Origin of the sequence: Borreliella afzelii, assembly GCF_014202295.1 — a bacterium.
In the GTDB taxonomy this organism is placed as follows: Bacteria; Spirochaetota; Spirochaetia; order Borreliales; family Borreliaceae; genus Borreliella; species Borreliella afzelii.
The window spans coordinates 1-48355 of the sequence record NZ_JACHGM010000005.1 but is presented as its reverse complement, the minus strand read 5'-3'; the positions used below and the strand labels follow the sequence as shown (position 1 = coordinate 48355).

The window sequence follows — 48355 nt, the reverse complement described above, 5'->3', positions numbered from 1 at the left end:
AGATTAATCTTTAGAGTTAATATATCTATACTAATTAAAAATTAATTAATTAATTTTTAATTAGTATAGATATATTAACTCTAAAGATTAATCTAAAAAGGTAAAACTTTCCCCTTCAAACAAAATAAAACTTTAAATATAATTTCTCAAAAGAATAAACCTACAATTCTCTGGATGTGCAAGCAAAAGATCCAAAAAATATTTATTTTTTAAGTAACCTCTATTTTTTGGATATTCATAAAAAGGAATTAATACTTTATTTTCTAATGCTAATTTTATAGTTTTATCGCTAATATTATTTTCAGTAGCAAATAATATTAATTCTTTGTATGTTTTTTTATTTTTTGCAAATATTGCGATATCGAGCAAATGTTCAAAAATGTTATCATTTACTTTAATTTGAAATTTGCCTAAATTAACAAGATTACCAGAAGTTGATTTATTAAAAAATGAAGTTGGATTTTTTATGTAAGTCATTTTATACCTTCTAATATTTAAGACCAAGCGATCAAATATTAGAAATAATTTAATCGAGCCTAGTCTTAATATTAATTAAATTTCTTACCTAGCATAATCACAACCTCTTACCTTATTGTAACTATAAATTATAATAAAGTATTATAGTTAATACTATAGAGTCGTAGAGTCTCTCATATAGAACATCTCTTAGAGTTTTTTGAATCCTCTCTTTTTCTTTGGCTAAAGCGTCCTTTGCTAATTTTTGGGTGATTGCTATTGAGGCATTTATTTTTACAATATTTTTAACAAAAAATTAAAATATTTTTATTATAATTCAAACAAAATGATATATAATCTTAATTAATAAGAATATTAATTAATAATTAATATTCTTATTAGAAAAAAGGAGAATATTTTTATGAGAAAAGGAGAATATTTTTATGAGAAAAGGTTTGTTTTTATATACATTATTAATAGTAGGATTAATGTCTTGCAACCTAGATTCCAAATTATCTGGTAATAAAGAACAAAAAAATAACAATAATGCAAAAGGGGCTTCGTACAGTATTAAAGAAGATGCTCTTAATGATTTATATAGTAATCAAGAAGAGCAAAAAGGCTTTACTAAAAATTTCGGAGAACAGAAATATGAGGATTTAATTGATCCTGTAGCACCTTCAGTATCATTAAATAATAGGGTTAATATAGCAAATATTTCAATTGATGAGCATGCTCAAAAAAAAGAAATAAAAAAAGAGGATTTGATTCCCTCTACTGATGAAGAAAAGAGAGCAGACGAAGCAATTAAAGATTTAGGAAATATTCTTGGAAACTCTAAATTTTCTGAATTAATTGAAGAAGCGCGTGCACTTAAAAATGAATATGCTTTAATAAAAGCTGATTTGCATGATGTGCTAGAAAAAATTCAAAATAAAAAAACACCACTAATGGGAAATTATAAGAATAATAGAGACAAGATAAATAAATTAGCAAAATTGGAGGAAGATAATTTAAAGATAGATTCTGAACTTGAGAAACTTATAAATAAGATTAATATTGCAGAAAATGAGATAATATCTGCTGCTTTATTTTTTGATAAGGCCAATAAAAGGTTAAAAGAAAGTATTATTAAAAGATTAGAGAGTAGAAATAAGAGATCTGATGCATTAAAATTATCTAGACAGGCTCTAAGTGACGCAAGAAGTGCTTTAAGTAATTTAGAATCTTTTTTTTCTAACAGAATTGAGGCAATAGGAAGAAAGAAAGAAATAAAAGAGCTTATTACACATGCAAAAACTATTGTAGCAAGTCTCAACAAAAAATAATAAAGAATTCTCCATTTATAATTTCTATGAAATTTAGGTGGAGATAAATTTTTAAAATCAGCTTAGAACATTCAAGTAACTCAAATTATATTTTAGGAAGAAAATCTATCTCCCCATATAAAATCTAGAAATTGCGCTAATATTCAATTATCAAAACTTAATTATTAGGAGGGAATATTAATATGAAAAAAATTTTCACATTAATATTAATTTTTGGTTTAACTATGCAAATCTTTGCGTCAGAAGATACAGTTGGAAAAGGTATTGGGGATATTTCAACTACTTTGAAATATGAAAGCCAAAAAGCCCCCGTGCTTGCACCATTCCTTTTGAATTTCTTTTTTTCTTTTGGGATAGGATCCTTTGTTCAAGGGGATTATATTGGTGGTGGTGCAGTGCTTGGATCTCAAGTATTAGGAGGAATACTTTGGATAACTGGAATAATCATTGGTGGAACAGCAAAAGGACCAGCACAAGCAATAACCGGACTTACAATAGTGGGGATAGGAATAGGCACGATTTCAGCAGCCCACATAGCCTCGCTAATTATTCCATTTACATTTGCAAATAGATACAATACAAATCTTAGAAAAAAACTTAGCATTTCGCTTGCAGGGTTTGAACCAAATTTTGATATCGGAATAAACGGATTCCAACTATCGTTTAAAAAAAGTTATTAAATCAAGTGCAATAGTAACTTTACAATCTCAATTGTCAATTCAAAATCTGACAATTGGGTCTGTTATGCAATCCAAAGATTGAAACCCTTCGCACCTAGAAAATAATTCTCATATCCTTTCATTAAGGATAAAATATAATCTTCTCCTTTTTTGTTTTTCAATACCTTAAAATCATTAAGCAAAGTTATAAAATCTTATTTAGTTAATGAGTAAAGACTGGCCACAATGAAATTATTTTCTTTTTCTTTTTTTCTCATTTTTGTATACCTTTTTTTATTTGTGTCAAAAAATGTCGTCCGGTCTCCGGACGATTCTTTTCTACCCCCACCATATTCAAATGTTAGCCACATAAAAAAACATCGCCAATGGAAAATTCTAAGAACAATAGAAATAAGACAAGGGAACTAGTACGATTACAAAATCAGTTAAGGATAGATATTGAACTTGATAATCTTATAAATAAGATTGATATCGCAGGAAATGAAATAAGATCTTCGGCTTTCTTTTTTGATGACTCGCAGAAAAATTTAAAAGAAAGTAATATTAAAAGATTAGAGAGTAAAAGTAAGGCATCTTATGCATTGCAATTATCTAGATTAGCTCTAAGTAAAACAATGAGGCATTAGGGGAAAAGAAGGAGATAAAAGAACTCATTGAAAATACAAAAACCGTTTTATCAAGTTTCAATAGATAAGAGAATCTATAAATGTCACACAAGCTAACTTTTAATAATCACTGTGCTATACCTTTTTAAGGTTAGAATTCACTTATTTTTCAATAGATCTATACTAAACAACGACCATAGATACTAAAAAACTCTTCTATAAATAAATTAATATTACATGAACATGGTGGGGTTACCTTTTGGTTTATTTATTTAAATACTTTCATTAGCTTAAGAACTGCACAGAACTATTCGATAATATCTTAAAATACTCTACAAATTATTTACAATTTTAAAGTTTTTAAATCTTTAAGACAATAATCATCAAAATAAATTTTTAAAAAGCTCAAAATAATATAAAATTTCTGACAATGAAAATATTATCATGATTATTATCTCATCTATATTTATTATAATCTAATTATATTAGATTGAATATTATATTATATTAAATATAATATAATATTTTAAATAAGGAGAATATTTATGAAATATAATATAATTGTAAGCATATTTGTTTTTTTATTTTTAAATGCTTGCAATCCAGATTTTAAAACCAATCAAAAAGATATGAAGGATCAATCTAGTAAAAAAGAACTAAAATCCAATAAAGAGGGATTAAAAACCAAAACAACAGTAACCCCAAATCAAGAAGCAAACCCAAATCAAGAAGCAAACCCAAATCAAGAAAAAACCTCTAATAAAAGAATAAAAAACACACCTCTTGACGATCTAAGAAATTTAATAGAAACAGCTAATATCGATAGACAAAAATATGTAAAAAAATTGGAAGAAGAACCTTCAGACCAATATGGAATATTGGCTTTCAAAAAATTAGTTTGGGTGGGAAATTTATCCAGTGAAAAGATAGCTGATAATAGCGATAAATCTAAAAGATATAGAAAATGTATTTATGCCACCTTAAATGCTATTGACACTAATAAATTAAAGGAATTTTCAGAAATTATAATATTATCGGGACAAACACAAAGCCTATTTAGCATCTTTAACGAATTTGGAAGTGCTATTGACGACGTGATTGTTTATCTATATTCCAAAAAAGACACTATAAATAAACTAGACACTTTAGACTTAGAGAAGCTTAAAAATTCATTTGAGAAATTATTATCTACAAAAACAATCGTTTCAGAAATGTTAAACCAACTTTTATTAGATTATCAAAATAATAAAAATCTTATAAAAACAAATTATACTAAACTCAAATCTTATGTAATTGAACTTTACAAACAACTTGTAAAAAAAAGGGAAGAATCTGAAAATCTAAAAAACGACATAATTTCAATATATACCTTAAAGGTTATGTATTGAAATTATCATAATGTAAAAGCCTATCTTCAATAAAAGATAGGCTTAATGTTTTAACTAAAAATTGCAAAGAATTTTCCATCTATAATTTACATAAACTTTAGTTGAAAACAAGTTTTGTCAAATTGATTTACTGGTTTTATAAATAAACTTCTTCATAATGTTTATAGAAACTCCCCTCCAGCAAAAATAATACGCTTTGAAGATACTATTTTTAAATTGTTAATAAATTTAAAAGCCAATATTATGATTAAATTATAGTAATATATAAACTACTATTTCTATAATCTTTAATTTAGTAATAGTAATTAGCAAGAGATTTAATATTATTAATGCCATATTCTTTAAATATAGGCTCTTTATTATTCATTTTTATAAAGACAAAAGATATGAAGCTTAATTGCAATTGCATCGGGTATAGATTATTATTAATATCATGTTTTATTTTGGCAATAAATATGAAAAAATTAATTCTTTAAATAAACAAATTGATATTAGTAATCATAATTTCCTATTTCATTTTATTAATATTCTAAAGAACAAATCCTGCAAATGTAATAAAGATTTATGATAGAAAGCAAACATCAAAAATACTATTTTTATTCATTATTTTTGTCAGAACTTGCAAGAACGTTACCCCATGCTGTACTAACTATTATTTTAATAAATAAAGGATTATCACTAAAAGATATTGCTATAGTACAAATTTGCTATATGGCAGCAATTATTATTTTTGAATTTCCATCAGGAATAATATCAGATATTTTTGATAGACAAATTGTTTACTTAGTATCAATTTTTCTACTAATGATTTCTTATTTTATTATTTTTAAAGCTTCTTCATTCGTACTTCTTTGTATTTCTTGGTTTATATATGGGATGTCAGCTGCTATTAACACCGGGACAATCGATATTAGCTTTACTAAGCTATACCAAAATAATTCAAAAAAGCTAAAAGCTTTTATATCATTTGTAAAAATGATATTAAGTATTGGTGCTATTTTAGGTGGATATATTGGAAGTGTACTATATTTATATATTGATATAAAAATTTACCTAATTTCATTGTTAATATATCTAATATCCTCTTTAATTACAATTTTTTTCATACCAAATGATAAAAATACAGATCATAAGCACAATAAAGAAGATTTAACTTTATATCTTATAAAGTTTTTTAAAAAAATAATAATATTATTGAAATCTAAAGAGCTTTTAGCAGTATTTATTCTAAATAGCTCTATTCAATTTTTTTATCAACCTTTTTATTTATACTGGCAAGCAATTTTTATTGATAAAAATATATCTATTAGCATATTTGGAATCATATATGTACTATTTCGCGTATCAGATATTATGGGAGCATGGATATTTAGAAAAATTAAACATTCAAAATATGATATTTATGTTATTTTAGCTATAATATTTTTATTATCAGTTTTAATAAAAATAGTTTTACATATTTACATATTTATTACTATAATCATATTTTTAGTAATTTTAATTTCTGTTTATTCTAATAATTTAGAATATTTTTTTAAAAAAAATGTGGATTCAAAAGTTTTAGGAACCTTAACTTCTATTAATAGTACATTATCTCGTATATTTTCATTTTTAGCACTAGGCATATGTTCAATTTTAACTAATTTTATAAGTGCTATAAATACATTTGTTTTATTAATACTTATTTTTTGTACATTATCTATTATTGTAACATATAAATTTAAAAATAATAAAAAAAGTTGAGAAATAGATATTATTAATATCCTTCTTATGGAAAAGACATTAAAATACGCGTGTAAGGTTATTAAATTCTTTTATTTCTTTTTCATGCTCACAATATACTCTAAAAGAGGGGTTTAGAATCACTTTTTCTATTTTATCCTCTAATTCTTGATTTTTTATCAATCTCTTTTAATTTTAGATCTTCAACTTGCCCTTATAGATATCCATAAAGCTTGCATTAATTCGTATTTTTGGATAAATTTCTGATCCAGATTTCTAAAAACTCCAATCCACTCTTCTTCTTTTATTTTATCTTTTGTATCTAAAAAGCCTTTAACTTATTTTTTTAAAACAATCTTTACAATTTAAATTATTTTTTCTTGCATAGCTTTATGGACATCAACAAAAGATTAATCTAAAGTAGTTTTACCACCTCTAATTATTCCAAAAAAGAATAATTCTTATAGGTAGAGAACAGTATGCTTACTACTTTTCGCTTGCTTGTTTAATTAAAGGGTTATTGCTTTATGCCTATTCTATTCTTAATCGAGTTCATTAAAAAGTTTCTTCCTAGTTATTAAATAAAACTGAAATGCTTTTTTGTCAAAAAGTCAAGCCTTAAGTGTAAATATTTTTAACCTAAAAAATAAAAATAATGAATATATGATTAATTTTTTATTTTAATACTAGTAAAATTACTTAGATGAGCTACTATTTCTAAATTAGAGCTTATAGAATAAGCAGTTCATTTTTTTAGCTAACTCTTTTTTAGGTATAATGAAAAAATATTTTATGAATTTTTAATATTAAATTAATGGAGTAATGCTTTAGAAATTAATTAAAGCAAAAAGGATTTTATGAAAAAGAGTATAAATATTTTGAATATATTTTTCTTTATATCACTTCTTTATTCTTGTGTTGTAGGATCAAATTCTTTAAAAAACACCAAAACTGGAATTTTAAATTTTGAGCTAATTGAAAAGGATAATGAAAAAGATAATAAAGAAAATATTAAAAATATTTCCTGTATTAATGAAGAATTTGGGTCAAGCGAAATAAAAGAAGGAGAAGTTTATGGTGGGGGGGGGATTGCTTTGCAGGTTATGTTACATGGGCAAAATCTGGTAATTTAAGAGCTATCAAAGACAGATATAATAATTTAATTGAAGAGCTTAAAGGGCTAAATATGCGTATATTTTTTCACCCATTCAATTTAAAACTTCATCATGGTTTAGCTATAGTTATTATATTAATGATAATAACTATAAAATATTGGGTAATGAAGTGCCAATAGCTAAAATAATAGCATTTGAGTCAACCAAAGAGTTTGAAGAAAAATATGAAGTTAAAAGCCTAAAGTTAATTTCTGAAGGCGTGAATTTTGATTTTGAGCAATATAGAACTGATGATTTTGCTAAAATTACTTTGAAAGAAGTTTCAAGAGAGGCTGGATATATTAATTCATATAATTTTGGGGTTTTTAATAATGCTTTAACAGATTTTTTTACTCTTTTTTATAAAAAGAGTAAATGTAGTTATATGCTTGCATATCTTACTATAAAAGATAGGCAAACTAATGAGGATAAAACCTATGAAATTGTATTAGATCTAAAACTATTTAATGATGTTGTTAAGCTAATATTTGCCAAGTATCCAGATTTATCAAAAGAAAAATTAAAGCTTCCTATTGATTTGATGAATAATAAATAACCTGATGAAATTTTTAATAAATAGATTTATTTTATTAGAAAATACTAGAAGCACTTTAAAAAGCAAAATAAAAAATGATAAAGAAAATAAAATACTGTAGAAGTTGGTGACATTGAGGATTATTTAGAAAGATTAAAAAGTTATTTAAAAGAAATTAAAGGATAGCTTGAAAATTCTAAAAAGAAAGAAATAACTTCTAAAGTTATAAAATTGGGGTATTTAGCGTAGATTGTCCTAAATACTACTTAATTGATTTATTAATATAAAAAAACAAGAAAATATTATTAAAACATATTATAAAAAAATATGCTTTTAAAAAAATAAATTTCTATTTAATTAATATAAAAAACTATAAAACTCTTTTTATAAATTACCAATAATTATCACTAAATCATCTTATTTTACCCCATATATGTAACACAAAAAGAATTATAAAATATCAATAACATACCTATAAACATTATTTTCTTTAATTTCTCTAAAGTTTTTTAGCTTCCCCATCACTTTCTTAAAAAGAACTTTTTCATCATTTTATAGTAAAATTTTTCGCAAAAACATATATTTTATTAAATTAATAATAATCTCTTTAAAAGAATTAACTAAGATTGAATTGTTGAGTTAAGTTTATTTATTCTTAAATAATTCTCATATCCTTTTATTAAAGACAAAATATAGTCTTCTCCTTTTTTATTTTTTAGTACCTTAAAATCATTAAGCAAAACCATAAAATCTTCTTTGGTAAGTGAATAAAGACTGGCTACAATAAAATTGTTTTCATTTTCTTTTTCTTTAAAAAATTCATCTTTGGTATCTAGATTTAAGATTTTATCAACTTCTTCTTTACTAAACTTAAAATGTTCCAAGTAAAGTAAATATTTAAAGTTCCCCAGATCATTTTTAGCTATTAGCAAGGAAGTATTTTTTATTAAAGTTAAGTATAGCGGATTAGCTAGAATTTCATCTTTTTCGGGCTGGGGCATTGGACATTGATAAAGGCATGACTTTAGCACATTTGAATCAACAAATCTTCTTAGCAAAAAATCAAATGCTAATGAATTAAAAATAGATATAATAAATAATTTCTTATAAATAGATATTGGTGTTTTCTCATAATTTATATACATTGAATTTACACAATAACAATTTTTAGGAGACAAAGTACTAATCATAGTTCTTTCATCTGTGTTTCTTGCAATTGCTCTATAGAATACTCTTTTAGTTTGATGCCGATCGTCTTTAGCTAATATTTTTTCTAAATCTTCTTTATCTATCCAGAAAAACTTAGAACTTTCTTTTGCATCCTTATTTTCAAAAAATCTTGAATTAAACTGATGAATATTAGCTCCACAATAAAGAAATATAAAGTTTTCATTATCATATTCTTTTAATAAAGATTTACGATTCTTAATACTTGGGTCTAAGCCTTTTTTAAAATCGATATATTCTTCACTAAGAATACCAAATTGGATAAACATTTTGTTAATCAAACTAAATTCTTTATTTTTTTTAAATTCTATTATTGATTCTTGAATAGGAGATAGTTTTTTAATTTGGTCTATATCTAATTCAATTCCTTTATAAGGATCTTCTTTATTGTCTTTTAAATCTCTAGTTATTTCTTTTAAAATATTATCACTGCTCTGGATCATAAATTTTGCTTTAAAAATAGATGTGGGGGATTTGGTATTACTTAGTTGAAATATTACAAATTTAAAAAGCGATACTACATCTTTAAATCTCTTTTGATTTTGAAATTGATAAATATAATTAAGTTTATAGTTAGTAAATATATGCTTTCTTAGCAATCTAGAACTAGATTCACTCCAAAGAGCTGAAGGGGTTAGATAAGTTAAATTGCCCCCTGGTTTTATTAGCTTTAAATTAAATCTAATAAAGTATCTAAAAAGATTCGGATCACCACCACTAGAAAAGTCTTTAAAATCACTTTTATAAATATTATTAATAGTACTTATACTATTTTTTTCTTCATTGTATTCAATCTTCAAAGGATGTGTGTCTTTACTAAGTATTTCTTGCTTTATTTTATTTTGGTCTTTTATGCTTAGTTTTCTGTAATTAGGAATGTGTTTTGAGAAAAATTCAGATTCATCAAACTTGGTTTTCTCCCATGGAGGATTTCCAATTACAATATCAAAGCCTTCCTCAATATCTGGGAACTCAATTCCATAGTGAAAAAATTTATAATAGCTACTTACTTTTCTAATTTTTTCTATTTTTTCTTTATCTTCGCTAGAAGTTTTATTGCCCAAAATATTTTCAATTAAACTAATTACAGCTGTAATATCACTAAATTCTATTTTTAAAGATTTGTCAAAAGATAAAGAATAAAGTTTGATTAAAGAAAATATTATTCTTAAATACTCTGTATCTTCACTTTCCTCATATTCTTTGTATATCTTTTTGGATTTTTCTATATCTTCTTTAGTAGTATCGTTAATACTTTTAATTTTTTGATAGCTATCTTCTAAAATAGTTGTAATTTCTTTAATTCTCTCTTTAAATAACGAAAATCCACTTTCAAATTTCTTTTTTGTAATATCAAAAAATTCATCCTTGGTATATCCTAGCAGGGCATTTCCTACTTTTATGTGATGTTCAATAAAGCTTAGTGGTGTTCCAAAAATAAAGGTATTAATCCATAAGCTTAGCATAGTAATTTCAACCGAAATAGGATTAATATCAACACCATAAATACACTTCTTTAATAGCATCCTTTTAAGTACCAATTCTTTACTTATACTATCTTGAACGTCGTATTCTTCACTTTCTTTAAGAATAGCTCTATATTCTTTATCAAGCTCTTTTTTTACATCTTCAAATTTATCTAGCTCGTACCATACTTTTTCTGTTAAGTAATCTAAACAAGAAATTAAAAAATGCCCTGATCCACAAGAATTATCAATGATTTTTATATCTAAAGGGGACTTAGTTTTAAGCTGTTCTTCAATTGATGATATGACCATAAAGTCAGTTAAGTCATCCGGGGTATAATATGCTCCGCTTTTCTTTCTATCAAGCGATCTAGATGTAAGATAAATATTGCCTTTATAGTATGTAGCAACTTTGTTTACTTGCTTATTTTCAAGCTCTTCTTCAGTACGAATGAGATAAACCCCGTCTTCAACAATACGATGAACAGTAGTATCTGCAATTCTTAGGTCATATTCAAGTAGAGTCTCGTACAATTCTCCAAAACTTTTAGGATCTAGCTTTGAATACTCTACAAATTTTTCATCTTTAATATTTTTTTCTTCAAAGAAAAGTATTTTAACCAGTATTTCTTCAAGCTCACTAATACTTAGTAAACTTTCATTATTTAAATATTTAACCTTGTCTTCTGCAAATAATCCTCCATTAAATATAGGAAACTTTATTGCATCACTTCCTTTATCAAGTAAATTAAAAATTGTTATTATTTTTTTATATCCTAATTTATTTTTTGTATTTTCATCATAAAAAAAATATCTAAAAGATATAGAAGACCTGTATAGCTTATTTTCTTCTAATATTTTCTTAAAAATTTCGTTATCTTCAATATATGCAATAAAAAATATTCTTAAAATAAAAATAATTGATTCTTCAAGAATGCTAGCTAAAATATGTTGGGTAATTTCCTTGTCTGATACTTTAAATTCTTTGTCATATATATTTTTTGCAATTTTAAATATTACAGAGTCGTCAGGCTTCTCATAAAGTATCTCTCTAAGAGTTTTTTGAATTATCTCTTTTTCTTTAGATATTTGTTCTTTTTCAATCTCTATTACATTGCTTGTCTTTAGGTATCTTTCTTTTCTTATAAGGTAGATGAATAAAACAAACCATTCTTGTTCTTTGTATTCTTCTTTTTCTTCAACTTTAGAAAAATCAAATTCAATATATCTTTTTTCTCCATAAAGGACTTTAGATTTGTCATATAATCTCCACACTTTTCCATTTGAAAGCATCCCATAATGTTTTTGATATTGATTTAGATATCTATATAGCTGATCTTCTGCTTCTTTTACTTTATCTTTAGTATTAAAACTAAATGATGGACGCTTAACTTCTACTATAAGTAAGATATCTTCGGCTGGAATAGGCTCATTATTTTTTTTAGCTTCTTCTAATTTATTATTAAAATCTACTTTGTCTTTATCATTTTCGAAAAGTAGTATATCTACTCTAGAATCCACTCCTTCTATTTGCCCACCTTTTTGTTGTTCTACTGAATAATTTAGTTTTTCAAATATAGATCTTAATAAAGCCTCTATATTTGCTTCTGTTGAATTATCATCTATTGAAGAAAGTTTATTTTTTATAAGAATAAAAAAGTCTTTTAGTTTATTAATATTCTCTTTTTTAATAAAATCTTCTGATAGTTCTTTATAAAGAGATATATTTGGATCATTTGTTTTTACAATGTTATTAGTTTTCATTATTTATGCCTACAATAACTACAATGCCTATAAAACCCATTTATGTTATTTATAAATCTTTTTTAGCTATTCTTAATACTCATAATATGTTCTAGGATTACCTTTTTTAACTTTAAAAGTCTAATCTTTAGGCAAATCGACCAAAGTTTGTTTTAATATTTGTTTAACTGTAAATACTTTATTTCTAGAATAAGATTGTTCAAATCTATTTCTGGCTTTTTCTCCATATTTATCAGCGTAATCGATTTTATACAAGCCTAATTTTATTAAATAATCAAAATTTTGATATAGATAACAATCTATAAGATAATTTATAACCTCAAGCTTTATGAATATAACTAAAGTTATCAATTTATTTTGTATAACACACTCATAACATCACGAACATATAAAAACCACTTTTTTCCTTAATCCTAATTTTTTTAAACAACCTCTAATTTATGAAGCATAGGCAAAAAAGGGCTTCTATCCTTTTCATTTTTAAAATTATAATTATCTAATCTTTTGTTAATTTTTTCTTTAGAAGAATCTTGTTCATAATTATCCTCTCCTAAAATTAAAAAATAAACCAAAGTTCTTGATTTACAACTCTTTAACAAGTAGCGAGGGGATCCCCCCAATAATCCTAAATATTTACTAAAAAATGAAAATGGGCTTAATAAACACTAAAGAAAACTGCCCAAAAAACAACAAGATTCTATTAATAGAATTAATCTAGATTAAGAGTTATTAAGCTGCATAAGAAAATTTCAAATCAAAGAAAAGACTTTTTACATAAATTATCTTATTACTTTACAGCTAAATAATATAAAAACATAGTAATAAAAAACTTATCAATTCAAAGTATATAAAAAGGATATTTAGAGAAAGTATTAATGATTTAAAACGATATGGATTTGTAATACAATTATCATATAAATCAGAGCAGCTGAGATCCTCTTTTCATAAAGTAGATAGATATTTCCCATCAAATAAACTATGTAACAATTATGATATTAAAAATACAACTCTAAAATTAAATAATACTAGATGGACTTATAGTAGTTTAGGCACGACTCATGCTAGAGATATAAATGAATGCAACTCTAAATCTTAAGGCTTATTACTATAAAGAAATAAAAACTACGGCAGAAACTGCCCGAAGCAAAACCCTCGTGGATCATACCCCAGTAGATATCCGTTCTTATAGAACCTAAAAAGGAATTATAGGATGAAACAAAAAACTCTTTCTATAATCTTTGATTTAAAAAAATCATACTTCATGGGTTGAAATTAATCAAATATTTTGATTATAATAAAGTTATTGCTAATAAAAATACACTGAAAATGGAGATTAAAAATGAAATCAGTTATATCTAGCCATGACCACCAAACCTATAAAAACAAACTACTTAGTAAAGTCTGCAGACTGAAAAAAATTATTTCGGTTATTATTTACTTAAATAAAGAGTTTGAAAAAAAACACAGCATCTTAATTAATAAAGAACACTTTACTTACGAAAAAGTAAAAGAGCTTCGAGTTCATCATCAAGGAGATATACTTCGAGTACTAAACTCAAATATACATAAAGAAAATAAAAAAGAAACCACAATTAATACTCTAAGAATAGATTTAAGATTTTTAGTTAAACTGAAAGCATTAGAAAAAAGAATACTAACATTTTCAAATAACTTTGGAGAATTTAAAGGAAAGCTTTGTATATATAAAGTATCACCCATTGCACATAAATTGATTGATGTATATTTTAGCAGCACTAAATCAGACTTAATTAAGAAAGTAAAGGAAGAAAAAGATGATTTAGCAGAAAAAAAAGGATATTTCAAAACTGAAAATATCACTGAAAATATCACTGTATATAATAAACAATATATAAATATATATAATAAGAATTCTATAGAAAAATCTTTCTTTAAAAGAATTAAATCAATAACTTCTAAAACTAAAAATCCAATTAAAACACTAAAAAATACTTTATTAAACTATAAAGATTTTAAAAATTATCTAAAATATGATTATGAGGTAAAAGATATTAAAGAATTTTTTTTATCTAAACTAAATCTTTATAAACATAAAATTCATTTTATGAGAAAAACTGCACCTTATAAAACCGATTTCTACATTATTGCAGGAGAATTTAAAGACACTTATGTTACTAAATGGAAAGAAAATAAAATAAATAACTTTTCAGGACATGCAAGTATAATAGCTAATAATATTTTAACCAATATTTTGACAAAAGGATTAAAATTTGAGTAGATTACTTGAAAAACTAAAACAAAAAAAGGCTTTGATAAAGATTAGCAACATTTCAATTAAAAAAGATACCTTTAGTAAAATAGAAGAAATAGACGGCAAAAAAGTATACTACACAAAAATATTTAAACATTTAATTGGCTTCAGAATTACTAACAAAGGACAAAGACTTAGACTTGTTTTTCAAGAATTTAATAATCTTAATAAAGATTATTACTTTTTTAACCTTTTTGCATTAGAAGAAAATGATAAATTTTTAGGAATAAAATATGGATGGGATCGTCTTAAAAAACCTTTATTTCTTAAAAAAGAAAATAATAAAATTTATGCAATAAAAAAACTATATCACATAGAGTTTAGGTTTAAAAAAGGATCTATTAAGTCCTATATATTGTCTTTAAGAACTTTGTTAAGAAAAAAAGAAAAAGAAGCCACCGAGTACTATCAGTTTACGTTAAATCATTTAGAAAAAATGGAAAGCAAGGTATATAGGTTTTACAATAAAAAATTACCAGACGGAGGAATTTTAAAAAAATGGATATTAAAAAATCAGATATCATAACAATGGCTTCAATCAAGGGGGGAGTTGGAAAAAGTGCACTTTCTATACTTTTTTCTTATGTTTTAAAAGAATTGGGGAAAAAAGTACTATTAATTGATTTGGATCCACAAAATTCTTTAACTTCCTATTTTAATAGGTATATTTCAAATATTGAAAAATACAATTCCTACAGCATGTTAAAAGGGGATTTCCATTTTAATGAATGCATTTATAAAATTGATGATTATATATCTATAATTCCCTCTCATCCCATTTTAGGAAAATTTAATTCAGAAGCCATTGATTATAAAGAAATTATTTTAGAACATCATTTAAATGAAAATATTCAAAATTATAATTTTGATTATGTTTTATTAGATACTCCCCCCAGTTTAGATTTTCTTTTAAAGAATGCCTTAAATGTTACGGATTATATTGTAATTCCAGTTCAGGTAGAAATATGGTCAATAGAAAGTTTTACTATTTTGATTAATGCAGTTAATGATATTATAAAATTTAGGAAGAAAATATACAATATTTCTATTGTAGAGAACCAGTTTATAAAAAATAGAAAAACGATAAAAGAGGTGGAGGATTTGCTTTATAAAGAATATAAAGAATATATCAAGGGCAAGATACATTTTTCAAATAGCATAAAAGTTCTTATAAACGGGCGGTTAGAACCCTCTACAAAAGAAATGTATCATAAAGAAATAAAAGATACTTTAAAAAATATTTTTTCTTTATAGTTAACAAAAATGCTAGTTATAATATTACTTATCTAGAGTTGTCCGATATCGGACATGTAATTTAATCAAAAATTACCTAAAAATAGGAGAGAAGAATGGGGAAAAAAGAAAATAAAAAGCAAGTAACTTTATATAAAAGGGTTGAAATTCCTACAGGAGAAGAATTAAATTTAGATAATAATCAAGATGAAGAATTGATAAATTACAATAAACTAAAGGAACAGTTGAAATTAAATTTGAAATCCGATATTAATAATAAAATTCAAAGAATGAGGATTCTATATGAAATTAAACAAAAAGAACTTTATAAATATGATGGTTTTAAAAGTTTTAAACAGTTTATAAGGTCTTATGTAATTGCTAGAAGCCAAGCATATATGTATTTGAAAATTTATGAGAAAGTTTTAGAAGGGACTATTTCGATTGAAAAAGTTAAAGAAATAGGTTTTGTAGCTACATATAAAAATATATTAAAGAACAATTCTTTATATGTATATAAAGAAAATATGATTAAAGAAAATGCAGAAGAAGATGATAATAGTCAAAATATACCTATTCGAATTTTAATGAAAGATAAAGAAGTTTATGATTTTTGCAAAAAAGATACCAAAAGAATATATTTTATTCTAGAGAGGCTGATTAAAGATAAAAAAAATATCTTGTCAGATCTTATTATTGATTATGAAAATCATAGAAAAGATAAAAAGAAAAAAGTTAACTCTTGATTATTATTATATAATATACTATTATCAAATTAGGTTAGAGAACTTTTCTCTCTCCGTTTTCAGTAGTAAAATATTTGCCCATAGGGGCTTTTTTTGTGCCTGCTAATTCTATATGAACTACTATTTCTAAATTTCCTAAATAAGAGTATAATAAACATATGTTAGAGACAAAAGTTAATGAAAACGATGTATATAATGAGCTCGTTAGGTTGGGTATGAATAAAATATTAGCAAGTGATTTGGCTACTAGATTTTATCATAATGAAATAACAATAAAGGATTTAGAGATTGTTAAACTAGAGCTTCAAGGTTTTGTAAGAGATGAAGTTAGCACTGTAAAAGATGAAATTAATATTGTAAAAGGAAAAATTAAAAGCTTAAAAACCGAATTCGATAGTAAATTAAAACTTCATAATTGGATGATAGGAATTGTATTAGCCTCTCAAGGAACAATAGCAGGTATTTTAGTTAGTCTATTCTTTTATATAGTGAATAAATTATAAAATAAATAAAGTGAACATTACTTCTGCAATCTTTTAAAAGATTATAAAAGCAATATATTCCCATTGATAATTATATAAAGCTTAAGTTGTCAACAAAAATCTTGAGAGTTATAAAATATTTATTTTTAAAGCCATAAATACTTTTTTTATTTAATGAAGAAAAAATGTTTTATAAATTTTTGGCATTAAACTAATAGAGAAGCTTTAAAAATTGCTTAAAGTAAAAAGAATTTTATGAAAAGGATATAAGTATCTTAAAATATATTTCTTTATATTGTTTTTTATTCTTGTTTGCCAACACCAGAATATTTAGAAAGTGTCAAGGCTGGAATTTTAGGTTTTAAGCCAATTGAAGAGGATATTAAAGAAAATAATAAAAAATTACAAGGGATTTATTAGATGAGATTTTTTCAAATAATAAAGATTATTTAAACAAGATATTTAAAGAATATTCTGATTTAAATTTTTAAAAAAATAAAGCAAAACATACAAGTAATTACTTGTAAAATTTAAATAATTTTTATGCAATTGTCAGGAATTGTATTTGTATACCAATACAATCCGAATTGTCAATTTAAAACCGCAGTAATAAGTTTTGTTGATTGCTTTTTAAAATTTAAAGTTTTTAACAAAGTCTATTTATTATTAGATTGTAAAAATTATTATCTTACATCTATTTAACAACTTTTTTAAACAACAGCTGGAATTCGCTTATCTAATATCAAGGATGGGTTCAAACTTTTCAAGTTCAGAGTTGAGTCTTTTTAAAAGATTTTCATTATGCTAATTTACATTTGTAAATTAGCATAATAAGTGAGGTTACATGTAATGCTACAACTATACTTGTTCTTGCTTCTACTAGTAGGGAGCCGGGCAATTGTGTTTTATTGGTGTTTAGAATAATTCCAGTTCCTAAAAGTATTGTCCCCAATAAACTGAATACAAGCACTGAGTCATCAGTAATATAATCCCCTTGGACAAAGGATTCTACTTTAAAAGGCAAAAATAAATTTAAAAGGAATGGTACTTTTGGATTCATTTTTTTCTTCCTGGTATCGTTTAAGGACCCCTTTAATCTTTTTAATATCTTTTCCAATTGGATCTTGTTTATATTATTAAATGATTAGTAGTTACAAATAAAATTATATAATAAATAAAAGGATTAATTATAAAGAAATAAATCAATCTTAAAATTATTAATCTCCTTTTTTATTTTATTTATTGCTATTAACACAATAAGTGAACTGCTATTTCTAAATCAAATATTTATAGAAATTACTTTTAAATATAATTCTTGTAAAAGATGTGCAATTGATAATATTAATCTATTACTAACCGTTATTACTAAATTAAAGATTATAGAAATAGTAGTTTGCTTATTTAGAATGATTATCTAAATCATAGGTGAAAAGTTATTTGCAATCTTTAGCTAAAACATTAAGCCTATCTTTAATAAAGATAGGCTTTTATATTATTATAATTTTAATACTACTTAAAAGTTTTTTATTGAAAGTATGTCACTTTTTAGCTTTTCTGCTTCTTCCTGGTTTTCTTCAATTTGTTTTATAATTTCCTCTACATGAAGTTTAAGCTTGGTGGTATCTGTTTGTATAGAATTCTTATTATCTTGATAATCTAATAAAAGTTGTTTTAACATTTTTGAGACGATTGCTTTTGTAGATAATAATTTTTCAAACAAATCTTTAAGATTCTCTAAATCCGAAATCCCTAGTTTGTCTAGATTATCTTTTTTTGGATATAGGTGAATAATCACGTAGTCGATATTGCCCCCCAATGCGCTAGAGGTATTAAATATGCCTTCTACTTCATTTGCCAATATTATAATTTCTGAAAATTTCTTTAATTCACTAGTATCCATATCATTTAAGATCCCGTAAGTCAATTTTCTATAGGCTTTAGATCTTTCGGAATTATCGGATACTGTTTCGCGTGGTTCTTCATGCCATCTCAATCTTTTGAAAGCCCATATTCCATATTGGTCCGTAGGTTCTTCTTTTAATCTTTTTTCATATTTTTCTTTATCTGCGTTTGCTTTTTCTATTAAGTTTCTTAAATCATTAAGCAGCATGTTTTTTTTCCTTTGATTTTGGTCTGCTACTTCTTGATTTTGGTCTGCTACTTCTTGATTTTGGTCTGCTACTTCTTGATTTTGGTCTACTACTTCTTGATTTTGGTCTACTACTTCTTGATTTTGGTTTGCTACTTCTTGATTTTGGTTTGCTACTTCTTGATTTTGGTTTGCTACTTCTTGATTTTTTTGGTTTATTTCTGTTTTAGGGCTTAATCCTTTTTTATTAGATTTTATTCTTTTTTTATTAGATTTTAATCCTTTTTTACTAGAATGATACTTTATATCTTTTTGATTGGTGTTAAAATCCGGATTGCAAGCTAAAAATAAAAAAACAAACAAGCTTACAATTATATTATATTTCATAAATACTCTCCTTACTTTAAATCTAATAATTAATATAATGCAATATTAATATAATATAATAATTATTATTAATTAATAATTATTATAATTCAATATTAGTATAATCCAATATTTAATATAAAATTTTATTGTATTAATAATAGATTGTTGAAATAATAATATTTTTATTATTAGAAGTTTTATAATATTTTGATTAATTTTTAAGACCTAATAGATGATAATAAGGATCAAATCAATATTGTGTTTAAAAACATAAATAAGGAAGAATTAATAATTAAAGATATAAGTAGGGGGTAAAAAATTAACCAAAGGGGTATTAATTTAATTGCTAAGCATTCTAATTTGAATTAACCTATAAATTATGCTATTGAAAATATTTAAGAAGAGTTTGAGCTAAATAAAAAATATTCTAGGGTTTATGTTTTTATATATTGGGCTATTATAAATAATTTTTTTAAAAATATTATTTATCTTGCAATACTTTTTTGTTTTTACTATTTTTGGTGTAAAACTTAATTGTCTATAGGTAGCTTAAGCTTTGCACTAAAAATTATTTTATCCTAAATGTTTATTTTTCTATTTATGCACACTTTTTTTGATATAATGAGAAAATATTGTGAATTTTTGATATTAAATTAATGGAGAGGCTTTAAAAATTACTTAAAGTAAAAGGAATTTTATGAAAAAATGGATAAGTATTTTAAATATATTTTTATTTGTATTGTTTTTTTATTCTTGTTTGCCAACACTAGAATATTCAGAAAGTATTAAGGCTGGAATTTTGGATTTTAAGCCAATTAAAGAAGATAATAATAAAAATATTGAAGAATATAGTAAAAAAAATATTAAAGAAGATAATAACAATATTTATTGTGTTGATGAAGAATTTAGGTTAAATGAAATAAAAGAGGGAGAAGTTTCGCAATTATTTGCAGGAGGTTATGTTACATGGGCAAAATCTGGTAATTTAAGGGCTATAAAAGATAAAAACAATAATTTGATTCAAGATCTTAAAGGACTTAAGTATTCGTATATTTTTTCACCCATTCGATTTAAAACTTTATCATTACTATGGTTTGGCTATAATTATTATATTAATGATAATAACTACAAGATATTGGGCAATGAAGTCCCAATAGCTAAAATAATAGCATTTGAGTCAACTAAAGAGTTTGAAGAAAAATATGAAGTTAAAAGCCTAAAGTTAATTTCTGAGGGATCAAATATTGATTTTGAGCAATATAGAACTGGTGTTGCTAAAATTAGTTTAAAAGAGACTTCAAAAGAGCTTGGATACATTAATTCATATAATTTTGGAGTTTTTAATAATGACTTAACAAATTCTTTTAAACTTCTTTATAAGAAGAGTGGATGTAGTTATATGCTTGCGCATTTTACTATAAAAGATAAACAAGTTAATGAAGATAAAACCTATGAAATTGCATTAAATATAAAGTTATTTGCTGATACTATTAAGCTAATATTTGATAAGTATCCAAATTTATCAACTGAAAAATTAAAGGGTCTCTATTGATGAATAATGAATGACCGAACGATATTTTGAAAATAGAAACATAAAATTCCATTTAGATTAAAAGTTTTTCTTAAAGTTTTTTATATTATGATAATTGTTAGTCTTGTTTTATATTTTTATTGAGGGAGTATTTTTAATATTTTGTAAGATAAATTTTATTATTTAATAATAATCTAAGCTGTAATTGAATTTTATTTTTCATGATTTTATCTATTCAATAATAATAAAATAAAAGTTAACACAACATTGCAAAGATATAGACATCTTAATTAAATTTTTTGACTCCTAAATAATTCTATTAAGAAATAAAAATTTTCCAATTATAGCTAATGCGATTTACAATAAAATGGGACCAATAACCAAATCAATCTTGTTTTATTGGTTGAGCTAGGTTGTTGTATATTACAATAGACCCCTTTAAAAGAATATATAGACTTTATGGTTGTGAGTATTGTAATTTACTATTTTTGATAGATGCGGTACCAATTAATTGTAAGATTAAGATAAATAGTCTATTGATATTGAAAGTGTTTAGATTTAATAATATTATTTTGTGTAAAATTCACCTATATCTAAATTTAAAAGCGCTTACAATTAAATTGCGAGTGGAGAATTCTTTTGCTTTTTCAATAAAAAATTCCATCATTTAACGTTTTTGTATTTATAATAATTTGCAAAAAATAACAACTAGTCAAATTTCTTACTAGTTGTTATTTACATATAAAAAAGTTTAGATATATCTAAAGTTATTCATCAACACTGTTAACAATATTCTCTTTAATTTTTTCAAAATTAGATTTGTTTTTAAGGTATTCTTTAACCCCTTTTAATTCTGATTTTAGTTTATCTAAGTCCGATTCAATTTCGACAACCTTTACGTTTTCTTTTAGCTTGGGTTCATTGCTTCCCCAAGTATATCTTTGATTATCCACATTTAATTTAGCTCTTAAATTGCTTCTAGTATCTCTTAATTTTTCCAATAACTCTTTTAAATCTGTATCTAAATCATCATACCAAACAGTGTATATGGCATTGCTACCATCGGTAAAATGGTCATATATAGGGCCTGTAATTTTATCTATAGCTTCTGTTGCTGCTACTATTTCCCTCTTTACATCCTCTAATAACAAACTTTTATGTTTGATAGCATCGATGTCTCTATTTATCTCGTCTATTTTTTTTGTAAGTATTTCGATTTTATCTTTAGCTCGTTTTTCTTCTTCTTCTTTTTGCCTTTGTTTTTCTTCTTCTTCTTTTTGCCTTTGTTTTTCTTCTTCTTCTTTTTGCCTTTGTTTTTCTTCTTCTTCTTGTCTTTGTTTAATTTTTCTTTGTTCTTCTTCAGTTTTAGCTAGTTCTTGTTCTGTTTTTTTTGGACTTTGGGCATCTTTTATAGATGAAGTTCCTTGAGATTTTGTAGATTCTAATAATTCTGCAGCTTCTATGTCATTTGTTGACCCAATTGATCTTGATCTTTCTTCTGTTGACATATCAATCGGTTCACCGATCGATGTTAACGGCTCCCCTATTCTCTTATTATTTACAGATTCTTCTACGGTGATTTTTGTTGCTATATCTGTTCCAGATAAATCAGCTGCACTTTTTCTTGATCTTGATACTGGGATTTTACTTTTTCCCAAATCTGTTAAAGTAGATGTTTCTTTGCTTGTTTTTTCTTTTTGATTGGGGCTAAAGTCTGGATTGCAGGAAGTTAAAAATAAAAAGACAAATATGCTCGCAATTATATTATGTTTCATAAAAATACTCTCCTTATTTAAAATCTAATAATTAATATAATTCAATACTTAATATAATTCAATAATTAATATAATTCAATAATTAATATAATTCAATAATTAATATAATTCAATACTTAATATAAATTGTATTGTATTAAATATTGATTATTGGAATATATTTTTATTACCATAATCTTATATCTTCCATTATTAATTCTTCCTTATTTATGTTTTTAAACACAATATTGATTGATCTTTATTATCATCTATTAAAGCCTTAAAAATTAATCAAAACATTTATTTATAAATAGGGTTTTAAAAAAATCAACTAAAGGTGTTGATTTAAGCGTAAAGCATTCTAATTTAAATTATCTTCCATACAAGTATTTAAACTTATAATTCTTTTGTTTATATTTTTAATAAAATTTGATTTTAATAAAATCATTATTATTTAATTTTTATGCATGTGTTTATAAATTAAATTTATAAGGATATAATTTAAATATTTAATTTTCATAAATCAATATAATGATTTGGTATTTAACAATTCTTGAGAAAAGATAAAATTGGTATATATTTATCTTTTAGAGGAATCTATCTTACCTAGCAGAACTTTTAAAAGTTTACTAAAAATAGTATTTAGACAAATTTATATATTTGTAGATTGTTTTAGCAGCAAGGTGGAGAAGGAGTATGTATGAGGATTTTGGTTGGTGTTTGCATGATAATATTAGCTTTATTAGGTTGTTATTTGCCTGATAAGCAGAAACAACAAGCCGTTCAAACTTTTTTTGAGAATTCACAAAGTAGTGATATAGGTTCTGATGAGATTGTTGCTGATGGGATATTTGATAATTTAAAATTATATATGACTGAGCATAATTTGCTAGTTGATATAAAAAAGGCCATAATCAGTTTAAAAGATCCTAATTATCGTGCTGTACCCCCAGTTGACGACTATAATGAGGAGTATTTTAATAAATTCTTTTTAGAGCTAGGTTCTGAGCGATCTAAAGAATTGATTAAGTTGTTTGGTAGGATAAAAAATGATCGGAATGATGATAAATTTAAAAGAAAAGCTCATTGGCTATATTCATGTATAAGGGAGCTATATTCTTCAGATATTAAGTATTCTGGTGAAGACGGGTATGAATATTGGTATGGTGGGAGGGAATTTTTTATGCCTAGGCCTACTATTGATGAACAATATTTAAAAGCGAAGAAAGTAATAGGACAGCAGGTTTAAAATGATTTTTGGTTATTAATGTAATGAAGTCAGTTTTAGGTTAAAGATATTTGAATCTCTCTTAAGGTTAGCTTTTATACTAAAAAAATATAATATATATTATATTTTTTTAGTATAAAAGCTAACCTTAAGAGAGATTCAAATATCTTTAACCTAAAACTGACTTCATTACATTAATAACCAAAAATCATTTTAAACCTGCTGTCCTATTACTTTCTTCGCTTTTAAATATTGTTCATCAATAGTAGGCCTAGGCATAAAAAATTCCCTCCCACCATACCAATATTCATACCCGTCTTCACCAGAATACTTAATATCTGAAGAATATAGCTCCCTTATACATGAATATAGCCAATGAGCTTTTCTTTTAAATTTATCATCATTCCGATCATTTTTTATCCTACCAAACAACTTAATCAATTCTTTAGATCGCTCAGAACCTAGCTCTAAAAAGAATTTATTAAAATACTCCTCATTATAGTCGTCAACTGGGGGTACAGCACGATAATTAGGATCTTTTAAACTGATTATGGCCTTTTTTATATCAACTAGCAAATTATGCTCAGTCATATATAATTTTAAATTATCAAATATCCCATCAGCAACAATCTCATCAGAACCTATATCACTACTTTGTGAATTCTCAAAAAAAGTTTGAACGGCTTGTTGTTTCTGCTTATCAGGCAAATAACAACCTAATAAAGCTAATATTATCATGCAAACACCAACCAAAATCCTCATACATACTCCTTCTCCACCTTGCTGCTAAAACAATCTACAAATATATAAATTTGTCTAAATACTATTTTTAGTAAACTTTTAAAAGTTCTGCTAGGTAAGATAGATTCCTCTAAAAGATAAATATATACCAATTTTATCTTTTCTCAAGAATTGTTAAATACCAAATCATTATATTGATTTATGAAAATTAAATATTTAAATTATATCCTTATAAATTTAATTTATAAACACATGCATAAAAATTAAATAATAATGATTTTATTAAAATCAAATTTTATTAAAAATATAAACAAAAGAATTATAAGTTTAAATACTTGTATGGAAGATAATTTAAATTAGAATGCTTTACGCTTAAATCAACACCTTTAGTTGATTTTTTTAAAACCCTATTTATAAATAAATGTTTTGATTAATTTTTAAGGCTTTAATAGATGATAATAAAGATCAATCAATATTGTGTTTAAAAACATAAATAAGGAAGAATTAATAATGGAAGATATAAGATTATGGTAATAAAAATATATTCCAATAATCAATATTTAATACAATACAATTTATATTAAGTATTGAATTATATTAATTATTGAATTATATTAATTATTGAATTATATTAATTATTGAATTATATTAAGTATTGAATTATATTAATTATTAGATTTTAAATAAGGAGAGTATTTTTATGAAACATAATATAATTGCGAGCATATTTGTCTTTTTATTTTTAACTTCCTGCAATCCAGACTTTAGCCCCAATCAAAAAGAAAAAACAAGCAAAGAAACATCTACTTTAACAGATTTGGGAAAAAGTAAAATCCCAGTATCAAGATCAAGAAAAAGTGCAGCTGATTTATCTGGAACAGATATAGCAACAAAAATCACCGTAGAAGAATCTGTAAATAATAAGAGAATAGGGGAGCCGTTAACATCGATCGGTGAACCGATTGATATGTCAACAGAAGAAAGATCAAGATCAATTGGGTCAACAAATGACATAGAAGCTGCAGAATTATTAGAATCTACAAAATCTCAAGGAACTTCATCTATAAAAGATGCCCAAAGTCCAAAAAAAACAGAACAAGAACTAGCTAAAACTGAAGAAGAACAAAGAAAAATTAAACAAAGACAAGAAGAAGAAGAAAAACAAAGGCAAAAAGAAGAAGAAGAAAAACAAAGGCAAAAAGAAGAAGAAGAAAAACAAAGGCAAAAAGAAGAAGAAGAAAAACAAAGGCAAAAAGAAGAAGAAGAAAAACGAGCTAAAGATAAAATCGAAATACTTACAAAAAAAATAGACGAGATAAATAGAGACATCGATGCTATCAAACATAAAAGTTTGTTATTAGAGGATGTAAAGAGGGAAATAGTAGCAGCAACAGAAGCTATAGATAAAATTACAGGCCCTATATATGACCATTTTACCGATGGTAGCAATGCCATATACACTGTTTGGTATGATGATTTAGATACAGATTTAAAAGAGTTATTGGAAAAATTAAGAGATACTAGAAGCAATTTAAGAGCTAAATTAAATGTGGATAATCAAAGATATACTTGGGGAAGCAATGAACCCAAGCTAAAAGAAAACGTAAAGGTTGTCGAAATTGAATCGGACTTAGATAAACTAAAATCAGAATTAAAAGGGGTTAAAGAATACCTTAAAAACAAATCTAATTTTGAAAAAATTAAAGAGAATATTGTTAACAGTGTTGATGAATAACTTTAGATATATCTAAACTTTTTTATATGTAAATAACAACTAGTAAGAAATTTGACTAGTTGTTATTTTTTGCAAATTATTATAAATACAAAAACGTTAAATGATGGAATTTTTTATTGAAAAAGCAAAAGAATTCTCCACTCGCAATTTAATTGTAAGCGCTTTTAAATTTAGATATAGGTGAATTTTACACAAAATAATATTATTAAATCTAAACACTTTCAATATCAATAGACTATTTATCTTAATCTTACAATTAATTGGTACCGCATCTATCAAAAATAGTAAATTACAATACTCACAACCATAAAGTCTATATATTCTTTTAAAGGGGTCTATTGTAATATACAACAACCTAGCTCAACCAATAAAACAAGATTGATTTGGTTATTGGTCCCATTTTATTGTAAATCGCATTAGCTATAATTGGAAAATTTTTATTTCTTAATAGAATTATTTAGGAGTCAAAAAATTTAATTAAGATGTCTATATCTTTGCAATGTTGTGTTAACTTTTATTTTATTATTATTGAATAGATAAAATCATGAAAAATAAAATTCAATTACAGCTTAGATTATTATTAAATAATAAAATTTATCTTACAAAATATTAAAAATACTCCCTCAATAAAAATATAAAACAAGACTAACAATTATCATAATATAAAAAACTTTAAGAAAAACTTTTAATCTAAATGGAATTTTATGTTTCTATTTTCAAAATATCGTTCGGTCATTCATTATTCATCAATAGAGACCCTTTAATTTTTCAGTTGATAAATTTGGATACTTATCAAATATTAGCTTAATAGTATCAGCAAATAACTTTATATTTAATGCAATTTCATAGGTTTTATCTTCATTAACTTGTTTATCTTTTATAGTAAAATGCGCAAGCATATAACTACATCCACTCTTCTTATAAAGAAGTTTAAAAGAATTTGTTAAGTCATTATTAAAAACTCCAAAATTATATGAATTAATGTATCCAAGCTCTTTTGAAGTCTCTTTTAAACTAATTTTAGCAACACCAGTTCTATATTGCTCAAAATCAATATTTGATCCCTCAGAAATTAACTTTAGGCTTTTAACTTCATATTTTTCTTCAAACTCTTTAGTTGACTCAAATGCTATTATTTTAGCTATTGGGACTTCATTGCCCAATATCTTGTAGTTATTATCATTAATATAATAATTATAGCCAAACCATAGTAATGATAAAGTTTTAAATCGAATGGGTGAAAAAATATACGAATACTTAAGTCCTTTAAGATCTTGAATCAAATTATTGTTTTTATCTTTTATAGCCCTTAAATTACCAGATTTTGCCCATGTAACATAACCTCCTGCAAATAATTGCGAAACTTCTCCCTCTTTTATTTCATTTAACCTAAATTCTTCATCAACACAATAAATATTGTTATTATCTTCTTTAATATTTTTTTTACTATATTCTTCAATATTTTTATTATTATCTTCTTTAATTGGCTTAAAATCCAAAATTCCAGCCTTAATACTTTCTGAATATTCTAGTGTTGGCAAACAAGAATAAAAAAACAATACAAATAAAAATATATTTAAAATACTTATCCATTTTTTCATAAAATTCCTTTTACTTTAAGTAATTTTTAAAGCCTCTCCATTAATTTAATATCAAAAATTCACAATATTTTCTCATTATATCAAAAAAAGTGTGCATAAATAGAAAAATAAACATTTAGGATAAAATAATTTTTAGTGCAAAGCTTAAGCTACCTATAGACAATTAAGTTTTACACCAAAAATAGTAAAAACAAAAAAGTATTGCAAGATAAATAATATTTTTAAAAAAATTATTTATAATAGCCCAATATATAAAAACATAAACCCTAGAATATTTTTTATTTAGCTCAAACTCTTCTTAAATATTTTCAATAGCATAATTTATAGGTTAATTCAAATTAGAATGCTTAGCAATTAAATTAATACCCCTTTGGTTAATTTTTTACCCCCTACTTATATCTTTAATTATTAATTCTTCCTTATTTATGTTTTTAAACACAATATTGATTTGATCCTTATTATCATCTATTAGGTCTTAAAAATTAATCAAAATATTATAAAACTTCTAATAATAAAAATATTATTATTTCAACAATCTATTATTAATACAATAAAATTTTATATTAAATATTGGATTATACTAATATTGAATTATAATAATTATTAATTAATAATAATTATTATATTATATTAATATTGCATTATATTAATTATTAGATTTAAAGTAAGGAGAGTATTTATGAAATATAATATAATTGTAAGCTTGTTTGTTTTTTTATTTTTAGCTTGCAATCCGGATTTTAACACCAATCAAAAAGATATAAAGTATCATTCTAGTAAAAAAGGATTAAAATCTAATAAAAAAAGAATAAAATCTAATAAAAAAGGATTAAGCCCTAAAACAGAAATAAACCAAAAAAATCAAGAAGTAGCAAACCAAAATCAAGAAGTAGCAAACCAAAATCAAGAAGTAGCAAACCAAAATCAAGAAGTAGTAGACCAAAATCAAGAAGTAGTAGACCAAAATCAAGAAGTAGCAGACCAAAATCAAGAAGTAGCAGACCAAAATCAAGAAGTAGCAGACCAAAATCAAAGGAAAAAAAACATGCTGCTTAATGATTTAAGAAACTTAATAGAAAAAGCAAACGCAGATAAAGAAAAATATGAAAAAAGATTAAAAGAAGAACCTACGGACCAATATGGAATATGGGCTTTCAAAAGATTGAGATGGCATGAAGAACCACGCGAAACAGTATCCGATAATTCCGAAAGATCTAAAGCCTATAGAAAATTGACTTACGGGATCTTAAATGATATGGATACTAGTGAATTAAAGAAATTTTCAGAAATTATAATATTGGCAAATGAAGTAGAAGGCATATTTAATACCTCTAGCGCATTGGGGGGCAATATCGACTACGTGATTATTCACCTATATCCAAAAAAAGATAATCTAGACAAACTAGGGATTTCGGATTTAGAGAATCTTAAAGATTTGTTTGAAAAATTATTATCTACAAAAGCAATCGTCTCAAAAATGTTAAAACAACTTTTATTAGATTATCAAGATAATAAGAATTCTATACAAACAGATACCACCAAGCTTAAACTTCATGTAGAGGAAATTATAAAACAAATTGAAGAAAACCAGGAAGAAGCAGAAAAGCTAAAAAGTGACATACTTTCAATAAAAAACTTTTAAGTAGTATTAAAATTATAATAATATAAAAGCCTATCTTTATTAAAGATAGGCTTAATGTTTTAGCTAAAGATTGCAAATAACTTTTCACCTATGATTTAGATAATCATTCTAAATAAGCAAACTACTATTTCTATAATCTTTAATTTAGTAATAACGGTTAGTAATAGATTAATATTATCAATTGCACATCTTTTACAAGAATTATATTTAAAAGTAATTTCTATAAATATTTGATTTAGAAATAGCAGTTCACTTATTGTGTTAATAGCAATAAATAAAATAAAAAAGGAGATTAATAATTTTAAGATTGATTTATTTCTTTATAATTAATCCTTTTATTTATTATATAATTTTATTTGTAACTACTAATCATTTAATAATATAAACAAGATCCAATTGGAAAAGATATTAAAAAGATTAAAGGGGTCCTTAAACGATACCAGGAAGAAAAAAATGAATCCAAAAGTACCATTCCTTTTAAATTTATTTTTGCCTTTTAAAGTAGAATCCTTTGTCCAAGGGGATTATATTACTGATGACTCAGTGCTTGTATTCAGTTTATTGGGGACAATACTTTTAGGAACTGGAATTATTCTAAACACCAATAAAACACAATTGCCCGGCTCCCTACTAGTAGAAGCAAGAACAAGTATAGTTGTAGCATTACATGTAACCTCACTTATTATGCTAATTTACAAATGTAAATTAGCATAATGAAAATCTTTTAAAAAGACTCAACTCTGAACTTGAAAAGTTTGAACCCATCCTTGATATTAGATAAGCGAATTCCAGCTGTTGTTTAAAAAAGTTGTTAAATAGATGTAAGATAATAATTTTTACAATCTAATAATAAATAGACTTTGTTAAAAACTTTAAATTTTAAAAAGCAATCAACAAAACTTATTACTGCGGTTTTAAATTGACAATTCGGATTGTATTGGTATACAAATACAATTCCTGACAATTGCATAAAAATTATTTAAATTTTACAAGTAATTACTTGTATGTTTTGCTTTATTTTTTTAAAAATTTAAATCAGAATATTCTTTAAATATCTTGTTTAAATAATCTTTATTATTTGAAAAAATCTCATCTAATAAATCCCTTGTAATTTTTTATTATTTTCTTTAATATCCTCTTCAATTGGCTTAAAACCTAAAATTCCAGCCTTGACACTTTCTAAATATTCTGGTGTTGGCAAACAAGAATAAAAAACAATATAAAGAAATATATTTTAAGATACTTATATCCTTTTCATAAAATTCTTTTTACTTTAAGCAATTTTTAAAGCTTCTCTATTAGTTTAATGCCAAAAATTTATAAAACATTTTTTCTTCATTAAATAAAAAAAGTATTTATGGCTTTAAAAATAAATATTTTATAACTCTCAAGATTTTTGTTGACAACTTAAGCTTTATATAATTATCAATGGGAATATATTGCTTTTATAATCTTTTAAAAGATTGCAGAAGTAATGTTCACTTTATTTATTTTATAATTTATTCACTATATAAAAGAATAGACTAACTAAAATACCTGCTATTGTTCCTTGAGAGGCTAATACAATTCCTATCATCCAATTATGAAGTTTTAATTTACTATCGAATTCGGTTTTTAAGCTTTTAATTTTTCCTTTTACAATATTAATTTCATCTTTTACAGTGCTAACTTCATCTCTTACAAAACCTTGAAGCTCTAGTTTAACAATCTCTAAATCCTTTATTGTTATTTCATTATGATAAAATCTAGTAGCCAAATCACTTGCTAATATTTTATTCATACCCAACCTAACGAGCTCATTATATACATCGTTTTCATTAACTTTTGTCTCTAACATATGTTTATTATACTCTTATTTAGGAAATTTAGAAATAGTAGTTCATATAGAATTAGCAGGCACAAAAAAAGCCCCTATGGGCAAATATTTTACTACTGAAAACGGAGAGAGAAAAGTTCTCTAACCTAATTTGATAATAGTATATTATATAATAATAATCAAGAGTTAACTTTTTTCTTTTTATCTTTTCTATGATTTTCATAATCAATAATAAGATCTGACAAGATATTTTTTTTATCTTTAATCAGCCTCTCTAGAATAAAATATATTCTTTTGGTATCTTTTTTGCAAAAATCATAAACTTCTTTATCTTTCATTAAAATTCGAATAGGTATATTTTGACTATTATCATCTTCTTCTGCATTTTCTTTAATCATATTTTCTTTATATACATATAAAGAATTGTTCTTTAATATATTTTTATATGTAGCTACAAAACCTATTTCTTTAACTTTTTCAATCGAAATAGTCCCTTCTAAAACTTTCTCATAAATTTTCAAATACATATATGCTTGGCTTCTAGCAATTACATAAGACCTTATAAACTGTTTAAAACTTTTAAAACCATCATATTTATAAAGTTCTTTTTGTTTAATTTCATATAGAATCCTCATTCTTTGAATTTTATTATTAATATCGGATTTCAAATTTAATTTCAACTGTTCCTTTAGTTTATTGTAATTTATCAATTCTTCATCTTGATTATTATCTAAATTTAATTCTTCTCCTGTAGGAATTTCAACCCTTTTATATAAAGTTACTTGCTTTTTATTTTCTTTTTTCCCCATTCTTCTCTCCTATTTTTAGGTAATTTTTGATTAAATTACATGTCCGATATCGGACAACTCTAGATAAGTAATATTATAACTAGCATTTTTGTTAACTATAAAGAAAAAATATTTTTTAAAGTATCTTTTATTTCTTTATGATACATTTCTTTTGTAGAGGGTTCTAACCGCCCGTTTATAAGAACTTTTATGCTATTTGAAAAATGTATCTTGCCCTTGATATATTCTTTATATTCTTTATAAAGCAAATCCTCCACCTCTTTTATCGTTTTTCTATTTTTTATAAACTGGTTCTCTACAATAGAAATATTGTATATTTTCTTCCTAAATTTTATAATATCATTAACTGCATTAATCAAAATAGTAAAACTTTCTATTGACCATATTTCTACCTGAACTGGAATTACAATATAATCCGTAACATTTAAGGCATTCTTTAAAAGAAAATCTAAACTGGGGGGAGTATCTAATAAAACATAATCAAAATTATAATTTTGAATATTTTCATTTAAATGATGTTCTAAAATAATTTCTTTATAATCAATGGCTTCTGAATTAAATTTTCCTAAAATGGGATGAGAGGGAATTATAGATATATAATCATCAATTTTATAAATGCATTCATTAAAATGGAAATCCCCTTTTAACATGCTGTAGGAATTGTATTTTTCAATATTTGAAATATACCTATTAAAATAGGAAGTTAAAGAATTTTGTGGATCCAAATCAATTAATAGTACTTTTTTCCCCAATTCTTTTAAAACATAAGAAAAAAGTATAGAAAGTGCACTTTTTCCAACTCCCCCCTTGATTGAAGCCATTGTTATGATATCTGATTTTTTAATATCCATTTTTTTAAAATTCCTCCGTCTGGTAATTTTTTATTGTAAAACCTATATACCTTGCTTTCCATTTTTTCTAAATGATTTAACGTAAACTGATAGTACTCGGTGGCTTCTTTTTCTTTTTTTCTTAACAAAGTTCTTAAAGACAATATATAGGACTTAATAGATCCTTTTTTAAACCTAAACTCTATGTGATATAGTTTTTTTATTGCATAAATTTTATTATTTTCTTTTTTAAGAAATAAAGGTTTTTTAAGACGATCCCATCCATATTTTATTCCTAAAAATTTATCATTTTCTTCTAATGCAAAAAGGTTAAAAAAGTAATAATCTTTATTAAGATTATTAAATTCTTGAAAAACAAGTCTAAGTCTTTGTCCTTTGTTAGTAATTCTGAAGCCAATTAAATGTTTAAATATTTTTGTGTAGTATACTTTTTTGCCGTCTATTTCTTCTATTTTACTAAAGGTATCTTTTTTAATTGAAATGTTGCTAATCTTTATCAAAGCCTTTTTTTGTTTTAGTTTTTCAAGTAATCTACTCAAATTTTAATCCTTTTGTCAAAATATTGGTTAAAATATTATTAGCTATTATACTTGCATGTCCTGAAAAGTTATTTATTTTATTTTCTTTCCATTTAGTAACATAAGTGTCTTTAAATTCTCCTGCAATAATGTAGAAATCGGTTTTATAAGGTGCAGTTTTTCTCATAAAATGAATTTTATGTTTATAAAGATTTAGTTTAGATAAAAAAAATTCTTTAATATCTTTTACCTCATAATCATATTTTAGATAATTTTTAAAATCTTTATAGTTTAATAAAGTATTTTTTAGTGTTTTAATTGGATTTTTAGTTTTAGAAGTTATTGATTTAATTCTTTTAAAGAAAGATTTTTCTATAGAATTCTTATTATATATATTTATATATTGTTTATTATATACAGTGATATTTTCAGTGATATTTTCAGTTTTGAAATATCCTTTTTTTTCTGCTAAATCATCTTTTTCTTCCTTTACTTTCTTAATTAAGTCTGATTTAGTGCTGCTAAAATATACATCAATCAATTTATGTGCAATGGGTGATACTTTATATATACAAAGCTTTCCTTTAAATTCTCCAAAGTTATTTGAAAATGTTAGTATTCTTTTTTCTAATGCTTTCAGTTTAACTAAAAATCTTAAATCTATTCTTAGAGTATTAATTGTGGTTTCTTTTTTATTTTCTTTATGTATATTTGAGTTTAGTACTCGAAGTATATCTCCTTGATGATGAACTCGAAGCTCTTTTACTTTTTCGTAAGTAAAGTGTTCTTTATTAATTAAGATGCTGTGTTTTTTTTCAAACTCTTTATTTAAGTAAATAATAACCGAAATAATTTTTTTCAGTCTGCAGACTTTACTAAGTAGTTTGTTTTTATAGGTTTGGTGGTCATGGCTAGATATAACTGATTTCATTTTTAATCTCCATTTTCAGTGTATTTTTATTAGCAATAACTTTATTATAATCAAAATATTTGATTAATTTCAACCCATGAAGTATGATTTTTTTAAATCAAAGATTATAGAAAGAGTTTTTTGTTTCATCCTATAATTCCTTTTTAGGTTCTATAAGAACGGATATCTACTGGGGTATGATCCACGAGGGTTTTGCTTCGGGCAGTTTCTGCCGTAGTTTTTATTTCTTTATAGTAATAAGCCTTAAGATTTAGAGTTGCATTCATTTATATCTCTAGCATGAGTCGTGCCTAAACTACTATAAGTCCATCTAGTATTATTTAATTTTAGAGTTGTATTTTTAATATCATAATTGTTACATAGTTTATTTGATGGGAAATATCTATCTACTTTATGAAAAGAGGATCTCAGCTGCTCTGATTTATATGATAATTGTATTACAAATCCATATCGTTTTAAATCATTAATACTTTCTCTAAATATCCTTTTTATATACTTTGAATTGATAAGTTTTTTATTACTATGTTTTTATATTATTTAGCTGTAAAGTAATAAGATAATTTATGTAAAAAGTCTTTTCTTTGATTTGAAATTTTCTTATGCAGCTTAATAACTCTTAATCTAGATTAATTCTATTAATAGAATCTTGTTGTTTTTTGGGCAGTTTTCTTTAGTGTTTATTAAGCCCATTTTCATTTTTTAGTAAATATTTAGGATTATTGGGGGGATCCCCTCGCTACTTGTTAAAGAGTTGTAAATCAAGAACTTTGGTTTATTTTTTAATTTTAGGAGAGGATAATTATGAACAAGATTCTTCTAAAGAAAAAATTAACAAAAGATTAGATAATTATAATTTTAAAAATGAAAAGGATAGAAGCCCTTTTTTGCCTATGCTTCATAAATTAGAGGTTGTTTAAAAAAATTAGGATTAAGGAAAAAAGTGGTTTTTATATGTTCGTGATGTTATGAGTGTGTTATACAAAATAAATTGATAACTTTAGTTATATTCATAAAGCTTGAGGTTATAAATTATCTTATAGATTGTTATCTATATCAAAATTTTGATTATTTAATAAAATTAGGCTTGTATAAAATCGATTACGCTGATAAATATGGAGAAAAAGCCAGAAATAGATTTGAACAATCTTATTCTAGAAATAAAGTATTTACAGTTAAACAAATATTAAAACAAACTTTGGTCGATTTGCCTAAAGATTAGACTTTTAAAGTTAAAAAAGGTAATCCTAGAACATATTATGAGTATTAAGAATAGCTAAAAAAGATTTATAAATAACATAAATGGGTTTTATAGGCATTGTAGTTATTGTAGGCATAAATAATGAAAACTAATAACATTGTAAAAACAAATGATCCAAATATATCTCTTTATAAAGAACTATCAGAAGATTTTATTAAAAAAGAGAATATTAATAAACTAAAAGACTTTTTTATTCTTATAAAAAATAAACTTTCTTCAATAGATGATAATTCAACAGAAGCAAATATAGAGGCTTTATTAAGATCTATATTTGAAAAACTAAATTATTCAGTAGAACAACAAAAAGGTGGGCAAATAGAAGGAGTGGATTCTAGAGTAGATATACTACTTTTCGAAAATGATAAAGACAAAGTAGATTTTAATAATAAATTAGAAGAAGCTAAAAAAAATAATGAGCCTATTCCAGCCGAAGATATCTTACTTATAGTAGAAGTTAAGCGTCCATCATTTAGTTTTAATACTAAAGATAAAGTAAAAGAAGCAGAAGATCAGCTATATAGATATCTAAATCAATATCAAAAACATTATGGGATGCTTTCAAATGGAAAAGTGTGGAGATTATATGACAAATCTAAAGTCCTTTATGGAGAAAAAAGATATATTGAATTTGATTTTTCTAAAGTTGAAGAAAAAGAAGAATACAAAGAACAAGAATGGTTTGTTTTATTCATCTACCTTATAAGAAAAGAAAGATACCTAAAGACAAGCAATGTAATAGAGATTGAAAAAGAACAAATATCTAAAGAAAAAGAGATAATTCAAAAAACTCTTAGAGAGATACTTTATGAGAAGCCTGACGACTCTGTAATATTTAAAATTGCAAAAAATATATATGACAAAGAATTTAAAGTATCAGACAAGGAAATTACCCAACATATTTTAGCTAGCATTCTTGAAGAATCAATTATTTTTATTTTAAGAATATTTTTTATTGCATATATTGAAGATAACGAAATTTTTAAGAAAATATTAGAAGAAAATAAGCTATACAGGTCTTCTATATCTTTTAGATATTTTTTTTATGATGAAAATACAAAAAATAAATTAGGATATAAAAAAATAATAACAATTTTTAATTTACTTGATAAAGGAAGTGATGCAATAAAGTTTCCTATATTTAATGGAGGATTATTTGCAGAAGACAAGGTTAAATATTTAAATAATGAAAGTTTACTAAGTATTAGTGAGCTTGAAGAAATACTGGTTAAAATACTTTTCTTTGAAGAAAAAAATATTAAAGATGAAAAATTTGTAGAGTATTCAAAGCTAGATCCTAAAAGTTTTGGAGAATTGTACGAGACTCTACTTGAATATGACCTAAGAATTGCAGATACTACTGTTCATCGTATTGTTGAAGACGGGGTTTATCTCATTCGTACTGAAGAAGAGCTTGAAAATAAGCAAGTAAACAAAGTTGCTACATACTATAAAGGCAATATTTATCTTACATCTAGATCGCTTGATAGAAAGAAAAGCGGAGCATATTATACCCCGGATGACTTAACTGACTTTATGGTCATATCATCAATTGAAGAACAGCTTAAAACTAAGTCCCCTTTAGATATAAAAATCATTGATAATTCTTGTGGATCAGGGCATTTTTTAATTTCTTGTTTAGATTACTTAACAGAAAAAGTATGGTACGAGCTAGATAAATTTGAAGATGTAAAAAAAGAGCTTGATAAAGAATATAGAGCTATTCTTAAAGAAAGTGAAGAATACGACGTTCAAGATAGTATAAGTAAAGAATTGGTACTTAAAAGGATGCTATTAAAGAAGTGTATTTATGGTGTTGATATTAATCCTATTTCGGTTGAAATTACTATGCTAAGCTTATGGATTAATACCTTTATTTTTGGAACACCACTAAGCTTTATTGAACATCACATAAAAGTAGGAAATGCCCTGCTAGGATATACCAAGGATGAATTTTTTGATATTACAAAAAAGAAATTTGAAAGTGGATTTTCGTTATTTAAAGAGAGAATTAAAGAAATTACAACTATTTTAGAAGATAGCTATCAAAAAATTAAAAGTATTAACGATACTACTAAAGAAGATATAGAAAAATCCAAAAAGATATACAAAGAATATGAGGAAAGTGAAGATACAGAGTATTTAAGAATAATATTTTCTTTAATCAAACTTTATTCTTTATCTTTTGACAAATCTTTAAAAATAGAATTTAGTGATATTACAGCTGTAATTAGTTTAATTGAAAATATTTTGGGCAATAAAACTTCTAGCGAAGATAAAGAAAAAATAGAAAAAATTAGAAAAGTAAGTAGCTATTATAAATTTTTTCACTATGGAATTGAGTTCCCAGATATTGAGGAAGGCTTTGATATTGTAATTGGAAATCCTCCATGGGAGAAAACCAAGTTTGATGAATCTGAATTTTTCTCAAAACACATTCCTAATTACAGAAAACTAAGCATAAAAGACCAAAATAAAATAAAGCAAGAAATACTTAGTAAAGACACACATCCTTTGAAGATTGAATACAATGAAGAAAAAAATAGTATAAGTACTATTAATAATATTTATAAAAGTGATTTTAAAGACTTTTCTAGTGGTGGTGATCCGAATCTTTTTAGATACTTTATTAGATTTAATTTAAAGCTAATAAAACCAGGGGGCAATTTAACTTATCTAACCCCTTCAGCTCTTTGGAGTGAATCTAGTTCTAGATTGCTAAGAAAGCATATATTTACTAACTATAAACTTAATTATATTTATCAATTTCAAAATCAAAAGAGATTTAAAGATGTAGTATCGCTTTTTAAATTTGTAATATTTCAACTAAGTAATACCAAATCCCCCACATCTATTTTTAAAGCAAAATTTATGATCCAGAGCAGTGATAATATTTTAAAAGAAATAACTAGAGATTTAAAAGACAATAAAGAAGATCCTTATAAAGGAATTGAATTAGATATAGACCAAATTAAAAAACTATCTCCTATTCAAGAATCAATAATAGAATTTAAAAAAAATAAAGAATTTAGTTTGATTAACAAAATGTTTATCCAATTTGGTATTCTTAGTGAAGAATATATCGATTTTAAAAAAGGCTTAGACCCAAGTATTAAGAATCGTAAATCTTTATTAAAAGAATATGATAATGAAAACTTTATATTTCTTTATTGTGGAGCTAATATTCATCAGTTTAATTCAAGATTTTTTGAAAATAAGGATGCAAAAGAAAGTTCTAAGTTTTTCTGGATAGATAAAGAAGATTTAGAAAAAATATTAGCTAAAGACGATCGGCATCAAACTAAAAGAGTATTCTATAGAGCAATTGCAAGAAACACAGATGAAAGAACTATGATTAGTACTTTGTCTCCTAAAAATTGTTATTGTGTAAATTCAATGTATATAAATTATGAGAAAACACCAATATCTATTTATAAGAAATTATTTATTATATCTATTTTTAATTCATTAGCATTTGATTTTTTGCTAAGAAGATTTGTTGATTCAAATGTGCTAAAGTCATGCCTTTATCAATGTCCAATGCCCCAGCCCGAAAAAGATGAAATTCTAGCTAATCCGCTATACTTAACTTTAATAAAAAATACTTCCTTGCTAATAGCTAAAAATGATCTGGGGAACTTTAAATATTTACTTTACTTGGAACATTTTAAGTTTAGTAAAGAAGAAGTTGATAAAATCTTAAATCTAGATACCAAAGATGAATTTTTTAAAGAAAAAGAAAATGAAAACAATTTTATTGTAGCCAGTCTTTATTCACTTACCAAAGAAGATTTTATGGTTTTGCTTAATGATTTTAAGGTACTAAAAAATAAAAAAGGAGAAGACTATATTTTGTCTTTAATAAAAGGATATGAGAATTATTTAAGAATAAATAAACTTAACTCAACAATTCAATCTTAGTTAATTCTTTTAAAGAGATTATTATTAATTTAATAAAATATATGTTTTTGCGAAAAATTTTACTATAAAATGATGAAAAAGTTCTTTTTAAGAAAGTGATGGGGAAGCTAAAAAACTTTAGAGAAATTAAAGAAAATAATGTTTATAGGTATGTTATTGATATTTTATAATTCTTTTTGTGTTACATATATGGGGTAAAATAAGATGATTTAGTGATAATTATTGGTAATTTATAAAAAGAGTTTTATAGTTTTTTATATTAATTAAATAGAAATTTATTTTTTTAAAAGCATATTTTTTTATAATATGTTTTAATAATATTTTCTTGTTTTTTTATATTAATAAATCAATTAAGTAGTATTTAGGACAATCTACGCTAAATACCCCAATTTTATAACTTTAGAAGTTATTTCTTTCTTTTTAGAATTTTCAAGCTATCCTTTAATTTCTTTTAAATAACTTTTTAATCTTTCTAAATAATCCTCAATGTCACCAACTTCTACAGTATTTTATTTTCTTTATCATTTTTTATTTTGCTTTTTAAAGTGCTTCTAGTATTTTCTAATAAAATAAATCTATTTATTAAAAATTTCATCAGGTTATTTATTATTCATCAAATCAATAGGAAGCTTTAATTTTTCTTTTGATAAATCTGGATACTTGGCAAATATTAGCTTAACAACATCATTAAATAGTTTTAGATCTAATACAATTTCATAGGTTTTATCCTCATTAGTTTGCCTATCTTTTATAGTAAGATATGCAAGCATATAACTACATTTACTCTTTTTATAAAAAAGAGTAAAAAAATCTGTTAAAGCATTATTAAAAACCCCAAAATTATATGAATTAATATATCCAGCCTCTCTTGAAACTTCTTTCAAAGTAATTTTAGCAAAATCATCAGTTCTATATTGCTCAAAATCAAAATTCACGCCTTCAGAAATTAACTTTAGGCTTTTAACTTCATATTTTTCTTCAAACTCTTTGGTTGACTCAAATGCTATTATTTTAGCTATTGGCACTTCATTACCCAATATTTTATAGTTATTATCATTAATATAATAACTATAGCTAAACCATGATGAAGTTTTAAATTGAATGGGTGAAAAAATATACGCATATTTAGCCCTTTAAGCTCTTCAATTAAATTATTATATCTGTCTTTGATAGCTCTTAAATTACCAGATTTTGCCCATGTAACATAACCTGCAAAGCAATCCCCCCCCCACCATAAACTTCTCCTTCTTTTATTTCGCTTGACCCAAATTCTTCATTAATACAGGAAATATTTTTAATATTTTCTTTATTATCTTTTTCATTATCCTTTTCAATTAGCTCAAAATTTAAAATTCCAGTTTTGGTGTTTTTTAAAGAATTTGATCCTACAACACAAGAATAAAGAAGTGATATAAAGAAAAATATATTCAAAATATTTATACTCTTTTTCATAAAATCCTTTTTGCTTTAATTAATTTCTAAAGCATTACTCCATTAATTTAATATTAAAAATTCATAAAATATTTTTTCATTATACCTAAAAAAGAGTTAGCTAAAAAAATGAACTGCTTATTCTATAAGCTCTAATTTAGAAATAGTAGCTCATCTAAGTAATTTTACTAGTATTAAAATAAAAAATTAATCATATATTCATTATTTTTATTTTTTAGGTTAAAAATATTTACACTTAAGGCTTGACTTTTTGACAAAAAAGCATTTCAGTTTTATTTAATAACTAGGAAGAAACTTTTTAATGAACTCGATTAAGAATAGAATAGGCATAAAGCAATAACCCTTTAATTAAACAAGCAAGCGAAAAGTAGTAAGCATACTGTTCTCTACCTATAAGAATTATTCTTTTTTGGAATAATTAGAGGTGGTAAAACTACTTTAGATTAATCTTTTGTTGATGTCCATAAAGCTATGCAAGAAAAAATAATTTAAATTGTAAAGATTGTTTTAAAAAAATAAGTTAAAGGCTTTTTAGATACAAAAGATAAAATAAAAGAAGAAGAGTGGATTGGAGTTTTTAGAAATCTGGATCAGAAATTTATCCAAAAATACGAATTAATGCAAGCTTTATGGATATCTATAAGGGCAAGTTGAAGATCTAAAATTAAAAGAGATTGATAAAAAATCAAGAATTAGAGGATAAAATAGAAAAAGTGATTCTAAACCCCTCTTTTAGAGTATATTGTGAGCATGAAAAAGAAATAAAAGAATTTAATAACCTTACACGCGTATTTTAATGTCTTTTCCATAAGAAGGATATTAATAATATCTATTTCTCAACTTTTTTTATTATTTTTAAATTTATATGTTACAATAATAGATAATGTACAAAAAATAAGTATTAATAAAACAAATGTATTTATAGCACTTATAAAATTAGTTAAAATTGAACATATGCCTAGTGCTAAAAATGAAAATATACGAGATAATGTACTATTAATAGAAGTTAAGGTTCCTAAAACTTTTGAATCCACATTTTTTTTAAAAAAATATTCTAAATTATTAGAATAAACAGAAATTAAAATTACTAAAAATATGATTATAGTAATAAATATGTAAATATGTAAAACTATTTTTATTAAAACTGATAATAAAAATATTATAGCTAAAATAACATAAATATCATATTTTGAATGTTTAATTTTTCTAAATATCCATGCTCCCATAATATCTGATACGCGAAATAGTACATATATGATTCCAAATATGCTAATAGATATATTTTTATCAATAAAAATTGCTTGCCAGTATAAATAAAAAGGTTGATAAAAAAATTGAATAGAGCTATTTAGAATAAATACTGCTAAAAGCTCTTTAGATTTCAATAATATTATTATTTTTTTAAAAAACTTTATAAGATATAAAGTTAAATCTTCTTTATTGTGCTTATGATCTGTATTTTTATCATTTGGTATGAAAAAAATTGTAATTAAAGAGGATATTAGATATATTAACAATGAAATTAGGTAAATTTTTATATCAATATATAAATATAGTACACTTCCAATATATCCACCTAAAATAGCACCAATACTTAATATCATTTTTACAAATGATATAAAAGCTTTTAGCTTTTTTGAATTATTTTGGTATAGCTTAGTAAAGCTAATATCGATTGTCCCGGTGTTAATAGCAGCTGACATCCCATATATAAACCAAGAAATACAAAGAAGTACGAATGAAGAAGCTTTAAAAATAATAAAATAAGAAATCATTAGTAGAAAAATTGATACTAAGTAAACAATTTGTCTATCAAAAATATCTGATATTATTCCTGATGGAAATTCAAAAATAATAATTGCTGCCATATAGCAAATTTGTACTATAGCAATATCTTTTAGTGATAATCCTTTATTTATTAAAATAATAGTTAGTACAGCATGGGGTAACGTTCTTGCAAGTTCTGACAAAAATAATGAATAAAAATAGTATTTTTGATGTTTGCTTTCTATCATAAATCTTTATTACATTTGCAGGATTTGTTCTTTAGAATATTAATAAAATGAAATAGGAAATTATGATTACTAATATCAATTTGTTTATTTAAAGAATTAATTTTTTCATATTTATTGCCAAAATAAAACATGATATTAATAATAATCTATACCCGATGCAATTGCAATTAAGCTTCATATCTTTTGTCTTTATAAAAATGAATAATAAAGAGCCTATATTTAAAGAATATGGCATTAATAATATTAAATCTCTTGCTAATTACTATTACTAAATTAAAGATTATAGAAATAGTAGTTTATATATTACTATAATTTAATCATAATATTGGCTTTTAAATTTATTAACAATTTAAAAATAGTATCTTCAAAGCGTATTATTTTTGCTGGAGGGGAGTTTCTATAAACATTATGAAGAAGTTTATTTATAAAACCAGTAAATCAATTTGACAAAACTTGTTTTCAACTAAAGTTTATGTAAATTATAGATGGAAAATTCTTTGCAATTTTTAGTTAAAACATTAAGCCTATCTTTTATTGAAGATAGGCTTTTACATTATGATAATTTCAATACATAACCTTTAAGGTATATATTGAAATTATGTCGTTTTTTAGATTTTCAGATTCTTCCCTTTTTTTTACAAGTTGTTTGTAAAGTTCAATTACATAAGATTTGAGTTTAGTATAATTTGTTTTTATAAGATTTTTATTATTTTGATAATCTAATAAAAGTTGGTTTAACATTTCTGAAACGATTGTTTTTGTAGATAATAATTTCTCAAATGAATTTTTAAGCTTCTCTAAGTCTAAAGTGTCTAGTTTATTTATAGTGTCTTTTTTGGAATATAGATAAACAATCACGTCGTCAATAGCACTTCCAAATTCGTTAAAGATGCTAAATAGGCTTTGTGTTTGTCCCGATAATATTATAATTTCTGAAAATTCCTTTAATTTATTAGTGTCAATAGCATTTAAGGTGGCATAAATACATTTTCTATATCTTTTAGATTTATCGCTATTATCAGCTATCTTTTCACTGGATAAATTTCCCACCCAAACTAATTTTTTGAAAGCCAATATTCCATATTGGTCTGAAGGTTCTTCTTCCAATTTTTTTACATATTTTTGTCTATCGATATTAGCTGTTTCTATTAAATTTCTTAGATCGTCAAGAGGTGTGTTTTTTATTCTTTTATTAGAGGTTTTTTCTTGATTTGGGTTTGCTTCTTGATTTGGGTTTGCTTCTTGATTTGGGGTTACTGTTGTTTTGGTTTTTAATCCCTCTTTATTGGATTTTAGTTCTTTTTTACTAGATTGATCCTTCATATCTTTTTGATTGGTTTTAAAATCTGGATTGCAAGCATTTAAAAATAAAAAAACAAATATGCTTACAATTATATTATATTTCATAAATATTCTCCTTATTTAAAATATTATATTATATTTAATATAATATAATATTCAATCTAATATAATTAGATTATAATAAATATAGATGAGATAATAATCATGATAATATTTTCATTGTCAGAAATTTTATATTATTTTGAGCTTTTTAAAAATTTATTTTGATGATTATTGTCTTAAAGATTTAAAAACTTTAAAATTGTAAATAATTTGTAGAGTATTTTAAGATATTATCGAATAGTTCTGTGCAGTTCTTAAGCTAATGAAAGTATTTAAATAAATAAACCAAAAGGTAACCCCACCATGTTCATGTAATATTAATTTATTTATAGAAGAGTTTTTTAGTATCTATGGTCGTTGTTTAGTATAGATCTATTGAAAAATAAGTGAATTCTAACCTTAAAAAGGTATAGCACAGTGATTATTAAAAGTTAGCTTGTGTGACATTTATAGATTCTCTTATCTATTGAAACTTGATAAAACGGTTTTTGTATTTTCAATGAGTTCTTTTATCTCCTTCTTTTCCCCTAATGCCTCATTGTTTTACTTAGAGCTAATCTAGATAATTGCAATGCATAAGATGCCTTACTTTTACTCTCTAATCTTTTAATATTACTTTCTTTTAAATTTTTCTGCGAGTCATCAAAAAAGAAAGCCGAAGATCTTATTTCATTTCCTGCGATATCAATCTTATTTATAAGATTATCAAGTTCAATATCTATCCTTAACTGATTTTGTAATCGTACTAGTTCCCTTGTCTTATTTCTATTGTTCTTAGAATTTTCCATTGGCGATGTTTTTTTATGTGGCTAACATTTGAATATGGTGGGGGTAGAAAAGAATCGTCCGGAGACCGGACGACATTTTTTGACACAAATAAAAAAAGGTATACAAAAATGAGAAAAAAAGAAAAAGAAAATAATTTCATTGTGGCCAGTCTTTACTCATTAACTAAATAAGATTTTATAACTTTGCTTAATGATTTTAAGGTATTGAAAAACAAAAAAGGAGAAGATTATATTTTATCCTTAATGAAAGGATATGAGAATTATTTTCTAGGTGCGAAGGGTTTCAATCTTTGGATTGCATAACAGACCCAATTGTCAGATTTTGAATTGACAATTGAGATTGTAAAGTTACTATTGCACTTGATTTAATAACTTTTTTTAAACGATAGTTGGAATCCGTTTATTCCGATATCAAAATTTGGTTCAAACCCTGCAAGCGAAATGCTAAGTTTTTTTCTAAGATTTGTATTGTATCTATTTGCAAATGTAAATGGAATAATTAGCGAGGCTATGTGGGCTGCTGAAATCGTGCCTATTCCTATCCCCACTATTGTAAGTCCGGTTATTGCTTGTGCTGGTCCTTTTGCTGTTCCACCAATGATTATTCCAGTTATCCAAAGTATTCCTCCTAATACTTGAGATCCAAGCACTGCACCACCACCAATATAATCCCCTTGAACAAAGGATCCTATCCCAAAAGAAAAAAAGAAATTCAAAAGGAATGGTGCAAGCACGGGGGCTTTTTGGCTTTCATATTTCAAAGTAGTTGAAATATCCCCAATACCTTTTCCAACTGTATCTTCTGACGCAAAGATTTGCATAGTTAAACCAAAAATTAATATTAATGTGAAAATTTTTTTCATATTAATATTCCCTCCTAATAATTAAGTTTTGATAATTGAATATTAGCGCAATTTCTAGATTTTATATGGGGAGATAGATTTTCTTCCTAAAATATAATTTGAGTTACTTGAATGTTCTAAGCTGATTTTAAAAATTTATCTCCACCTAAATTTCATAGAAATTATAAATGGAGAATTCTTTATTATTTTTTGTTGAGACTTGCTACAATAGTTTTTGCATGTGTAATAAGCTCTTTTATTTCTTTCTTTCTTCCTATTGCCTCAATTCTGTTAGAAAAAAAAGATTCTAAATTACTTAAAGCACTTCTTGCGTCACTTAGAGCCTGTCTAGATAATTTTAATGCATCAGATCTCTTATTTCTACTCTCTAATCTTTTAATAATACTTTCTTTTAACCTTTTATTGGCCTTATCAAAAAATAAAGCAGCAGATATTATCTCATTTTCTGCAATATTAATCTTATTTATAAGTTTCTCAAGTTCAGAATCTATCTTTAAATTATCTTCCTCCAATTTTGCTAATTTATTTATCTTGTCTCTATTATTCTTATAATTTCCCATTAGTGGTGTTTTTTTATTTTGAATTTTTTCTAGCACATCATGCAAATCAGCTTTTATTAAAGCATATTCATTTTTAAGTGCACGCGCTTCTTCAATTAATTCAGAAAATTTAGAGTTTCCAAGAATATTTCCTAAATCTTTAATTGCTTCGTCTGCTCTCTTTTCTTCATCAGTAGAGGGAATCAAATCCTCTTTTTTTATTTCTTTTTTTTGAGCATGCTCATCAATTGAAATATTTGCTATATTAACCCTATTATTTAATGATACTGAAGGTGCTACAGGATCAATTAAATCCTCATATTTCTGTTCTCCGAAATTTTTAGTAAAGCCTTTTTGCTCTTCTTGATTACTATATAAATCATTAAGAGCATCTTCTTTAATACTGTACGAAGCCCCTTTTGCATTATTGTTATTTTTTTGTTCTTTATTACCAGATAATTTGGAATCTAGGTTGCAAGACATTAATCCTACTATTAATAATGTATATAAAAACAAACCTTTTCTCATAAAAATATTCTCCTTTTCTCATAAAAATATTCTCCTTTTTTCTAATAAGAATATTAATTATTAATTAATATTCTTATTAATTAAGATTATATATCATTTTGTTTGAATTATAATAAAAATATTTTAATTTTTTGTTAAAAATATTGTAAAAATAAATGCCTCAATAGCAATCACCCAAAAATTAGCAAAGGACGCTTTAGCCAAAGAAAAAGAGAGGATTCAAAAAACTCTAAGAGATGTTCTATATGAGAGACTCTACGACTCTATAGTATTAACTATAATACTTTATTATAATTTATAGTTACAATAAGGTAAGAGGTTGTGATTATGCTAGGTAAGAAATTTAATTAATATTAAGACTAGGCTCGATTAAATTATTTCTAATATTTGATCGCTTGGTCTTAAATATTAGAAGGTATAAAATGACTTACATAAAAAATCCAACTTCATTTTTTAATAAATCAACTTCTGGTAATCTTGTTAATTTAGGCAAATTTCAAATTAAAGTAAATGATAACATTTTTGAACATTTGCTCGATATCGCAATATTTGCAAAAAATAAAAAAACATACAAAGAATTAATATTATTTGCTACTGAAAATAATATTAGCGATAAAACTATAAAATTAGCATTAGAAAATAAAGTATTAATTCCTTTTTATGAATATCCAAAAAATAGAGGTTACTTAAAAAATAAATATTTTTTGGATCTTTTGCTTGCACATCCAGAGAATTGTAGGTTTATTCTTTTGAGAAATTATATTTAAAGTTTTATTTTGTTTGAAGGGGAAAGTTTTACCTTTTTAGATTAATCTTTAGAGTTAATATATCTATACTAATTAAAAATTAATTAATTAATTTTTAATTAGTATAGATATATTAACTCTAAAGATTAATCT

At 24.4% G+C, this 48355-nt stretch carries 38 protein-coding genes and 8 pseudogenes; 23 read left to right on the top strand and 23 right to left on the bottom strand.

The features are described 5' to 3' along the window. Window positions 1-132: 132 nt before the first annotated feature. On the bottom strand, window positions 133-477 hold the full coding sequence (locus HNP63_RS05030) for a hypothetical protein (RefSeq protein WP_012615146.1): 345 nt from the start codon (window positions 475-477) through the stop codon (window positions 133-135). Window positions 478-899: 422 nt separating this feature from the next. Here HNP63_RS05030 and HNP63_RS05025 point away from each other — a divergent pair, with 422 nt between their 5' ends. Both HNP63_RS05025 and HNP63_RS05020 read left to right on the top strand, forming a co-directional pair. Continuing rightward, window positions 900-1784, top strand: a complete 885-nt coding sequence (locus HNP63_RS05025) for a P12 family lipoprotein (protein WP_048830821.1) — start codon at window positions 900-902, stop codon at window positions 1782-1784. 182 nt (window positions 1785-1966) lie between these two features. Then, window positions 1967-2464 carry a P13 family porin gene (locus tag HNP63_RS05020; RefSeq protein WP_183227352.1) on the top strand — a complete coding sequence of 166 codons (498 nt, stop codon included), beginning with the start codon at window positions 1967-1969 and terminating at the stop codon, window positions 2462-2464. A gap of 62 nt (window positions 2465-2526) precedes the next feature. Here HNP63_RS05020 and HNP63_RS07080 read toward each other — a convergent pair. Then, window positions 2527-2718, bottom strand: a pseudogene (locus HNP63_RS07080) (hypothetical protein); the annotation flags it as partial. A gap of 111 nt (window positions 2719-2829) precedes the next feature. Between HNP63_RS07080 and HNP63_RS05010 the strand changes: the two are divergent. From HNP63_RS05010 to HNP63_RS04995, 4 genes and pseudogenes are all read left to right on the top strand, one after another. Further along, entirely contained in the window at window positions 2830-3090 is a 261-nt protein-coding gene (locus tag HNP63_RS05010; protein WP_052689652.1) for a P12 family lipoprotein, read from the top strand. Window positions 3091-3614: 524 nt separating this feature from the next. Beyond that, on the top strand, window positions 3615-4457 hold the full coding sequence (locus HNP63_RS05005) for a virulence associated lipoprotein (protein WP_183227354.1): 843 nt from the start codon (window positions 3615-3617) through the stop codon (window positions 4455-4457). A gap of 564 nt (window positions 4458-5021) precedes the next feature. Beyond that, window positions 5022-6200, top strand: a complete 1179-nt coding sequence (locus HNP63_RS05000; protein ID WP_183227356.1) for an MFS transporter — start codon at window positions 5022-5024, stop codon at window positions 6198-6200. An 836-nt stretch (window positions 6201-7036) separates the two neighbouring features. Next, window positions 7037-7889 (top strand): annotated as a pseudogene (locus HNP63_RS04995) (S2/P23 family protein). A 599-nt stretch (window positions 7890-8488) separates the two neighbouring features. Here HNP63_RS04995 and HNP63_RS04990 read toward each other — a convergent pair. From HNP63_RS04990 to HNP63_RS04980, 3 genes are all read right to left on the bottom strand, one after another. Continuing rightward, complete coding sequence (locus tag HNP63_RS04990) at window positions 8489-12325, bottom strand: Eco57I restriction-modification methylase domain-containing protein (RefSeq protein WP_183227358.1); 3837 nt, start codon at window positions 12323-12325, stop codon at window positions 8489-8491. Between the two features lie 120 nt (window positions 12326-12445). After that, complete coding sequence (gene eppA, locus HNP63_RS04985) at window positions 12446-12688, bottom strand: exported protein A EppA (RefSeq protein ID WP_110482932.1); 243 nt, start codon at window positions 12686-12688, stop codon at window positions 12446-12448. Between the two features lie 59 nt (window positions 12689-12747). Next, window positions 12748-12924, bottom strand: a complete 177-nt coding sequence (locus HNP63_RS04980; RefSeq protein WP_183227372.1) for a hypothetical protein — start codon at window positions 12922-12924, stop codon at window positions 12748-12750. A gap of 7 nt (window positions 12925-12931) precedes the next feature. Here HNP63_RS04980 and HNP63_RS06830 point away from each other — a divergent pair. The 6 genes and pseudogenes from HNP63_RS06830 to bdr (HNP63_RS04955) form a co-directional block, all read left to right on the top strand. Next, window positions 12932-13521 (top strand): annotated as a pseudogene (locus HNP63_RS06830) (transposase); the annotation flags it as partial. Window positions 13522-13664: 143 nt separating this feature from the next. Beyond that, window positions 13665-14582: a plasmid maintenance protein gene (locus tag HNP63_RS04975; RefSeq protein WP_011703847.1), complete on the top strand. Its 918-nt coding sequence runs from the start codon at window positions 13665-13667 to the stop codon at window positions 14580-14582. After that, the gene (locus HNP63_RS04970; RefSeq protein ID WP_048830816.1) at window positions 14575-15141 is read left to right on the top strand and encodes a DUF226 domain-containing protein; all 567 of its coding nucleotides are present in this window, start codon (window positions 14575-14577) and stop codon (window positions 15139-15141) included. Before HNP63_RS04975 ends, HNP63_RS04970 begins: the two co-directional genes overlap by 8 nt. Then, window positions 15114-15869, top strand: coding sequence for a ParA family protein (locus HNP63_RS04965; RefSeq protein ID WP_012615239.1), 756 nt, complete (start codon window positions 15114-15116; stop codon window positions 15867-15869). Before HNP63_RS04970 ends, HNP63_RS04965 begins: the two co-directional genes overlap by 28 nt. Window positions 15870-15964: 95 nt before the next feature. Then, the gene (locus HNP63_RS04960; RefSeq protein WP_011703850.1) at window positions 15965-16594 is read left to right on the top strand and encodes a chromosome replication/partitioning protein; all 630 of its coding nucleotides are present in this window, start codon (window positions 15965-15967) and stop codon (window positions 16592-16594) included. A gap of 158 nt (window positions 16595-16752) precedes the next feature. Further along, a complete protein-coding gene (bdr, locus tag HNP63_RS04955; protein ID WP_183227360.1) occupies window positions 16753-17097 on the top strand; it encodes a Bdr family repetitive protein in 345 nt (114 codons plus the stop codon). A gap of 778 nt (window positions 17098-17875) precedes the next feature. On the opposite strand, the gene HNP63_RS04950 is transcribed toward bdr (HNP63_RS04955), so the two are convergent. Beyond that, window positions 17876-18136, bottom strand: a complete 261-nt coding sequence (locus tag HNP63_RS04950) for a P13 family porin (RefSeq protein ID WP_048830814.1) — start codon at window positions 18134-18136, stop codon at window positions 17876-17878. A gap of 453 nt (window positions 18137-18589) precedes the next feature. Further along, window positions 18590-19552: a CRASP family complement regulator-acquiring lipoprotein gene (locus HNP63_RS04945; RefSeq protein WP_183227362.1), complete on the bottom strand. Its 963-nt coding sequence runs from the start codon at window positions 19550-19552 to the stop codon at window positions 18590-18592. Window positions 19553-20231: 679 nt separating this feature from the next. On the opposite strand from HNP63_RS04945, the gene HNP63_RS04940 reads away from it, so the two are divergent. Then, window positions 20232-21086 carry a S2/P23 family protein gene (locus HNP63_RS04940; protein ID WP_183227364.1) on the top strand — a complete coding sequence of 285 codons (855 nt, stop codon included), beginning with the start codon at window positions 20232-20234 and terminating at the stop codon, window positions 21084-21086. Window positions 21087-21526: 440 nt separating this feature from the next. Next, window positions 21527-21670, top strand: a pseudogene (locus HNP63_RS07190) (DUF244 domain-containing protein); the annotation flags it as partial. A 162-nt stretch (window positions 21671-21832) separates the two neighbouring features. Here HNP63_RS07190 and HNP63_RS04935 read toward each other — a convergent pair. Continuing rightward, on the bottom strand, window positions 21833-22840 hold the full coding sequence (locus tag HNP63_RS04935; protein ID WP_183227370.1) for a hypothetical protein: 1008 nt from the start codon (window positions 22838-22840) through the stop codon (window positions 21833-21835). A 679-nt stretch (window positions 22841-23519) separates the two neighbouring features. On the opposite strand from HNP63_RS04935, the gene HNP63_RS04930 reads away from it, so the two are divergent. Next, window positions 23520-24068, top strand: a complete 549-nt coding sequence (locus tag HNP63_RS04930; protein WP_183227368.1) for a P52 family lipoprotein — start codon at window positions 23520-23522, stop codon at window positions 24066-24068. 192 nt (window positions 24069-24260) lie between these two features. On the opposite strand, the gene HNP63_RS04925 is transcribed toward HNP63_RS04930, so the two are convergent. Next, window positions 24261-24809 carry a P52 family lipoprotein gene (locus HNP63_RS04925; RefSeq protein ID WP_183227368.1) on the bottom strand — a complete coding sequence of 183 codons (549 nt, stop codon included), beginning with the start codon at window positions 24807-24809 and terminating at the stop codon, window positions 24261-24263. A gap of 679 nt (window positions 24810-25488) precedes the next feature. On the opposite strand from HNP63_RS04925, the gene HNP63_RS04920 reads away from it, so the two are divergent. Further along, entirely contained in the window at window positions 25489-26523 is a 1035-nt protein-coding gene (locus HNP63_RS04920) for a hypothetical protein (protein ID WP_183227366.1), read from the top strand. 162 nt (window positions 26524-26685) lie between these two features. Here the strand turns inward: HNP63_RS04920 and HNP63_RS07185 are convergent. After that, window positions 26686-26829, bottom strand: a pseudogene (locus HNP63_RS07185) (DUF244 domain-containing protein); the annotation flags it as partial. A gap of 440 nt (window positions 26830-27269) precedes the next feature. Beyond that, window positions 27270-28124 carry a S2/P23 family protein gene (locus tag HNP63_RS04915; protein ID WP_183227364.1) on the bottom strand — a complete coding sequence of 285 codons (855 nt, stop codon included), beginning with the start codon at window positions 28122-28124 and terminating at the stop codon, window positions 27270-27272. A 679-nt stretch (window positions 28125-28803) separates the two neighbouring features. Here HNP63_RS04915 and HNP63_RS04910 point away from each other — a divergent pair. Together HNP63_RS04910 and HNP63_RS04905 are read left to right on the top strand one after the other, a co-directional pair. Next, window positions 28804-29766: a CRASP family complement regulator-acquiring lipoprotein gene (locus tag HNP63_RS04910; RefSeq protein WP_183227362.1), complete on the top strand. Its 963-nt coding sequence runs from the start codon at window positions 28804-28806 to the stop codon at window positions 29764-29766. Between the two features lie 453 nt (window positions 29767-30219). Then, window positions 30220-30480, top strand: a complete 261-nt coding sequence (locus HNP63_RS04905; protein ID WP_048830814.1) for a P13 family porin — start codon at window positions 30220-30222, stop codon at window positions 30478-30480. Window positions 30481-31258: 778 nt separating this feature from the next. Here HNP63_RS04905 and bdr (HNP63_RS04900) read toward each other — a convergent pair. From bdr (HNP63_RS04900) to HNP63_RS06825, 6 genes and pseudogenes are all read right to left on the bottom strand, one after another. After that, the gene (gene bdr / locus HNP63_RS04900) at window positions 31259-31603 is read right to left on the bottom strand and encodes a Bdr family repetitive protein (protein ID WP_183227360.1); all 345 of its coding nucleotides are present in this window, start codon (window positions 31601-31603) and stop codon (window positions 31259-31261) included. Between the two features lie 158 nt (window positions 31604-31761). Beyond that, window positions 31762-32391, bottom strand: coding sequence for a chromosome replication/partitioning protein (locus HNP63_RS04895; RefSeq protein WP_011703850.1), 630 nt, complete (start codon window positions 32389-32391; stop codon window positions 31762-31764). 95 nt (window positions 32392-32486) lie between these two features. Continuing rightward, complete coding sequence (locus HNP63_RS04890) at window positions 32487-33242, bottom strand: ParA family protein (RefSeq protein ID WP_012615239.1); 756 nt, start codon at window positions 33240-33242, stop codon at window positions 32487-32489. After that, on the bottom strand, window positions 33215-33781 hold the full coding sequence (locus HNP63_RS04885; RefSeq protein WP_048830816.1) for a DUF226 domain-containing protein: 567 nt from the start codon (window positions 33779-33781) through the stop codon (window positions 33215-33217). Before HNP63_RS04885 ends, HNP63_RS04890 begins: the two co-directional genes overlap by 28 nt. Beyond that, window positions 33774-34691: a plasmid maintenance protein gene (locus HNP63_RS04880; RefSeq protein ID WP_011703847.1), complete on the bottom strand. Its 918-nt coding sequence runs from the start codon at window positions 34689-34691 to the stop codon at window positions 33774-33776. The genes HNP63_RS04885 and HNP63_RS04880 overlap by 8 nt, the downstream gene beginning before the upstream one ends. Before the next feature lie 143 nt (window positions 34692-34834). Next, window positions 34835-35424, bottom strand: a pseudogene (locus tag HNP63_RS06825) (transposase); the annotation flags it as partial. A 7-nt stretch (window positions 35425-35431) separates the two neighbouring features. Between HNP63_RS06825 and HNP63_RS04875 the strand changes: the two are divergent. The 3 genes from HNP63_RS04875 to HNP63_RS04865 all read left to right on the top strand — a co-directional run bounded on the left by HNP63_RS04875 (window position 35432) and on the right by HNP63_RS04865 (window position 39867). Continuing rightward, window positions 35432-35608 carry a hypothetical protein gene (locus tag HNP63_RS04875; protein ID WP_183227372.1) on the top strand — a complete coding sequence of 59 codons (177 nt, stop codon included), beginning with the start codon at window positions 35432-35434 and terminating at the stop codon, window positions 35606-35608. 59 nt (window positions 35609-35667) lie between these two features. Further along, window positions 35668-35910, top strand: a complete 243-nt coding sequence (eppA, locus tag HNP63_RS04870) for an exported protein A EppA (RefSeq protein WP_110482932.1) — start codon at window positions 35668-35670, stop codon at window positions 35908-35910. A gap of 120 nt (window positions 35911-36030) precedes the next feature. Then, a complete protein-coding gene (locus HNP63_RS04865) occupies window positions 36031-39867 on the top strand; it encodes an Eco57I restriction-modification methylase domain-containing protein (protein ID WP_183227358.1) in 3837 nt (1278 codons plus the stop codon). Window positions 39868-40466: 599 nt separating this feature from the next. Here HNP63_RS04865 and HNP63_RS04860 read toward each other — a convergent pair. The 4 genes and pseudogenes from HNP63_RS04860 to HNP63_RS04845 form a co-directional block, all read right to left on the bottom strand. After that, window positions 40467-41319, bottom strand: a pseudogene (locus HNP63_RS04860) (S2/P23 family protein). Window positions 41320-42155: 836 nt separating this feature from the next. Continuing rightward, window positions 42156-43334, bottom strand: coding sequence for an MFS transporter (locus tag HNP63_RS04855; RefSeq protein WP_183227356.1), 1179 nt, complete (start codon window positions 43332-43334; stop codon window positions 42156-42158). A 564-nt stretch (window positions 43335-43898) separates the two neighbouring features. Then, window positions 43899-44741, bottom strand: coding sequence for a virulence associated lipoprotein (locus HNP63_RS04850; protein WP_183227354.1), 843 nt, complete (start codon window positions 44739-44741; stop codon window positions 43899-43901). 524 nt (window positions 44742-45265) lie between these two features. Then, window positions 45266-45526 (bottom strand): P12 family lipoprotein, encoded by a 261-nt coding sequence (locus HNP63_RS04845; RefSeq protein ID WP_052689652.1) that lies wholly within the window; start codon window positions 45524-45526, stop codon window positions 45266-45268. 111 nt (window positions 45527-45637) lie between these two features. Between HNP63_RS04845 and HNP63_RS07075 the strand changes: the two are divergent. Further along, a pseudogene (locus tag HNP63_RS07075) lies at window positions 45638-45829 on the top strand (hypothetical protein); the annotation flags it as partial. Window positions 45830-45891: 62 nt separating this feature from the next. Here HNP63_RS07075 and HNP63_RS04835 read toward each other — a convergent pair. Beyond that, window positions 45892-46389 carry a P13 family porin gene (locus tag HNP63_RS04835; RefSeq protein ID WP_183227352.1) on the bottom strand — a complete coding sequence of 166 codons (498 nt, stop codon included), beginning with the start codon at window positions 46387-46389 and terminating at the stop codon, window positions 45892-45894. Between the two features lie 182 nt (window positions 46390-46571). Next, on the bottom strand, window positions 46572-47456 hold the full coding sequence (locus HNP63_RS04830) for a P12 family lipoprotein (protein WP_048830821.1): 885 nt from the start codon (window positions 47454-47456) through the stop codon (window positions 46572-46574). 422 nt (window positions 47457-47878) lie between these two features. On the opposite strand from HNP63_RS04830, the gene HNP63_RS04825 reads away from it, so the two are divergent. Continuing rightward, complete coding sequence (locus HNP63_RS04825; protein WP_012615146.1) at window positions 47879-48223, top strand: hypothetical protein; 345 nt, start codon at window positions 47879-47881, stop codon at window positions 48221-48223. Window positions 48224-48355: the final 132 nt, after the last annotated feature.

What these genes read in the sequence shown, in the direction of transcription:
- HNP63_RS05030 (WP_012615146.1), bottom strand. Translation starts at nt 477, where the DNA reads ATGACTTACATAAAAAATCCAACTTCATTTTTTAATAAATCAACTTCT.
- HNP63_RS05025 (WP_048830821.1), top strand. Translation starts at nt 900, where the DNA reads ATGAGAAAAGGTTTGTTTTTATATACATTATTAATAGTAGGATTAATG.
- HNP63_RS05020 (WP_183227352.1), top strand. Translation starts at nt 1,967, where the DNA reads ATGAAAAAAATTTTCACATTAATATTAATTTTTGGTTTAACTATGCAA.
- HNP63_RS05010 (WP_052689652.1), top strand. Translation starts at nt 2,830, where the DNA reads ATGGAAAATTCTAAGAACAATAGAAATAAGACAAGGGAACTAGTACGA.
- HNP63_RS05005 (WP_183227354.1), top strand. Translation starts at nt 3,615, where the DNA reads ATGAAATATAATATAATTGTAAGCATATTTGTTTTTTTATTTTTAAAT.
- HNP63_RS05000 (WP_183227356.1), top strand. Translation starts at nt 5,022, where the DNA reads ATGATAGAAAGCAAACATCAAAAATACTATTTTTATTCATTATTTTTG.
- HNP63_RS04990 (WP_183227358.1), bottom strand. Translation starts at nt 12,325, where the DNA reads ATGAAAACTAATAACATTGTAAAAACAAATGATCCAAATATATCTCTT.
- HNP63_RS04975 (WP_011703847.1), top strand. Translation starts at nt 13,665, where the DNA reads ATGAAATCAGTTATATCTAGCCATGACCACCAAACCTATAAAAACAAA.
- HNP63_RS04965 (WP_012615239.1), top strand. Translation starts at nt 15,114, where the DNA reads ATGGATATTAAAAAATCAGATATCATAACAATGGCTTCAATCAAGGGG.
- HNP63_RS04960 (WP_011703850.1), top strand. Translation starts at nt 15,965, where the DNA reads ATGGGGAAAAAAGAAAATAAAAAGCAAGTAACTTTATATAAAAGGGTT.
- bdr (WP_183227360.1), top strand. Translation starts at nt 16,753, where the DNA reads ATGTTAGAGACAAAAGTTAATGAAAACGATGTATATAATGAGCTCGTT.
- HNP63_RS04950 (WP_048830814.1), bottom strand. Translation starts at nt 18,136, where the DNA reads ATGAATCCAAAAGTACCATTCCTTTTAAATTTATTTTTGCCTTTTAAA.
- HNP63_RS04945 (WP_183227362.1), bottom strand. Translation starts at nt 19,552, where the DNA reads ATGAAATATAATATAATTGTAAGCTTGTTTGTTTTTTTATTTTTAGCT.
- HNP63_RS04940 (WP_183227364.1), top strand. Translation starts at nt 20,232, where the DNA reads ATGAAAAAATGGATAAGTATTTTAAATATATTTTTATTTGTATTGTTT.
- HNP63_RS04935 (WP_183227370.1), bottom strand. Translation starts at nt 22,840, where the DNA reads ATGAAACATAATATAATTGCGAGCATATTTGTCTTTTTATTTTTAACT.
- HNP63_RS04930 (WP_183227368.1), top strand. Translation starts at nt 23,520, where the DNA reads ATGAGGATTTTGGTTGGTGTTTGCATGATAATATTAGCTTTATTAGGT.
- HNP63_RS04925 (WP_183227368.1), bottom strand. Translation starts at nt 24,809, where the DNA reads ATGAGGATTTTGGTTGGTGTTTGCATGATAATATTAGCTTTATTAGGT.
- HNP63_RS04920 (WP_183227366.1), top strand. Translation starts at nt 25,489, where the DNA reads ATGAAACATAATATAATTGCGAGCATATTTGTCTTTTTATTTTTAACT.
- HNP63_RS04915 (WP_183227364.1), bottom strand. Translation starts at nt 28,124, where the DNA reads ATGAAAAAATGGATAAGTATTTTAAATATATTTTTATTTGTATTGTTT.
- HNP63_RS04910 (WP_183227362.1), top strand. Translation starts at nt 28,804, where the DNA reads ATGAAATATAATATAATTGTAAGCTTGTTTGTTTTTTTATTTTTAGCT.
- HNP63_RS04905 (WP_048830814.1), top strand. Translation starts at nt 30,220, where the DNA reads ATGAATCCAAAAGTACCATTCCTTTTAAATTTATTTTTGCCTTTTAAA.
- bdr (WP_183227360.1), bottom strand. Translation starts at nt 31,603, where the DNA reads ATGTTAGAGACAAAAGTTAATGAAAACGATGTATATAATGAGCTCGTT.
- HNP63_RS04895 (WP_011703850.1), bottom strand. Translation starts at nt 32,391, where the DNA reads ATGGGGAAAAAAGAAAATAAAAAGCAAGTAACTTTATATAAAAGGGTT.
- HNP63_RS04890 (WP_012615239.1), bottom strand. Translation starts at nt 33,242, where the DNA reads ATGGATATTAAAAAATCAGATATCATAACAATGGCTTCAATCAAGGGG.
- HNP63_RS04880 (WP_011703847.1), bottom strand. Translation starts at nt 34,691, where the DNA reads ATGAAATCAGTTATATCTAGCCATGACCACCAAACCTATAAAAACAAA.
- HNP63_RS04865 (WP_183227358.1), top strand. Translation starts at nt 36,031, where the DNA reads ATGAAAACTAATAACATTGTAAAAACAAATGATCCAAATATATCTCTT.
- HNP63_RS04855 (WP_183227356.1), bottom strand. Translation starts at nt 43,334, where the DNA reads ATGATAGAAAGCAAACATCAAAAATACTATTTTTATTCATTATTTTTG.
- HNP63_RS04850 (WP_183227354.1), bottom strand. Translation starts at nt 44,741, where the DNA reads ATGAAATATAATATAATTGTAAGCATATTTGTTTTTTTATTTTTAAAT.
- HNP63_RS04845 (WP_052689652.1), bottom strand. Translation starts at nt 45,526, where the DNA reads ATGGAAAATTCTAAGAACAATAGAAATAAGACAAGGGAACTAGTACGA.
- HNP63_RS04835 (WP_183227352.1), bottom strand. Translation starts at nt 46,389, where the DNA reads ATGAAAAAAATTTTCACATTAATATTAATTTTTGGTTTAACTATGCAA.
- HNP63_RS04830 (WP_048830821.1), bottom strand. Translation starts at nt 47,456, where the DNA reads ATGAGAAAAGGTTTGTTTTTATATACATTATTAATAGTAGGATTAATG.
- HNP63_RS04825 (WP_012615146.1), top strand. Translation starts at nt 47,879, where the DNA reads ATGACTTACATAAAAAATCCAACTTCATTTTTTAATAAATCAACTTCT.